Source organism: Nostoc sp. C117, from assembly GCF_043099735.1.
Taxonomy (GTDB): domain Bacteria; phylum Cyanobacteriota; class Cyanobacteriia; order Cyanobacteriales; family Nostocaceae; genus Nostoc.
In genome coordinates, this window is sequence record NZ_CP170991.1 from 4,501,888 (window position 1) to 4,559,558 (window position 57,671).

Genomic DNA, 57,671 nt, shown 5'->3' on the forward strand with positions numbered 1-57,671 from the left:
TCTGGAGATAACTGCGCCTCAAGCTCTAGAAGTGTTTTTACAATGTTCGGCTGATGATCCATGTGTGGGTAATCAGAGCCGAAGATTAAATTATCAGCACCAATATACTCGATAATTTGAGATAAGCAAGGTTCAGTAGGTGCGATCGCAATACAGCACTGACGGCGAAAATAATCTGAGGGCTTCATTTTGACATTATCTTTAACCTCCCAATATAAGTTCTCGTACTCTTCATCTAGTCGCCATAGCCAGTAAGGTAACCAGCCACAACCAGACTCTAGAAAAGCTACCTTCAAGCGGGGATGACGCTCTAAAACACCCCCTTCAATCAGGGCTAAAAGTGCCATCATTTGTTCCATCGGATGAGAACAGGCGTGGAGAGCAAAACGGGTATGAAACCGCTCTGCTCCTGTGGTTGGTAAGCGACTATGAGTTCCTTCATGAATCCCCACTGCTATACCCATCTCTTCGCATTCTGTCCAAAATGCCTCATAGGCGGGGTCACTCAATATTCTTCCTTTAACTGGGTTGGGGCGTAAAAATACTGCCTTCCAGCCAAATTCGGCTATGCGATGTAATTCTGTCACCATCTCTTCAGATGCATGAGGATTAATGGCTCCTACGCCTTTTAACTTATCTGGAGCATAGCTGCAAAATTCTTCATATAACCAGGTGTTGTAAGCACGAGTAAAAGCTCCCGCGACCTCTGGTGCCATATCGTCAATTGCCCAAAGCCATAACCCATAAGTTGGATAAATGAAGGCGATATCAACCCCCATCTGTATCATTGCTTGGATGTGAGATTCAGCATCGTATCTCTTGATATAAGAATTGGGGTGAGCCTCCATCATTTGCTGATTTCCTTGGTGGCGAACTTGCTGTGAAATCTTCTCAACAATGTCTTCCCCTTTAATTTTCATATCTGCGGAAGGAGCAAAGTGCTGAAATTTTGGTTCTAAATACTTAGCCCACAATGAGGGAGGTTCAATAACATGGGAATCAGCATCAATAATTTGATATCCATTTAGCATAATTAATTTGGTGTTGCTGAGTGGAAATATGAATTTTGATCGCGCAGAGGCGCAGAGAGGAAGAGGTGAGAATAGTTTATTTTTGAATTGTGATGACCATAACACTCACATCCACATGGGAAAAGGATTGAGTTGGTTTTCTGTTAATGGCTCTTTTAACCATCTCATTTTGATAGGAACGTCATATAATCGTCCCGAACCTAAACGCTTCCACATATGGCGCATTCCTGGAACTATCACTTTAGCTACTCTGAGTCCAATATCGGGACGAGTCTGATCTAAAATGAGCATTTCTAGACCATTTTTTTCGACGATTTGTTGACACAGTTTGATATCTTCTAGCAAATCATCATTGACAATTTGGGGATAATCTGAATATACTTTGGCAGCAATTGTGTCATTGGGAATGAGATAAGGCTGATTAACTAAAGTTGCGGTTTTCCACCAATCTATTGCTAAGCGATCGCCTGATGCAGGATATTGAGTACTACCGTCATCTTTTGCATATAAAAGGTTGGGCAGAATTTGGTTAACTTCAGTCAAAGCTCGACCTAGAGCAATTTTGGCATCAAAATGGGTTCCATAACCTAATATAATATCTTCTACTTCTCGATTCATTCTGCGAGTAATGGCAGCAAAAGTAGGAATATTAAAATCACTAGTTATATCCAACACCCACAGTTCTCGCTCAATGCTCTGGTAATACTGTTTCAGGGTGATAAAATAAGGTTCGTTAAAACTCTCTAAATCTACCTGGCGTTTCTGGAGGCGATTATACCACCACAAGGCCACAGAATCGCGTTCTACTAACTCCATAAACCCCTGAAGAATAGCTTCTTCAAGAGTATTACCCGCTGCACATCCATTGGAATCTGCCCAACAATCAGGTTCCAAAGATGAAGGATAGCCATAATAACAATAAGCAGTTGGTAGATATTTAAATTCTTCGTGAGTTAATGACCAAACTGGTGTCCAATCAATTTCTCTTTCCACATCAAAAGGTTCTGGGACTTTTTGAAACCAGCCTTTAAACTGAGCATTCCATTCTTCTCGCGTCTGGTATTGTTGTTGGCTGAAGTTCATACAAACGTTGGGATGAATTGCTTTGTCTTTCAGTTGTTGATAACTGGCTTTGTTTCTGATTTCATCTCCCTGAAAAACTCCAGAATATCGCTCAATAGCTTCACAAAAACCACTTGCTTGGGCTTGAATATCAGTTGCACCTTTTCCCGAACTTCTACCTCCAATATTTTGGCCTAGGCTAGTTAAATCATCAAAAACACTCAGAAAGTGATGCTTAGCAACATAAGTATGGGTTAATTGATTGCCTGGTATTTTTCTCAATTCTCTAACAACACCTGTAATCGGACTAATCAAATGTTGATATTTTCTCAGCGTTTCTTCGGGTGAACAAGAACGATGCCCTCCATCTGCGGTAAATGTTTTTTTGCAGTGTTTTAAAACAATGGGTAGGGGTTTATTCATCAACCCATTGGACATTTCTCCACAGCTAGGACATTGAGGACGTTTAACGAAGACACAATCTTGGGTTTGTAAACTGAGGCTATCGTAGGTAACTATAGTTTGTTCTAAACGTTTATTTTCTCCTTGAACAATCCACTTGAATACTTCTGTGGCTGCTATTCCTAAGGCGGTTTGAATTGTAGATGCTAAAAACCCTAAAGGAGGGGATAAAGGAGTAGAAATGTTTTGATGTCTTTGAATAAATGCTTGCACTGGTCTATTATCTCGCAAGCGGCGGGCTAAACATTGCCAACAAGCGGTTTTGTTCCCGTCAAATATCGGCCCTATCCAAAGCATTGTTCCCAAGGGATTGACTAACATCCAAGGAGATTGGGATTGTAACGCTTGTTGATTGAATTCATCTAAATTTGGATGGAGATAGTCTTCAGTTAAGACTATTGTGAAATCTCCTTCGTCGGCTATTTGAATTTCCAGAGATTTGAGAATGGCAATAAAATCGTCAGCGTGAAGAGAGCCGAAGGTTTTTAGTGCTACTTTAGTTAATTGTAATCTTTGATGAGCTTCGCTAGGTTTAATATTCAGATGATTGCAAAAGATAGTGAATGGCGTAGGCGTAGCCCATCGTAGATATCGCACTTCGTCTTCTTTTTCTAAAATATAGCCCTGTGTTTCCATTTGAAATAGAGCATGTTGGGCTTTAATACTGGTGTCAAGAACATTTTGAAAAAATGAATTATGGTCTGTAAATGATTTTTCGTCTTGTAGTAGTTGTAATTGAATTATCTCGATAATTTCGTCAATATCATGATGACCATCGATTAAAGATACTAGACAATAAAAAATGCGATCGCGAAACCAAACTGCATCTCTCTCAGATAATAAAAATACCCAATCTGGTTGGATCGTCTCAACAGAGTAACAATGTTTCAAAACTGGTTTCTTGAGCATTACCTTGAATTGATATCACTAAGTGTAATCAAAATTTTCAGAATCTATTATCAATGAAAAGTTTTACCTTTAAATCGAGCGAGCGCAGCCATTTTCCTTAGAGGTTATTTTAAAAGTTATGATTGATGTATCAAATATTTTATTACCCCACCCTAACCCTCCCCTTATAAAGGGGAGGGAACTAATTTCCGGTTTACCCATTTATAAGGGGAGGCAACTGATTTCCATTTATAAGGGGGGATTAAGGGGGGTAATAATTCGATTAAAATCACAACATACCACTTTTTAAACAACCTCTTAGCTTGCAGCCACTATCTGTCTTTTTCCACCCAAGGAAGGTGGTTGAAAGTACTGCCGATATAGTTGAGAACTAAGTATTACTTTATTATTATCTAACTTAATTAGTCCCATACTGTTTAACTTGTAAGCAATAATGGGTTCTAATGATATAGGTTCACTAGCATTCATCACCTTGTCAAGAGCGATCGCTAATTCCGGTTGTTCTTGCAACATTGTTAAATGACGCTGCAAATGATGAGCATAAATACCAGTGGATGTAGAAGCATTTTCGAGCAGTTCTTCTAGAGTTATATGCTTACAACTAAGGTAATAGACCGCTATGTGTATTAGTCCTGGATGTCCTCCAACTACTGCCATCAATTGCTTTGCTTCTTCGCCACCAGACCACTTCAGACCATAGCGTTGGGCTAACTGCTCCACCTGATCTAAATTAAAGTCAGGTAACTGAATTGGTAACCCAATATTGAAAGGAGATTGCTGAAGCTGTAGCGGAACATAAATTTCGGTTGAATGCACCACAACCAAGCGTAGCTTTTGCCATATTTTGCATCTTTTGGCTTCTTCAAACCACGAACGCAACAGAGGTAAAAAATCTTTTGCTACCTCAGTATGCTCAAAAATATAGTTCACCTCATCTAATGCTAAAACCAGGGGAGTATCAATTTGCTTTAGTACATAGTTTCGCAAATAAAAAGTACAACTCAGTTTGCTACCAAAATCTTTATTCCAATATTCATCTAGTTTTTGCTCCATCTGAAGCTGTTGAGTAATATTGGCACACAGCCAACGCAAAAATAGATTTGTATCGCTTAAAATTCTTTGGTCAACTTGCTCAAGGTTCAATCTAACTGTACGGCAGCCTATCTGTTCAGCATAATCTAAAATCCTTAACATTAATGAAGTTTTGCCCTTTTCCCTTGGAGCTTTAATCCGCACTAATGCTCCTGCTTTTGTAATCTCTGCATAAACCGATTTTTGAATATTAGGATGTTCAATGTAAAACGGAGAGTTAAGAGAGACTGAACCACTGGGGTAACAAGGAAATGTGTCTTGTTCAATAGCTAGATTTAACTCTTCAGACTTTAATTCCAGCGACTTTGTATCTGACGTAGCTTGTAGTGCTGTATAAGATTCCAGCATCGCCCGACAATTTTTTTTAGTAACGCGCCTGCCAAAGATTAAAGAGAGTTTTTGGTACAATCGCGGGGCAACAACATTAGTAATGTATCCACAGCTATATCTTTTTTCTTGAGCTATTTCCTCATAGGTTTTGTTCTGGCATATTCCCTCTAAAACTAGAATTTCTGTGGAATGAAGAGGATCATTTTGCATTTCCACTAGCTTGCGATTAATAATATCAAGTATAAAATCTATTGTCATAAAAGTTGAAAGATAACTTTCTTTTTTCAAAAGCATAACTTGGGATTGAGAATAGAAAATATAGCTTTTTGGCTATATCTTAATTTTTGTAAGTAAATATATACGGTGCTACAAACTGAAATTGCTGCTTTTCGGATTTTTTCCTAGATATTTCGATCAAGCTAAAATGCTGACGATTTTTATGCCCTCTTTGTGGGCAATTGCCCATGAATATTTATCTAAAAAACAGCTTACTAAGGAACAAGAATCTTACTTTTACTCATCAGTAATAAGCCTCAAATTCTTGTATTTTTTACAACATTGCAATTCTTGGTAGCTCAGAGTTAATAAAAATGGATAAGGAAAAAATCAGAGTTTGCAAAATCTTCAAAATGAGCTTTTCTTTCCAGGAATATCGGTAAATTTCCGAAATCAATAATAGACTAGCGTTTTTTTCGCACTTATCAATTTTTAAATATTTAAATTAACGAACAACTTAGAATTTTGTAATATTTTTTGAGAAATAAAAACCTGTAAGCTTTAAACCATAATGGCTTTCAATCATTTTTACAATATGAGGCTGATTCTCAATATCAGTTATAAATCTTCACATAAGCAGAGTTTTAACATTCAGACCTATTTTATAATTAAGTATAAAAAAATACAATACATGATATCAGCTTTAAAACTTTCCTAATATGCTCTAACGATAGACTCCTATCTGTTTAAGCGGATGATGGATATTTTTAGAGAAACACTCCACAGAAGGCGATCGCTCAAAATAATCTATTCAAAAATCAATGAACAAGGGCGAGTAATTTTAGCAATTGATTAAAATGCAACCAAAAATTAAATATGAGGTTTAGTAAAACTATATGAAATAGTTATGAGATTTATAGGTTTCATTTTCGGAAAATAACAACTAAATTTAAAACAGTATAATCCTAAAAAATATCTCTTAAATAAATCTTCAGATGTCTAAATGTTTGGATGTAACTGGATTGTCAGTACAATTCAAACCTGCGGATATTGAAGATAGTTATCCTTCAGATTAAACAATAGAAAGTAAATTTTACCTATGATTAATCATTCTCAGAGCTTCCAACTTAATGATGCAGGCTTACATCTGCTTGATGTGTCGATCGTCCATAAAATTCCTCATACAAATGTTTTGTATAACGTATTAGAAGAGACAATTTGCTTGAGACAAACGCCTCAACCCGATGTCTGTCTTGAAAATTTCATATCTAAGCGTGACGACGGGCTAGGTCTAGGTACAGACTTTTGGCAGTTATGGCAACAATATCGAGATTATCATTACAGTCGCTGTCTTCAGTGGATGGGAGGCGATCGCAATGATGCCGAAGATTCTCTGAGTCTAGCTATGCTGAAAGCTTGGAAGAAATGGCCAGACTATGCCGACAAAATCACCAATCCTAAAGCTTGGTTGACGCGACTGATTCATAATCTCTGCATGGATATACATCGAAAACGCCAGCGAAGCGAGCAAAGCATTGAAAACATTGAAGACATTAAATTTGGAGATGAGATGGCATTGACTTGCAGTATCGAATCTCCTGAGTCAGACATTTGCCGTCGTGAGATGAGAGCATTCCTCTACGAAGCGATCGAAGCTTTGCCTCCCAAACTCCGGGATTGTTTTATTCTACGTTGTTGCAAAGATAAGTCATACAAAGATATTGCCAACCAACTCCTTCTTTCCGAAGATAACGTTTACAAACGAGTTCAAAAGGCACGAGCCATTTTGCAAAAACAGTTGAACAAGTATCTGGCGGGGGAACATAACACTTCTTTAGATTCCTTCCAATCCAGCTTTAAATCGGTGATTCCGACGCCAGAAGAATCAAAAACTGATAAAACAACCATATCAGATTGGCAAGTGGCGATCGCCACCCAAAGCCTTGTCGAACAAATAAATTACAAACTAACTACTATATGTCTAACAACCTTGCCACATTCTTGGTACAGTTCTCCCAACCCTCTGGTGTGGAGATGAATGTTCATCTAGTTTTAGATCAAAAGCCGACTAGACAAGACCAGAAACTCAAAACTTTAACTAAGTACGTGCAGAAATATCCCCAAGGATGGAAAAAACGCCTGGAATTGGCTGAACTATTATACGAAATGGGAAGTTGGCAGCAGGCGGTTGAGGAATATTACCAACTGATTGAGCGCCAGCCTCAATTGATTGATATCCGGCTACAACTAGGGAAAATCTTAGAACTGATGGGACGAGAGACAGAGGCAATAGAGGTTTATGAGAATGCCTTGCCCTTATCCCACAATGAAGCGACTCGGCAGCATATAAATGGATTGATTGAAGTCTGTAGAGGTGACACTCAGGCAGCAACAAACGCTTTTAAGATAGCAGCTTCCTTAGAACCCGATAAAGTAGTTCACTGGCTAGCTTTGGGACAGGTGCAGATGGCAAAAGAGAATACTATTGCAGCTTTGCAAGCTTTTGATGCAGTCTTGTCACTCAATCAAGATGATATTGTTGCCTTAATTCACAGCTATGACACGCTAATAGCAGTAGGGGACTTTCAGGAAGCTCGGCAGAGATTGAGCAGAATCATCGAGTTAGCTCCTGATGATTTGCGGGTAATCGAACGACAGTTGGATGAACGTTGCAGAATGAGATTGGTATTAGGTGAGGAGGGCAAGCAGACTAAAAAAATCATTAGCTCTGCTCTGCAACAAGCTCCAAATGCAGCTGAGTTCCACAAATCGCTGGCATACTATCACATTTTCCGAGGAGATTGGGCGCAAGGAGTCAAAGTGTTAGCAGAGTTTACTGAGAAACACCCAAATAATTTTAGTGGTTGGTACTACTATGGACGATGCTTGTTTGACACAGCAGAAAACCAAGCAGCAGCTGAAGCGATGCTCAAAGCTTATCGTCTTTATCCAAATGATTGTGAAATCTATCGGGCGTTATGTGAGATTTTACCTGCTGCGGGACGATTGAATGAACTACATCCTTTAGTAGAGGAGATGCTTGAGCGTTTTCCTGAGCGCTGGAGTGTTTGGGCGACGGCGGGGCGCGTACTAGTGGAAAGTTTTCAAGATGTAGAGCGGGGGTGTAGTATCTCTCTGCAAGGGACACAACTTCAGCCCCAGTTACCTGATGCTTGGTTTTATCATGGGCAGGTATTGGCATTAGCTCTTAAACACAGCGAGGCTGTAGAGGCCTTGGTGCAAGGATGGCAGTTCTTCCCAGAAAAAACTGTTTGTCTGCAATCTGTACGTGGGTTGATTTGGCTTGGGGAGAGTTATCGAGTGCTGATAAACGATACGACTAGTCGGCGGTATTGGGAAGAAGCTTATTTACAAGCTCAACAATTGATTGACTTTGACCCAGCTACTGCTTATTACTGGCAGGGGAGAGCATTAGAGGGATTGGGAGATGATTTCGAGGCTATAGAGGCTTATCGAAGTGCCTTGAGTCAGCAATTGCTCTACCCTAGCCACGGGGAAGTGAAAGAGGCTTTGAAACGGCTGCAAGCTATGCTGCGAAACGGTTATCGGGCTTAAGACTGGTTTGTTTGGTTGGATCGAGTTAGGAAAAAAGCCTGTAACTCAAAAAATTCCGAAATTGACTTTGGCGATCGTCTTAAGAGTAAGACAGTTAAAGGCAATAGGGAAGAGGCGATCGTTTTACAGGGCAGGTGAAGTGCTGTGGATTTAAACTCCGGACAACACAATCGCCCATTCAGGGCAGGGCTTCTGACCCTTCGTAGTGGTCGAGGGAACAAACAGGCAACTCTTATTTTGGGCATCTCATCAAAAATCTTTACGCTTTGCCCGTTGCCTGTTGCCTGTTCCCTCGACCTTATCTCGGTGAATGAAATTCTTAAGCCGACTTTGGCACAAGAATTTTTCAATCTAGTTTTCTAGTATCTGCAAAATTATACTATAGGACTCCTATTTGATTTTTGCGACTGATTGAAGACCACCAAATGTTCAATTTGGTGGGGGTGCAAAAACGCCGATTATTCAGATGCTCGTTGCGCTAAAGCGTCTCCCCTTGGGAGAAGACTCGCTTTCCGTTTCGCTATCCGCCAGTCATACAGAATACCCAACTGAATTCTGACGACTGACGCCTCTATTCTGTTCGATAATTAGAGAAGCGATCGCTTCTTTTTGATTGTATAAAGCGCGATCGTTCTTTTTAGCAATTCATGATTATTTGATTAGAGAGTCATAAGGGTGATTACAGTTTTAATAAACTGCGATCGCCCTTTTTTGTTATCTAAATATTTATGAGATAAGTTCTAATACAGTTCATATAAGACCAAAATACTTGTAGAGACGGCGATTTATCGCGTCTCTAAAACCCAAAATTTTTGCCATTAGACCTTAACCCAAGCCTATTGAGATAAGTTCGATCGGCAAAATATTTAGATAGTAAAGCTTTCACAACTATTTTCGCTTATTGATACAAACTCTCCTTTTACCCAATTTAAAAAAAAAGGTTAAAAGTCAAAAAAATCAGATTTTATTCTAGAAAATCGTTTTAAAAGTGTACAAGGTAAACACATCTTATTTTTAAACTCAATACCAGATAAAGTTTCAGCTATTTACTATTTATGCTGATGATTTTATGTAACCTTTTCTGGGAAAAGTATCCAGAATTTAGATACCTTTGCCTTGGCTGCACACGACGTAAACACGGAGAAAATAAAATGGCAATACATATCAGTTATGAACCTCAAGATGTGGCTAATGCAGGCCAGCGCTACACTTTAAAATGTGTGAATCAATCTGGTCGTAATTGGGTTTTCTATGTCTACCAAAAGTTACCAGATATAACCTCAGAAATATTCTCACTTGCTTGGTTTGCCAGCCCTTATAAAATCAAGCCGAACGATTATATCAAGTTCACTTGGTATATAAACTACAACTTTGTCTGGAGTGATACTGGCAAACTCCAGCCAGGGATAATTTTCGAGGCAGGAGGAGCCCAAGATGCAAACCTAGACACCCAAAATTCAACCACTTTCGGCTACGAAAATGGAGCGCCAGGCTTGAGTACGCCAACAGGTGATTCAAGCAATAAAGGAACACTCGTCATAACTGACTTGGACAACATACCTGACAATAAATTTTCAGTAGGTATTGGAATGTCAGGGTATGGGACTTATGTTACACAAGCCGGACCCAATCTGAATCACTTATTTACTCCCACTCCCTACTATTGGGTTGCAGCTGGCGATGAGATGGAAGTTGGTAAGGTTTTAAAAATCGACACAGTTACCCGCACAGCAGAAATAGAATACCCTAAAAATGTATATGACATAATTGCAACTCTCGGAGCGGATTACACTTGGTCAATGAGTTACAGCCAAGCTTTGTTAGGCTTAGGCTTGAGTACTATTTCAGTGTATAAACACGGAACGAATACTAAGCTTGGAAGTGGTTTAGGGACAATTGATAAATCTGCTCAAACAGCAACTATCAACCAATGGAACGACAGGCCAGGTCTACAGGCTAACACGAAATACAAGCTGATATCGGATGGTAAAACATATAGCGATGTCAGCACAGGTAATAACCTCAATCTGCCCGTCATTTTCACCGGAGTAGTATAAGCTAAGGGAAACCTAAACCCTAATTTTACGTAGGGGCAATTCATGAATTGTCCCTACAGTATTTAGTTTTGCGTAAGTATTAATTTTCTGAAAAAATCACAGGGGTGATTGCCAACTCCACGCAATGCGATCGCTCTTTAAACAGCTTTCATAAAAAAATGGCGATCACTTGTTTAGCAGTTCATGATTATTTGATTAGAGAGTCATATAGGCGATCGCGGTTTCATAAAACTGCGATCGCCCTTTTTCTTTATCAAAATATTAGAGAGGCGATCGCTTTTTGAGCAAATAACACAAAGGCCACATCTACCCATTTGTTGATTAATTGCGGTCAGAGCGATCGCCCAACACACAAGAAATTTCCCCAATTCGGTAGGATAAGCTTAGGCTAAACCAAAATACCACCATTATGGTAAAAACACCTTCACAGCATCGGACAATTCCCTTGTTAGAAAATGGCGACAAACTCAACCGTTATGAATTTGAGCGGCGCTACAACGCTATGCCTAACTTGAAAAAAGCCGAATTGATTGAAGGAATTGTCTACACATTTGCTGCTGTGCGTTTTAGAAGTCACGGTCAACCGCACGGTTGGATTCTGGGATGGCTTGGTACTTATGAAGCTGCTACACCAGGTGTAGCGTCAGCAGTTGAACCCACTGTGCGCCTAGACTTAGATAACGAACCTCAACCAGATGCCGTACTTCTGATTAACCCAGAAGCAGGGGGTCAAGCAAGGCTGAGTGACGATGATTATATCGAAGGCGCACCAGAGTTAATTGTCGAAATTGCCGCTAGTAGTGTCGCCATCGACCTCCACGCCAAAGAACAAGCCTATCGTCGCAATGGTGTCAAAGAATATATCGTCTGGCAAGTACTCGATCGCAAATTGACTTGGTTCTATTTGGAACAGGGTGAGTATCTAGAGTTGGCTTGCGATAGTAACGGAATTCTGCGAAGTCAAATTTTTCCAGGGTTGTGGTTAGCGGTTGCAGAGTTATTAGCGGGGAATATGCAGTCAGTGTTAACTATTTTACAAACAGGCTTGCAATCTTCCGAACACGAAGCATTTGTCGAGAAACTAGCACCTTTTAGCTGAGGCGATCGCGCTTTGGCAAAATAGTTAGGAGGGCGATCGCCTTCAATTAACGATTTAGGATACAGCGCTACCAAACCCCTTAGCCTTAGGGTAGCTGATGGTACAGCAGTGTAGGGGAAGTATAGGACATATTTATGGTAACTATGCCTTAAAGTTTTTAAACATAGACACACCACACTAGTTATAATTTCCTATAAGTTGAAAAAACTCTTAAGATTTAGCGTAATTAGTACGCTTCTCTCACACCGACTAACTGACAACCACACTAGGAGGACTATCTATGGCGCTTGTACCACTACGGTTGCTGTTGGATCACGCAGCTGAAAACGGTTACGGCATCCCGGCTTTCAACGTTAACAATTTGGAGCAGATTCAGGCAATCCTGAAAGCTGCTGTCGAAACAGATAGCCCCGTAATTTTGCAAGCTTCTCGTGGCGCTCGTGCTTATGCAGGAGAAAACTTCTTGCGCCACCTGATTTTGGCAGCAGTAGAAACCTATCCTCATATTCCCATTGTCATGCACCAAGATCATGGGAATGCACCTGCTACCTGCTATTCAGCAATTAAGAACAACTTCACTAGCGTGATGATGGATGGTTCTTTGGAAGCTGATGCGAAAACCCCCGCTAGCTTCGAGTACAACGTCAATGTTACCCGCGAAGTTGTAAACGTAGCTCATGCTTTGGGTGTCAGCGTTGAAGGTGAACTCGGTTGTTTGGGTTCTCTAGAAACTGGTGCTGGTGAAGCTGAAGATGGTCACGGGTTTGAAGGTACACTCGACCACTCCCAACTGCTAACCGACCCCGATGAAGCCGTTGACTTCGTAGAAGCAACCCAAGTAGATGCTTTGGCAGTTGCCATTGGCACAAGCCACGGTGCTTACAAGTTTACCCGCAAACCAACTGGCGAAATTTTAGCCATCAGCCGTATTGAAGAAATTCATCGTCGTCTGCCTAACACCCACTTGGTAATGCACGGTTCTTCTTCTGTACCTGAAGATTTGCTGGCACTGATTAACCAGTACGGTGGTGCAATTCCTGAAACCTACGGTGTACCTGTAGAAGAAATCCAAAAAGGTATTAAGAGTGGTGTACGCAAAGTAAACATCGACACCGACAACCGTTTGGCTATTACTGCTGCTGTACGTGAAGCTTTAGCTAAAAAACCAGAGGAATTTGACCCCCGTCACTTCCTCAAACCTTCTATTACATACATGCAGAAGGTTTGTGCGGAACGCTATCAGCAATTTGGCACAGCTGGCAACGCCAGCAAGATTAAGCAAATTTCCTTAGAAGATTTTGCTGCTAAGTATGCTAAAGGTGAACTCAACGTTGTTACCAAAGCAGCTGCGAAAGTTTAATAAATAAAAGGGACTGGGGATTGGGGACTAGGGACTGGGTAAGATAGCCGTTTACTAGAATCTTTCTAATTCCCAATTTCTTTAATTTACAAATAGGAGCGAAACCACTCCTATGCTTTGAGAAAAGTGACAATTGTAATATTGAGTTAAGTAAACCGGGTGGCATTAAAGTCACCCGGTTTTTTATTTGATTTAGGTGTATGGGATATTTGGTACTGCGAAAACTCTTCCCCCCAGTCCCCAGTCCCCAGTCCCCAATCCCCAATCCCCAATCCCTAAAACACCCGATGCTGTAAAGACGGCATTTGACGGCGTACTTGTTCGAGCCTAGTGGGTTTGATTTCAGCGATCGCTATTCCCGGTTTTTCTCCAGCATCGGCTAAAATTACGCCCCAAGGGTCGATAATGACGGCGTGTCCGTGGGTTAGACGGCGAGCGTAGTTATTGCCTGTTTGAGCAGGAGCAATGACGTAGGCGGTATTCTCGATGGCTCTGGCTTGTAGTAATACTTGCCAATGGTCTTTGCCTGTAAAGGCGGTAAAGGCGGCGGGAATAAAGATAACATCAGCTCCCTTATCTGCCAGATGACGATACAGTTCCGGGAAGCGGACATCGTAACAAATAGAAAGTCCTAAATTACCCAGTTTTTCGGAAAAATAGACGGGAGGTAGTTGTGTACCAGCTACAACAGTGTTGGATTCACGATAGGTATTGCCGTCAGGGACATCAACATCAAATAAGTGTACTTTGTAGTAGCGAGCAAGTTCTTGACCGCTAGGATCGATGAGTAGAGTGGTATTATAAACTTTGCCTGTATTGTCTACTGGAAGTGGAAAGCTGCCGCCCAAGATGGTAATTTGAAAGCGCTGAGCCATTTTTTTGAGAAATTTTTCACTTTCAATAGCGATCGCATCCCCTTGCGCGAGTCTGTCTTTTTCTTCTCCCATATAGGAAAAATTTTCTGGCAAACCTACCAATTCAGCACCTTGACGCACGGCAAGATCTATTAATTCTTCTGCCTGTGCCAAATTTTTTTGTAGATCGGGCACACTGGTTAATTGAATAGCGGCGGCTAAATAAGACTTCATAGATTCAACAACGAATAGTTGATTTATGGGAAATAGATTATCAAAATATATCGCTACTTCAACATTTGTGGAACTTAATTAGAAATACATCAGGGTTGCTTTTTTTGAACACGCTTATCATTCCCATTGCTTATTTTAAGCTTCTTGTACGGTTCTAGCAAACTGATTCGCATTGCCATTAAGTTGTGAGTAAACCCTGATAAACAAGAGGAAAAAAGGAAAAGGGATAAACACGTCGCCTACAATAAATCTCAAATAGCTTTTTACCTTCTCCATAAGACAAGAATTATTTCGCCCACTTTACAAAGCCCAAAGTTTTAACCTTGTCTCCTTGTCTATTTCTTCAAATAAATAGTTGATTTTGAATTCAGAGGATACTTTTCTCTTAGGCAAGCTATGTGACTTAGCTTTTGGATTTTCTGTTGGTAGCGCTAGGGGGAGAAATTGGTAATGAGAAAATTAGGAGTTGTTTTTGAGGTAGAAAACTCCTAAAAATATTGTGAACCTGTATACAAATGTAAACAAGCTTGAGAGATTGGAAATTTGTACCTCTCAAACTTGTTTATAAAAATTAACTTAAAGTTCCAACAAAATGGATAACTCAAAAGCATTTTATTGCCGATTGAGTTTCAAAGATGCTTTTCGAGAGTGGAAGCTAATGTAGTTTTAGGCACGGCGCCAACAACCATATCCACTTTTTGTCCACCCTTAAAAATCATTAATGTGGGAATGCTGCGGATGCCGTACTGACTGGCAACATTAGGATTTTCATCCGTGTTGACTTTAACCACCTTGATTTGGCCTTTGTACTGTTCGGAGATTTCATCGACAACAGGAGCTACCATACGGCATGGTCCGCACCAGGGTGCCCAAAAGTCAACTAAGACGGGTACTTCGCTGTCGAGTACTTCTTGCTTGAAACTAGAATCTGTAACTTGTGCGGCTGCTGACATGCCTAAAACCTTCGCCAATAATATCTGAGCTTGGTGAAAATTCTACCATAGCAAAAACCTCAGCTTGGAAGTGCGAGGATGTACATTTGCAAAGAAGCTCTAGAATTTATTTATAAACATAAGGAACCGCCCGAACAGTAGTCCGGGCGGAGTGTGGTGTGAGGAGTGAACGGAAACATGCGTCTCCGCTATCTCTATTGTAGGCGACATATAGGATTTTTCCAGGAATTGTTTAGGGGCCTGAAAAATTTATTTAAGAATTTGATGTTGGGGATTGGGCATTGGGAGTGCTGAGTTAAGAGTTACGAGTTTTCTTTATCTCCTTGTCCCCTTGTTCTCCCCATCTCCCTCATCCCTTATCCCTTATCCCCAATTACTATTTCCCCATCCCTAATTGTTGAGCTTTTTGGTAAACTTTGCCCTCAGTTAATAGGGAAGGAGCAATCACAACTTCTACTTGTTGCATTTCTTTAATATTTTTGGCTCCCAATGTGCCCATACTGGTCTTTAAGGCTCCTAAAAGATTGTGAGTGCCATCATCTAGTCCTGCTGGACCAATGAGTATTTGCTCTAGGCTACCAGTGGTGGCAACGCGAATGCGGGTGCCTCGTGGCAAAACTGGGCTGGGAGTAGCCATACCCCAGTGATAACCTCGTCCTGGGGCTTCAGAGGCTCTAGCAAAGGGTGAACCAATCATTACACCATCGGCACCACAGGCGATGCATTTACAAATGTCGCCACCAGTGATTAAACCGCCATCAGCGATGATGGGGATATAGTTACCAGTTTCCTTGTAGTAATCATCACGTGCTGCAGCACAATCAGCGATCGCAGTTGCTTGGGGTACACCCACACCCAACACCCCACGAGACGTACAAGCCGCACCAGGTCCAATTCCCACTAGTACCCCAGCCGCCCCAGCTTTCAACAAATTCAAGGTAACTTCGTAAGTTACGCAATTCCCCAACACCACGGGGATGGGCATGGAACGGCAAAATTCTGCTAAATCAAGTGGTACTAAAGACTCTGGTGACAAATGTGCTGTCGAAACTACCGTAGCCTGTACAAAAAATAAATCTGCCCCAGCTTTGGCCACCGCCTCACCATATTTGCTTGCACCGGCTGGAGTCGCACTCACTGCGGCAATGCCACCTTGTTGTTTAATTTCCTGAATACGTTGTTCAATTAATTCTGGCTTTATTGGTTCGGCATAGAGTTCTTGCATCAGGGCAACAAATTCATCTTTCCCCACAGAGGCAATCCGATCTAATATTGGCTCTGGGTCAGCATAGCGAGTTTGAATACCCTCTAAATTGAGGACACCTAATGCTCCTAACTGTGACAAACGTACAGCCATACGAACATCTACTACGCCATCCATTGCACTAGCAATTATCGGGATTTCTCGCTCAATATTGCCAATACGCCACTTAGTATCTGCCAAACTAGGGTCTAGTGTTCTATTACCAGGGGCTAGAGCAATTTCATCTATTCCGTAAGCTCTGCGAGCTGTTTTTCCCCGCCCAAGTTGAATTTCCACGCTTTAACTTTACTCAAATCTGTTTAAGCTAGGGTATCAAATTGTGGGTAAAATTGGGGCATTTTTTTCTCTAATTGTTAAACAGTCCCAGTGCTATAAAATAGCTATATTGAGATTAGTGCTAAAATATCAAATTTTACTTAATTAATAATGCCAATAATTATGACATTAATTCTCTAGGTTACCTGTATTGAATCGAGTTAGTTCGGGATCGTGGAAGATCCCAACACAATAATTCACCGTTTATTTTTCGCTGCATCCACACCAGTGTAACCAGTTGCTAACCAGATTATGGCTCTAGCTCCATCACGAACAGATTTTTCGATAGATTCAGGGGGTTTTTCGGAAGGAACTGGCACTGGTTTTAAGTCAATACCCCGACTACCCAAAATAATTTCGCCAATCACACAAGCCCGCCGCATATGGAAGTCTGAAGTAATTAAATAAACACTCTTGATTCCGCGAGCTTGCAAATCATCCACCAAAGTAGTAAAATTGGTAACAGTATCTACGGCTTCATAATCCAAGTGTAAACGTTTTGGATCAACACCAGCTTTGGTAAACACTCGTCGGGTGAATTTAGGTGGACTACCTCCGCTAATCCAAATTGGTATATTTGGATGCTGGCGGACGAATTCTGCGGTAAACTTCTCTCGCTCTAAACGTCTAGTTGAACCACCCAACACTATGACTGCTTGCGGCTGTACAAATTGGTTTTGTACTTCTTTGTATCCCCACCACACGATCAGCGGTAGGACAAAAGCCATAAATTTCAAAGATTTAGGTGTAAATAATAGTTTATTCAAGGCTCGATAACTTAATTTACTGAGTCGAAAGTTTTCTGTAACTAAAAAAAATAACAATTGATTAGGTAGAGTAATAACCTCCCAAAAAATCTGCCCAAACTGAAATTTGGGTAATTTCTAAGTTGCAACACGCTTAATCGCGCTTTGCTTCAAGATATTCCTCTAATTGATGGATTATCGTAACCTGTATCTGACGATCTATCAAAGGGTTGTAGCCACTTTATATCATTTGATTTTTGAAGGCGAGGGTATTGAAAACATTTCAATTTTGCCAAAATACAAAGGATTAGCGCAAAAACCCTTTCCAAACCTCTTTCCTTTATATTTAAACCCTTTCCTTTTTTCCTTCCCCCTTTAAGTGAAAAGCATTCATAACTATAACCACCCGTCACTACTATAGTTTGTCTTTGGAATTACTACTGAATATTGGCTCAGAGTTGCTAAAACTTCCGATTTACGTGATTTTGCGTTTATCGAAACTGCCATCGCGCAATAACTTTAGCGGATTGCTACCATCACAGGTAGAGCCTCCACTTCCGTCAACCAAGATAATAGTACACCCAACCTTATCGCCACAGACATACTGACCGTTAAAGATCTAGATGCTGCTCAAAACCAATTTAGCCCCACTGTTACTTCAGCAACTGGCAACTTAGGCAGCCTCAGTATTACCACAACCGGAACTTATATTTGATTTCTGCTACCGATTTTATTGCGGTTTAACTGCTGAATAAAGGTAGCATAGCTAACTGTGCTACCTTACGAATTGCTGTATCTTGCCATTCGCGTATCAACAATAAGGATGTTAGGATATCTTTCACCAGCTGAATCTGACTTATGAAATTAGTTTGCTCCCAAAGCGACCTCAGTACAAATCTCTCCCTCGTCAGTCGTGCTGTACCTTCACGACCGACTCATCCGGTACTTGCCAATGTGTTGCTCCAAGCGGATGCTGAAACTAACCAGGTAAGTTTAACAGCTTTTGATTTGAGCTTGGGTATCCGCACCAGTTTTAATGCTGAGGTATGGGAAGGAGGAGCGATCGCACTTCCTGCTAAATTACTTGTAGACATCACCTCTCGTCTTCCAGAGGGCAAAATCACTTTAGACGATGAATCAGCGCTCAGAGGTGCAACATCTGGCGGCGAAGGTTTAATTGTGACACTCACACCGAAGAGTGGACATTACCAAGTCCGAGCAATGGGGCCTGAAGAATTTCCTGAACTACCTGTAATTGAAAATACAGAAGTAATCCACCTCACCACCGCTGCATTAATTGAGGGATTACGGGGTTCATTATTTGCTACCAGTGCTGATGAAACCAAACAAGTACTAACGGGAGTGCATTTAACAGTTAAACAAGATACTTTAGAATTTGCCGCTACCGATGGACATCGCCTAGCAGTGGTAGAAACTAGCAATGAACGTCCTCTAGGCGGAACTAGTGAAGTAGAAGTCACAGTACCAGCTAAAGCATTACGCGAACTACAACGAATGTTAGCTCATAGTGCCTCATCTGATGAACCTGTAGCTTTATATTTCGATCAAGGTCAAGTTGTGTTTGCATGGCAAAATCAACGCTTGACTAGTCGCACATTAGAAGGACAATATCCCGCCTATCGACAATTGATTCCGCGTCAATTTGAGCGCCAAGTAACAATTGAACGGCGACAATTCGTCAGTACTTTAGAGCGGATTGCGGTGCTAGCAGATCAGAAAAATAATATTGTGAAGCTAAGTATTGATAGCGAAGCCCAAGAAATTACCTTATCTTGTGAAGCTCAAGATGTCGGGAGTGGTAGAGAATCAATGGCGGCGAAGATTTCTGGGGAAAATATAGAAATTGCTTTTAACATTAAGTATTTGATGGAAGGATTGAAAGAGTTACCTTCTTCAGAAATTCAAATGCATTTGAATCAAAGTTTAACTCCAGTGATTTTTACGCCACTGGGCGGTTTGAAAATGACTTATTTAGCTATGCCTGTACAACTGAGAAGTTAAAATTTATTGGATTTACTAGTAACTATTTCTATTCAGAATAAACAGTTTTGTCTGACTGACGGCACGCAGGAGCAACTATGCATATAAACACTAGTACCCCCGTGAATTCAAAATTCAAAATGAATGCAGCGTAAGGGTTTCATTGATTTGGAATGGGTGGTTATTTCCGCCGTGCTGTACTAGTGGTCTGTCAAATTCATTTTGACGGTTAAAGAGACGCGATAAATCGCCATCTCTACAGGCAATTTATCCATCAATTATTTATTGACAGACTACTAGTGGTGAAACAAATACAAATTATAGTGGCTGAAGATCGCCAGCTACTATAAAAGCTGAAGGTCAATCTCCCAATAGTCTACAAACAGAGAAAACCGATTCAGAAAATATTTCTTGAATTATTCATTTATACATCACGTCCTTTGAGAAAATTGTAGATAGCAAGTCCAATAGCTAATAGCAATACCGCATGAATTAAATTTCCAGCAATATGAAGTGCCAATCCTAATGCCCAAAAAGCAAATAGTAAAACAACAATGCCCCAAAGTATACTAAACATATATTTACTGTTAGTAAAGTGATTTTTAGTTGTTTAGATATTTTATAGCCTAAGTTGAGTTTTATTCTATTTGTCCTAAGATAGGTTTTTAAATTTAAATCATCTATCTTGAGAAATAAAATTCGTTCTTTTGATATTGAGGCTCTAGCAATCTCAATTGTGTATATCAAACTAATCAATTTTATGCCTCAACCTAGAGGCGTTGATTGTGCGATTTGGTGTTTTGTTTAATCGGAATTTCAATCCAAAATTCTGTGCCTAAACCTGGCTGAGAATCACATTTAAATACACCACCATGTTTATCGACAATAATTTGGTAACTAATTGATAACCCTAATCCAGTGCCTTTTCCTACTGGTTTAGTAGTGAAAAATGGGTCACAGATTCTTGCCTTTAGGTCTTCGGGTATTCCTGGACCATTGTCTGCAATACGAATTATTACACTTTTTATATTGCCTTCTATCTTGCCAACAGCAGTACGAATAGTAATTTGATTACTGTGAAATTTTGATTTAGACTCGTGATAATCTTCTAGAGCATCGATCGCATTGCTTAAAACATTCATAAATACCTGATTCAGTGGGCCTGCATAGCATTCTACTAAGGGAAGTTCTGTGTACTCTTTGACTAATTTAATCGCCGGACTTTCTGGTTTTGCTTTCAAGCGATGTTGCAAAATTAATAAGGTGCTATCAATACCTTCGTGAATATTAACTGGCTTTTTTTCTGCTTGGTCAAGGCGGGAAAAATTCCGTAAACCTAAGACAATTTGACGGATGCGATCTATGCCAATTTTCATAGAGGATAGAGTTTTGGGCAAATCCTCAGTTAAAAATTCTAAGTCAATTTCTTCGGCGCGATCGCGAATTTCTGGGTTGGGGTTAGGACAGTTTTGCAAATACAGGTCTAATATACCGAGTAAATCTTGGGCATATTCGCTGACATGATTAATATTGCCATAAATAAAGTTCACTGGGTTATTGATTTCGTGGGCAACACCAGCTACTAGCTGACCCAATGAAGACATTTTTTCAGTCTGGATGAGTTGAGTCTGAGTTTGCTTTAAATCATGCAAAGCTGTAACTAGTTTTTCTGTCTGCTCCTTAGTCTGATTATGCAATTGAGCTTGTTGGAGTCCAACCCCAAGCTGATTAGCAATTTGAGCCAGGAATTGAATTTCTGAGGTTTCCCAGTGACGCGGTGCAGAGTTTTGATAAGCTGCTAATAAACCCCAGAGTTGTTGTCCAATAAATATCGGTGCAATGGCATAAGCTTTTGCTTGAATTTGCTCTAGACCTCTAATGTGGCACTCAGAATGGCCAGCTTGATAGATGTCATTGACGGCGAAGGTTTCATTGTGACGATATCGCCCACCTTTGGTTTCCTGCAAATAGGTATCTTGCCAAACTTTGTTGAGATCAGAATTTACTACTTTTACCCAACCTTCACCCACAAACTCAGCAATGTATTCACCACTCCAATCAGGCTGGAAGCGGTAGACTGCAACTCGATCCGCTTGTAGTGATTTACAGATTTCTTGAGTAGTTGTCTGAAAAATTGCATCTAAATCCAGAGATTCCCGAATTTTGGCGACAACTTCAAACAATACTCGCTGTTGTTCTGCTGCTTTTTGCAAATCTAACGCTTGTTCTCGTGTCTGAGTGAGTAATTGAGCTTGCTGGAGCGCTACCCCCATTTGAGCTGCAATCTGACTGAGAAAGTTGACTTCAGTAGGTTTCCACTGACGGGAATTAGTGTGTTGATAAGTTGCCAGTAAACCCCAAAGTTTTTGCCCAACAAAGATCGGAGCAAGTACAAAAGCGTGAATTTGAAACTGCTCTAGATTGTCGATGTGACACTGAGTAAACCCCATTTTGTAGATGTCATCGACTGCAAATGTTTCATGGTTGCGATACCGTCCTCCTTGTGTGTCTTGTAAGTAGGTATCATTCCAAATTGTATTAATACCTAATCCGGACTCATTCAACCAGTATGGATTAGCAGCCTCGAAATCCCCGACAAATTCACCACCCCAATCAGCATCGAAACGATAAACAGAAACGCGATCGGCTTTAATTAGTTGACAAACTTCTTTAGTTGTTGTCTGAAAAATAGTATCTGTATCCAAAGATTCCCGAATCTCGGCAATAACTTTAAACACAGCCTGTTGTTGTTCTGCTGTTCGGTGTAGTTCAATTGTCCGTCTTTTAACTTGATGTTCTAAGTTTTCATTGAAGACTTGTACTTGCTGGTATAATTCATACTGCTGAACTGCGGAAGCAAAGTGTTTACCGAGATTTCTAGCTAGTTCAATATCTTCGGTTGTCCATTGCTGCACTTGTGCTTTTTTCAATTCCCGCCAAGCCTCAAAGGATTGCCGGGGATATAGTTGTCTGCGATCGCTATCATACTGTCCTGCCCATAGAGTTTCTGTATCTATCTCGTTGCGGAAAATACTTAAGTAGCCAACCAACTGCTGACGATACTGGAGTGGGATTATTAACACACTGCGAATTTGAGTTGGTTCAAAAGCAAGTTGCAAACTTCGCCAGCCAGGAGTTTGATATATATCTAAAATCGGCCAAACATCATATTCTTGAGCGGATTTGTAGTGTTCCTGCCAAACGCTATGCTGCTCTATAAGTGGATATATACTTTGTTCTGGCATCACTGGTTGCTGTCCGCAGGTATAAAGCTTGACGCAACTATTTCCGGGGATTAAGCATTCTGTTAAGCTGCTAACATTGCCATTGTGAAAATCAAAAGCTGCATTTCTAATGCAAAGCCTACCACCAACGCCAGCAAAGGCAGCAACAGCGGCTTCTAGGGCTGGCTGTAATACAATTGTTGGTAATGAATGTAGTAAGGTGGCAATGCGATTAATAATAGCTTCTCGTTCCCCTGTTTTGCGAACTTGAGTCAGAAGGGTACTCTGAGCGATCGCCACTGATAGTTGATCGACTACTATTTGTAATGCTTCTAGTTCAGATTCTGAAATCAAACGCGCCTCAGAATTATGAGATACCAGTAGCCCCCAGAGTTCATTTTGATGGAGAATCGGAGCGACAACAGTAGACTTTACCCCCATTGCCGTCAAATATTCAATATGGCAGGAGTCTACAGTCCGGTAAGAGATTTCCTCTGAGATCGTTTTTCCATTTTCCAAGTCACGGAGCGGACTATGACCAATCTCTTGAGTATCAACATTGACAACAGAGCGCACCCGTGAATTAATAAATAGTTCACGGGCGGCATCTGGAATATCATCAGCAGGAAAATTTAGTCCCAGTAGGGACGGTAAATTATTGTTATAAATTGACTCAGCAATGACCTGACCACTACCATCGGTATGAAATTTATAAATCATCACTCTATCAGTTTGCAGTAGCGATCGCACCTCTGCAGTTGTGACTGTGATAATCTCTTCTAATTCTAAGCTTCGTCGGATACGATTTGTAATCCGGTGTAGTAAACTTTCTTCATGGTGATACGAAGGTAGATCTGGTTCAGGGTTGGAGGTCATTGCTGATAATATCTTCAATTAATAATTCGCAAACAGATATAATTAGATCTAATGATATTCTTAAATTTCTTTAATCAATTTGTCTTCAGTAAAACTACGGGCAATTACTACCGAAGATTTTATTGTTTTTTGATAAAAATTCACCAAAAATATATAAAAAAAGACGCTAAAAGAATTGCGTCTGTACTAACTACAAGAAAAGATTATTTTGACTCGAACTCGAATATTCGCCGAGGAAGAAAATTAAACTCTGATGTTGTCACTAAAGCGGATTTTTAGATAGTCATCTTCCATCTTTGCACCTGCTGGTTGTAGTGCTGCTAAGGCTTGTGGCAAAACTAAATTACGACGATGGTTGCCAATAGTAATGTTTAATTCGTCTCCGGTTTTACTGAGTTGAACTTGGTCTTTAGGAATACCAGGTAAGTAAAGTTCTAAGCTGTATTGGTTATCCTCTTGCACAACTCTAATAGTTGTTTCTTTGTAATAAACCTGAGTTGGATCTTCATCTTTATAAAGAGTTTCCTTCAGGCGTTCTAATGAAGCTAATCCGCACATTTCTTCAGAAAATAGCGGAACTTCTTTCACAGGTAAAGGGTGGAAATTATCATGAATTTCCTGGCGATACTGCTCCTGACTTTCTTTCCAACGTTGAAAAAATGGGTCTTGGACTTCACGCGGAATGATGCGATTAGCCACAACTAAATCTGTAGCAACATTATATAAACTCAAATAAGCATGGGCGCGAAGAGACTCTTTTATCACCATCTTTTCGGGATTAGTTACCAGACGTACTGAGGTTTGAGTATTGTCTGTTAATACTTTTTCCAGGGCTTCGATTTGTTCATAAAACTCGTAAGGCGCATCCATTACTTCTTTATCTGGTAGCGAAAAACCAGCGATCGGTCTAAAAAAAGGTTCAACTAAAGGCCGAAGTGCCACCGAGATATTCTGAAATGGTTTGTAAAAACGGCGCATATACCAGCCACCGACTTCAGGTAAACTCAGCAAGCGCAGTGCTGTGCCTGTGGGAGCTGAGTCGATAATTAAGACATCAAACTCACCTTCATCGTAGTGGCGTTTCATCCTTACCAAGCCAAAAATCTCATCCATACCTGGTAATATGGCCAATTCTTCCGCTTGTACTCCGTCTAAACCCCTTGCTTGTAAAACTTGAGTGATGTAACGTTTCACAGCACCCCAGTTTCCTTCTAATTCTTGCAGTGCATCTAATTCTGCACCCCACAAATTTGGGCGAATTTTTCGGGGTGCATGTCCCATTTCCATATCAAAACTGTCTGCGAGGGAATGAGCGGGATCTGTGCTTAAAACCAACGTCTGATAGCCTAATTCTGCACAACGGAGTCCAGTTGCAGCAGCAACGGATGTTTTACCCACGCCGCCTTTACCAGTCATTAAAATTACACGCATGGATGCTTCTTTCCTGCCTGAGGATTTTTTACAATTATTTACATTATCGACTGTTTAAGAAAAATAAATGTCGCATTAGCATGTCTAAGCGCGAACAGTTCAAGAATAAATACCAGGAATAAGCTGATATGCATCTAAATTATATAAACACTCTTTATAATCGTTGACGGTTGACAGTTGACAGTTGAGGAGGGTCGATGGTTATCAGTCATCAGTCAACAGTCAACAGTTATCAGTCATCAGTTAAATCCGTAACAGCTTAATTCAGCTATATTGCCATACTGACTGCTACTTATATAGTAGTGGATTGAGAAAATACAGTATGAGGCGGTAATGTCAAAACCAAAAATTCTCCAACCGGATGGGAATTACTCATTTCGTTCATACTTTGAATTTGCAAGCGATACAGATGAAGTTTTAGCAGAGTTTGACTATGCTTTTATCCGTAAGCGGTTGCAACTTCCGAGAACGAGTAATCAACTACAGGGACTCGATCAACTTCAACAACAACTTGAAGATACTATTCCCTACGTTACCCTGAGTAGTGAAACCGCCAAAAGGGAAATTTTGGTTGCACCAGTCTTAAGTAAGGTAGCGGTTACTTGTAAGCGACTGCTGCGGATTGAGTACCCCTTGAAAGTAAATAATTTACTTCAAGGGAATCTCGACTATTTTATTCAATCGGAACACAACTTAGTTGTGGTTGAAGCAAAACGGGATGACTTGACACGGGGATTTACCCAGTTAGCAGTAGAAATGATTGCGCTGTCAATGTTGGAAGACGCGCCAAATATCGTGTATGGTGTTGTGACGATGGGCGATGTCTGGATCTTTGGGACTTTGGAGCAGAATATACACACCATTACACGGGATATTACATCGTATACTTTGCCGGATGATTTGGTAGAAATAGTCAAAATTTTGGTGGGAATTTTGGAGTAGATTTTCGTACTAAATACTAAGTAGAGGTACAAAGATGAATGTTTAGCTTAACTCATCTGTTGGATTTTCCTGCAATAGGCGATCGAGCTTCGTTTCTAATGCTGAGAGTTTTTTAAGAATTGTGGGGCGATCGCCATCAACAGAAATTAGTAAGTTGGTTATTTTATCTTGTATGTTGGTTAATTGTGCCATTGCATTCTGGATTTGGAGCATTCCTTCTCGGAGTTCTTGACGTTCCTGGCGTGCTTCAGCGATTTCATCTAACATAGCTTGGACTGTTTTTGCATTGCTCTCAATTAGATGTTTGAGTTCTTTATCAGTCATTGCGATCGCACTTTGAAGTTCAGTTCATTATTCATCATAATTTGTAGGTTGAATGGAGCGATCGCTAAACTCAATATTTATACAGTGATTATTAGCTTTCACTTTCTTGAATCCAACCTACATAGCTGTTTACTGACTCAACATGGCAAAAGCTTGCTCAATATGCATCTTCGCTTTATGCAAGTTCAACAGCTTTTCTTGTTCAAATCTATCTGGGTAAATCATTCTCCTCCCTTCTAGCGTCATCCGAATCAATGCTATTTGCTCATCTGTAGGTGAACTCATCTCATCTATCGCTGCGCCAATATACTCAAAAGTGATGAAACTGGGAGCAATACTTCTCGGGTTTTGCATTTTTAACTCGGAATCGGGTTTGGGGAAAAGGGTAAAGGGTAAGGGTTAAAGGTTTTTTCTTTCCCTTTTCCCTTTCCTCTTTTCCCCTTAACCGAGAAGTATTGAAACTGGGAGCCTTTAACCCTCTTCCCTCTTGCATCTGATGTAGTGCTAATTGTGGAAATGCCATCAAAGAAGTGATGTACCTTGTTTTGTATCCTGCGTTACCTGTCGGCTTCGTAATTCTCGCATGGTTTTGATTTCTAACTCGGAACGCGTGAACATAAAATAGAAGTGTCCATTTTTGATGGTGGATATTTGGTGGGTATCTAGTTTCTCAGGCGAAATACCCACTAATAAAATCATTATTCAATATGTATATCAATTAATCCAGCTTTGTTAAGTAACGTAAAGTGTCTAAAGATAATCGTGGCAATCCAGAAATTAAAAATCATGGTTTTAAAACTGACAGAGATAAACCATTGACTGAATACATACACTTGCGAGTCACCAAGGAAATGAAGGAAGAGGTAAAAGCTAAAGATGACCCTCCAGAATTTTGCCGTCGTGCTATTCAAAAAGCACTAGATGAAGAGAAAGATAAGTAGTACTTATAACTGTTCCCGCACAAGTAAGGTATAGAAAAAGTAATTAACTAAAGAAATTAAAATTCAGCCAAATTGCTTCCTACTCTAACTGTTCAGTATCAACTCCTAACCCCTTCAATCTAGCCTTCAGTTCTTCCACTTCCTGCTGTGCAAGTTCCCTCTGTTGTCGTTCAGCCTCAGCTTCTCGTTCTGCTGCTTGCGCCCTTTCTTCTGGGGTCGCTACTAACTGCTTATCCGCGTTAAAAAACCGTAATTTTGACTCATACACTCCTAAAAATAACTCTAACTGCTGACTCCATAGCCACCCATCAGGATTTGCTTCCAAAGGTTGATATTTACCACCCACTAAACGAAATCCTTTAAATTCCAAAGTATTGGGGTGAAACCAAAAATATTCCGGCGTGCGAAAAGTCTCTTGGTAAAGTTCAAATTTAAGACCTTTATCAACCTTGGCGGTGCTATTAGAAAGTAATTCAATAATGACATTGGGATACTTTCCTTGTTCTGCCCATAATACCCAACTTTTGCGGGGGCGATTTTCACAATCCTTGACGACAAAAAAATCTGGACCTCTAAAGTCTCGCGTGGTAATCTGTTCTGGGCTAAAGTAAATCGTTAAATTTCCAGTTGCATAAAAATCAGTCCGGTTACGCCACCACCATTTCAGACACGCCAATAGTAGTTCGATTTGGTCACGGTGCAAATCGCTTTCCAAAGGAGGTTCATCACTCCATAAATCACTAGGTGGAATGATAATATCTTCTGCTTCTGGATGTATAGTTAATTCAGTAGGGATTTCAGGATTCTTGGCAGCCGTCATAAAGATTAATGACTTTCTTTATTACCTTTAGTGTAGTAGCAATCAACTCTTCAGTTATTTCAATATGATTTTTTTGAAGAGAAAAAATGCTGCTTTACCACATCTAGGCGCGAACAATTCCAATAATCAATATGGGAGACAATTAAACCATCAGAGTTAACGCCTAATTCACTCCAACCAGGAATGGAAATACGTGGCTTCCAAGGGATAGGGGTATTCCAACTGAGTGTCCACTCTGTTTTAATTGTGTCTCCTAAACGTTGAATATTATGTAAGTCCATTTTGGGATTTAAAAACCAATTTTGGATGAAATTAATCATTTCTTTGTAGCGTTTAACTCCACGAAATTTATTCATTGGGTCTTGAAAATAAACGTCTGGAGCGTAAATGCTGTAAGTTTGATTTACTGGGAATCTTTTATAGTCTTCTTTGAGGATTTCAATAATATCCATAATTCATTAAAAACTAATTTTTGATTGTTTAAGGGTTTTCTTTTTACTTTTCTCTTTTTAATTTTTAAATTTATATCTCATTCCATAAGCGTTCTAACTGACGCCGCCAAGCAGTTAAGGCTTGTTCTCGCCCCTCTGGGGTTTGATTGATTTCACCCATCATTCCTTCTGCATAAAAGCGTTCTAAACTTTGCATTGTAGCTTGCAGAGATTGTCCTTGCAGTTTTGCTGCTTGGATAATTTGGCGGATGCGACTTTCAACCAATCGATTGAAGACATTATCTAAACCAGTTTGATGTAGAGATACCAGTCGAGCGATCGCACTTTCAAAATCTCCTCTTACCAAAGTCCTACTATTATGATGGAATACTGCCCAAATTTTACCATCATGCAAAGCATACCGTACTTCCTGAGTTTCATCAAAGTTAGCTGACAAAAACTCTGCTAAAAAAGATTGGGCTTCTTGTAAAGGTGCAATTGGTAGTAAGACTCGCAGCCAAGTATGATCTTGGGAAAGCAGCACTAAAAGCCGAAAAGCAGAAGTGTTTACTTCCCATAAATTCGGGACGATGGCACCAACAGATGATGTACCAAATAATTCTGTTAGAGTATCCGCAATTTCTTCAGGTGTCATAAGCCAGCCTTTTGTACATCTAGCCTCTACATTTATTTTATTTTTTATAAATCAAAAAAACCGAACCAATCGGGCCAGAATTTTCTACATAAATTTTTTGGTTATAATACAATCCTGGAGACATACCTCCATCAAATAAAATTCCTTCTTGAATCTTTCCTAAACAGTTATTGCTAGCAATCCCTTGCAAAAGATTATCAAACATATTTGGCAGTAACTCTTGATTAACTTGAGACAACTCAATCTCTGAATTAGCTTTCAAGTCATTAACTAATAGTATTACATATCCTTGATTAGTGATAGCTGCCATAGAGCGATTAATTGCACCTTTACAAGCAAATTCTCCCAAATCCTGACAAATATTTTTAAACTTACCCTGACGATAAAATCTGCCATTACCTCCCACTAAATTGTAATTGAGAATATTGTCTGTTCTTCTACCAGCCTGGATAGTGGCCTGTCGTTGTGTGGGTGTACCTCCTGATATGCCAAAGGAAGAACGCTTATTTTTAAATGCTCCGGAATACTCTACGCCACGAGAAATATTTAAGCCTTGTGGTTGATTGTCAGTGCCTATATAGTCGGCATTAATTGCAGCAATGGGTAGCTGTCCATTTAATTTGGCATTATCACCAATAATGAGTTCACGAAACTGTTTCGGTACATATTCTTTACGGAATTTACCTTTAGCATCTTTAGCATAGAGTTTATGAGATAAGCCAACATTAACTTTAAAATCTAGTTCTGCTGATTTAGGATTAAAAATAATCACATGATTAATACCTTTTTGATTTTTCTGACCTTGATTATTAGTTTTAAAAAACTCAATACTGAAGTTTGCATCTTTACCAGGACAAATTTTAGATACTTTTGGTACTGAATTTGCTGCCATTTTTTGACAACCTGGTAACAAGGTTGCAGCAATTATCACGATAAATAACAAAAGTAACTTTTTTGTCAGCATAATAATGTAAAAAACCCGCTACAGAATTACTATAGCGGGGAATAATTTAAAATTTCAGTCTAAAGTTCATCTGAGAACTAAAACTTAAGAGAACCATTCTACAACAGCTTCTTCTTTGGTGTTAGTATTCCGGGATGGTGTTTCACGATTGAATTTCATCTGAATTGACCGGGTTTGCTCACCATCAGCAGCTACAGCCAGAATTGGATAGTCAATCAAACCATCTTGGAAGGACATTTGGAAGCGGAATGTACCATCTGCATTCAGTTTAATTGGACGGCCGCCAATGGTTACGGTAGCATCAGGTTCAGTTGCACCGTAAACAATCAATTCAGCATCGGCTATTAGCCAGAACTGGCGCGGACGCACTGGTACAGCGGAAGCCGAGAAGCCAACACCTGACATTCCTGCACCAGACATGGTTAAACCAGATGCGGTGGGAACTGCCCACATACCTACACCAGAGGGGAAAATGTAGGAACTGATAGCTTGTTCAGGACGTGCTGAGCCTGGTACTTGCTGCATGGAGCCGAATACAGAACCAGCAACCCGTAATGCTTCAGCAGATTCGGCTAAGCCAAAGATTTGGTCGTAGATGGGGTTTCCATTTACACCATTTACAGCATTTACACCATTTGCAGCAGTTGCAACTTTCTTGGCCGGTGGAACTAATTCGTACTGAGTCTTACCACGCAGATCTTCTTCAAAGTTAACACTGATGAAGACATCTTCAATCCAGTCTGAAGGATAGACGGGAGGAATGTGTACTCTAGCGGAACGAGATAGTATTAACCAGCGGCCATCAGCAGCACGATAGCCGATATCGATAACATAATCGCGATCGCTCACTGGAATTGGTAGATACCATTCTCTTGCTAGTTCATCAGCAGGATATTCTTGAATGCTGTGGGGGCTTTGAAAATCTAGATTGACATCGGTAACATCATAAATTCGCAGTGCCAGTTGTTGTCCCCCTTGGCGGCGCAGTTCTTCTTTATGTTCATTGGGAACATCCCAGTAAGTGTAAGCCCATTGAGGATCGCGGGGTAAGAGTACAATCCGGCTTTCACCATAACCAGAGGGTAGGTCTGGGAGTCCTTCATCAACATCAGCAAGAAACCCACCGGTACGATCTTCCTGACCTAATTCAAACTTAGCTGCTTCCACGGTTTCCTGAGCCTCCAATGAACGAGATGGACTGAGCGAAATTTTCGTGCGCTGGACTTCTTGAATTGATGCCAGCAATTGGGATTTACGCATTCGGCTATAGCGAGAGATACTATATTCGCTAGCAACTCTGCGTAGTTGCCGTAAGGTCATCTCCTCTAGTGGCGGGCGTTCTTTTGCCATTAATTTGGCCTCCAGTAGTTTAAGCGGTAAATGATTTCGCCTGGTTAAAGAATGCGATATTAAATGTCATCCATTCCAGATGAATTTCTTATTCCTGACTCCTGGTTTTGCCCAGTTTTTAAGTTTTTTTACTGTGTTTTTAAATTGAGATTGCTTCCTCTGATTCTTTATGTATGCCAAAATTAGCATTTCTTTGGGATCGGAGGAGTTTTATTTGTTAAGTCAATATTAACCACTAAGCATATGTAGGGATCAAGGGGTAAGAAGTAGGTTTTTTGCCTATTTCACGAATTATCAGCCATTCTGGGATCAAATTGTTATAGAATCATGACATTTATAACCAGCTATATCTGAAATCATGGAGAAAATATAAAAATTTCATGACAATTGGGAATTGGTTAGGGATTGAGGGACTTCCAAAGAAAAAAACATCCAATTTTTCTTGTGGGGTGGGCGACACGAGTGCCCAAAACTTGGGGCGGACAAGATGTCCACCCCACAAGATGGGATAATTTATTTCTTGGTAATCCCTGACAATTCAAAATTATTCTCCTGTGTCGCTCTAATCCTCAGTGAGGTCAAAGTAAAAGGAGCGATCGCTCCCAGCAGATATTTTAGTGAGATAGAATGTTTTTCACATAAAACCACAAGTAAGAGTTAGAAACTCTTTATTCGGATTTTGACTCTTGGATTTTGTACCTCACTTAAAAAGCAAACTGCTGTAGCTTTAATTGTGGCGACCTACTTAGTTTTTTTTGTAATGAACGAGACAGAGGGGACAGAACAGCAAAGATGAGAATAGACTTCTTGCAAAAGTCGGGGTAAAGGGGAAGGGGAAAAGGGTAAAGAAACTCAAAATCCTTTCCCTTTAACATGAGTCCCTTTTCCCTCTCTTGCAAAAATATATTTTTGCAAGAGGTCTAATGACAAATGACCAAATGACCAAATATTTAATATGAAGGATGAAGTTTTAGCGGCTAATACAAATTTTTATCGAGCTTTTGAAAGAAAAGATATTGAAGCAATGAGTGCAGTATGGTCACAAGGATCTGGTAGTTTTTGTATTCATCCTGGAAGTAATGTGCTGCGGGGTTGGAAAGAGATTCGTACCTCTTGGGAGCAAATATTTAAAAACACCGCTTACATCGAGATTAATACAGATATAATTGCTACAGAAATTAATGATAATATCGCCTATGTTCTGCTGAGAGAAAATGTCTTTCAAGTCGTAGGTTCGAGAAGAATCGAAGCACAATCCACTGCAACAAATGTATTTCAGCTTATTGGTAGTAAGTGGTATTTAGTTCATCATCATGGTAGTCCAATTTTACGGTAGATAGATGAAGAAATAGCGGAAGCAAAGGAGAAGTCGTCAATCCAAAATCTAAAATTGTATTAGGCGATCGCCCCAGCAGTAAAAATTTGTTTTGCCGTTAAATTCAACTCTGGAAAAATTGGTGATTGGATATCCCAATAATCGCAACAAGTTAGTAATAATTACGAATTACGAACTTGTACTGAGTTTCGACTACGCAAAAATCGAGCGACTTGCACTGAGCGGCGTCGAAGTGAGTCGAGATTCAACTACCGCGTAGCCGTTAGCGCAGCCTCTCGTAGAGAAGTATTACGAATTACGAATTACGAATTATACTGACTGTTTGCGCCATCTGTGTTTTTGAAACTTTGTTTGCCAGGACTCCACATAGGTGTAGAAAACCGGAGTTAAATAAAGTGTGAGAAACTGCGAGAACACTAACCCGCCAACTACTGCTAAACCAAGAGGACGGCGTGTATCTGCTCCGGCTCCCAAACCAAGGGCGATGGGTAGCGTTCCCATCAGTGCTGCCATTGTGGTCATCATAATGGGGCGGAACCTCACCAAACAGGCTTCATAAATAGCATCATAAGGAGTTTTGCCGTTTTGACGGGCAACGATCGCAAAGTCAACCATCATGATCCCATTTTTCTTGACAATGCCAACCAACAAAATAATGCCCACGAAGGCGTAAATATTCCTGACTTTTCCCGTTAAGTATTGAAAGAGTTACTGGTAAAGGATTTGAGAAACAGCACAGCAAATACTGACTTTTCCCGTTAAGTTGTGAAACAACGAAATGGCAAGGGTTTCAGACTAGAGTTTATTCTCAATTACTTAAAATTAATGACAATGAATTACCAGAGAATAGGGCTTTGGGCTAGGGGTATAGTACGCGATCGCTCAATCAAGAAAATAACGGGAAAAGTCAGGCTGAAAATAAACCCCCATAAGTTGGCCATTTACCTGTGACTTGACAGATACCGTAGAATATGCTTCGACAGTTCCTGTAGCAGATAGCTGTATTGGAATAGTTTTTTGAATAGCAGTGGTAACCACCACTGGTACAGCTCGCTTTTTATCTGCTTTTTTTCCACTTGATTGGGCGTCAGTTGCATTACAAGCAGCACACAAGTAGGTTAAACCCAGCACTAGGAAGCAGAATCTTCCTCTTTCAATCAAGCTATGAAGACGAGGAATGCTTTGACAAATTGGATATAAAGGCTTTGTCGTCTGAACCGAGATTAAACAGCGCATATCAACAAATCAGGCGAAAGGGAAAGCACAAACACATAGTGGTGAAAAAGTAGTATTTAATGAGGTCAGTTAAATTAGGCGACTGCATTAACGTGAGTTCGACAGAGCTAAAAAAGGGCAGGAGGTAGAGCAAGTAAGCCTTTTGGGTAAATGTCAATAGAAGGTTTTTTAGGCAAATAAGTATAAGCAGCTAAACCAGCCATTAAATTAACCAAAAAGTTAAATGGACTACGATGGCGAGAATGTTCGATTTGACATATATTTTTTAGATGGTCATTGACGGACTCAATCACAGCGCGTTTGCGTAACAGAATCTTATCAATCAGTTTTACCAAACGGTTTTTCATTTTCTTCTTAGATTTTGTGACTAACTGCAATCCGCGCTCATATAACTCCTCAAATAATTTTTGAGAGATGTATCCTCTGTCACCAAAAAGTTTACCAATTAAGTCACGAGTCATTTCTGGAACTGGTTTTCGGTCATCTACATTCGCCGGAGTTAATGAAAATGCAAGTAATTCTCCGCAATCATTAATAATCAAATGAAGTTTAAATCCAAAGTGCCAACCTACAGAATTTTTACCCCATTCTACTAAGCCTTTAAATACCTTATGAGAATGGGCTCGACAGTTATGACAAACATTAATCGGAGTGGAATCAATAAAGCTAATCCCTGTAATTTCTCCTGTACGTGTATGTAAAAAGCAACATAATAACATTAAGCACCAAGGCATCAATTCCACAAACCGAGTGTAGCTGACCAAATTCGGAAATGCTTGATGCCAACTTTGAAGCACATGCAGAGTGTAGAATTCCTTGAAAGTCTTATATCCACTGCCATGAAATGCAATGACTATTGTCATTACCTCTGATAAACACATCCTCGATTTACTGCGACGCTCTCCAGAAGTAGACGGTAATTGTGGTATTTGCTGCCATAGATTTTCCCATTGGTTACAGAAATCATCTACATCCCAGAATATTTGAGTGATATCGAGCCGAGATACAATGGTAGACATAGCCGAGACCTTGATTTTTCTTAGATATTTTTAGTCTCGGCATTTTTTTGTCACTTTTTCACAGATTCTCAATCAATCGTAGCGATCGCCTGAACAATACCCAATTGTGCAAATCTATATATGGCAAGCTTTTTTGGCTTTTTCTAACCGTCGAACTCACGTTGCATTAGCGATCGCATCGCTTTCGCAAATTGTCAAAACGAGCATAACCCATTCTTTGGAGGGTAGGGTTTGTTGCCAGATATGACATTTTTGGCAAAATCGTTGTAATTTATAATTTTGCTAGATTAGCTTAATGTTAGCCAAGCTAAATATTAGTATACTAATATTTTTTGGTTCCGCCTAGCTCTTGAGAGAGAAATTTTGGTGAAGCTGTTGTGACTTTAGGATGAATCTATTGTGACATTTGGTAAGTAAACATATTTAGAAAATTGCTGCGTTCTGAAGTTAGTCTTCATTAATTTTTGATTTGCATAACTCCTCAATAACTCTGAATCCCTATAGAGTGGAATTTCCTAGCAAATTGATGAGTTGATTGCATATTTGCTCAGACGATCTAACAGGTCACAAGATCGCTGACCTTCTTCGAGAACATCTCGAAAATATGAATGAGATTACACCGCTCCAAAGCGTTCATGCTCTTGATTTAGAGGCATTACGATCGCCCAATATTAGTTTCTTTTCGGCTTGGGAAGGTGAAGAATTACTTGGATGCGGGGCACTCAAAGAACTAGATTCAAAAACTGGTGAAGTCAAATCAATGCGTACCGCCAAAGCTCACCGTCGTAAGGGTGTCGCCTCGAAGATTCTTGAACACATCATAAAAGAAGCCGAACAGCGTGCTTACGATTGCCTAAATTTGGAAACAGGGGCAAGTCCAGAGTTTGCCCCAGCACGAGCCTTATACACACGGTATGGGTTTGAGTACCGAAATCCCTTCGCTGAATACATCGACGATCCCAATAGCGTATTCATGACGAAAAATCTCTAGAATTCGCTCCTCAGAATTGGCGTATTTGCGGTTTTGGTAGCAATTTTGTAGGTATTGAGCCAATACATTGTAGAGACGGTGATTTATCGCGTCTCGAAAAGCCAAAATTTTTGCCAGTAGCCCTTAACCCAATACTGCGTAGGTTTTGGAATTTCTTGGTTGAGGCAAGTAGGGGAAGCAGTGGAAGAAATGGAGGCTGGGGTTGAGTTTTGCCTCCCCTGTTTATCCAAGCAGTATTGGGTAGGGACTAAGTTAAAAATTTCATTTAAGCAGCACAAACAAAAGGGGTAGGTTTAGAACCTACCCCTTTTGAGTGCGATATGCTGCGTCCAACAGCTGTTGCCACAGGCTTTAAGCTATTAACTAAATCCACCATATCTTCTAAAGAAAGTGCTTGACGGGCGTCAGAAACAGATTTTTCTGGTTCTGGGTGACACTCAATTATTAATCCATCTGCGCCACAAGCGATCGCAGCTTTAGCCAAAGGTGCCACAAGTTCCCGTTTACCAACGGCATGGGAAGGATCTACAATCACAGGCAGGTGAGTTATTTGTTTCAGTGCTGCCACTGCGCCTAAATCAAGGACATTGCGGGTGTAATCATCGAAACTGCGGATACCCCTTTCACACAACACCACATCAGGATTGCCGTGGCTGAGAATATATTCAGCCGCCATCACGAATTCTTCGATTGTCGCTGCTAATCCACGCTTGAGAAGTATGGGTTTACCAGCTTGACCTAAAGCTTTGAGTAAATCGAAGTTTTGCATATTGCGGCTACCGACTTGAAGCATATCAGCGTGAGTAGCGATCGCTTCAATTTGAGAAATTGACATCACTTCGGTGACAACGGGAAGATTATAATGCGATCGCACCCGCGCTAAAATTTCCAATCCTGACTCACCCATACCCTGAAAGGCGTAGGGAGAAGTACGGGGTTTGTAAACACCGCCACGCAAAGCTTGCACCGATGCAGTAGACAGCTTTTGCGCTACTATTTCCATTTGTTCTAAGCTTTCAACAGTACAAGGACCACCGATAATTACCAGTTCTTCACCGCCGAAAGCGACTTTTTCTGAAAGTCTGACGATTGTCTGGTGGTTGGGGTGAGATTGTGCAGCAAGTTTAGCGTTAATCATGGTTTAATTCTCCTAAAAAATTAGATATTGGGCATTGGGCATGGGAGACGTGGGATGGTGGGGTGGTGGGGTGGTGGGGTGAAATTTTCTCCCCATCTCCCCACGTCTCCCCATACTTCGGCTTTGCGGTAGTTGAATCTCGACTTCTCCTAACGAAGACGCTACGCGAACGCTCGATTTTTGCGTAGTCGAAACTCAGTACAAGTCTTCCCACCCCCCAAAAAAACAACTAAAAAAGCCCGAAACCTTTAAGGGGGTTCCGGGCGCGTTTGGATTCATTGGCATAACGCTATTTACCCGGAACCATATGTGGGCCAGAAGTAAAAACCGTAAAACCAACTACCGAAATAAGTCGTCACAATGAAATTCTCCTTAAAAAACAAAAACCGCAGAGTTCGCTCTGCGGTTCACCGGGCGGTTTCCATATGGAAACTTAATTCACCCCCGGTGAACCACCCTAAACCAATAATAAAAGTAGGAATTTGTCTGAAACATTTGCTGGGCGCTCTGGCTAGAAAGAAAATTTAACTTACAAGTACTTAAAGCTATGTAATGTAACATTAACAGGAAGAGTTTGCGGTGTCAAGACCCCCACAACGGTTAAAAAAGCGATAGACTCAGTAGAACAGTGAGAATCAAGATTAGTACCGCTTCTCTACGAGACACTAGGAAGTGTTGGTGCTTGTTTGCCTGCTTTTCTAAAGTCAAAAGTAAAAACAAATACTGAATTCTTCTATCTTTTAAATTTTTACTTTTGCCTGATAATTTAGCGGTTTTCTCATGAAAACATACAGTCAATTTAAAGGAATCAGAGATAACTCAGAGCAGCGACTTAGTGCTTCAAAACTTCAAAAAGCCAGAATTCAAAGGTGAAAATATTTAATTTTCCTGACTTCTGTTTTTACCTTGCAAAAGCTGATTTCAGAAAATAGAGAAATGGCATATATCATTAATTATCCAAGTCTTCATTGATCAGATCAACTTTTGAGAATCACCAGTTTCATTATGCCCAGTCCTAAAATCTTAGCCAAATCTTTTGACTATCATGGAGTTTACCCCTGCCCAGTCTGTCGAATAGGTAAGATTTCTCATATGCCATTGATGGAAGCGATGGCTTGTGAGTTTTGTCAAGAGATTTTTACAGTCAACCTAGAATTACAGCAAATCAAGATGCCTTCTAGGCAACCCCCCTTAATTTGGCGTTGGAATGGTTTTAGTTGGACAGAAGCCCAGTTAGAAGGTGTGGAATTAGGTTGGGGTTATGGATTAGCCGCTGCTGCTTTTGTAATCTTTCCCACTACTTTAATTGGCATAGTAGCTTATTATTTTCCTCCTAATCTCAACGAACCCATTACTTGGATGCCATATATTTGGACAATATTAACTTTTTTGTCACATTTATCAATTATTGTTTGGATTTTTATTGAAGTTTATCAAATTCCAGTTGCAGCATATTTGAGAGCGATCGGTCGATGGAGAAATGGGGAGGTCGGGAGATAGGGGAGGGGACAAGGGGACAAGGGGACAAGGGGACAAGGGGACAAGGAGATAAATAAAACTCCTCACTCTTAACTCAGCACGGGCTAAACCTTAGCTATCCGCTAACAGCACTCTTAACTCAGCACTCCTAACACCCAATGCCCAATTGACAAAAGATGCAGCCGATAGACCGCTGTATCACTCATAATTAAGTTGACTGTCCACCAAAATGACGTATGAGCGATCTGGAGCGGTACTATAGAGTTTTGGAATTAGAGCCTGGGGCAACACTTGAGGAAGTGAACCAAGCTTATAAAGATTTAGTGTTTGTTTGGCATCCCGATCGCATTCCTAAGGAAAACCTCCGCCTACAGCAGAAGGCACAGGACAAGCTGAAGGCGATAAATGAAGCTCGTGATAAATTGCGCTCTCTAAAAACCAAACATCAAACGACACATCACTCACCGCCATCTCACCACGAACCGCCACCAAGCCAAACAAATCACCCACCAGCTAAGCACAATCCAGATTTGAGCGGTAAGGACTATAGTCGGGCAAATTTGAGCAATAAAGACTTATCTGGCAGAAATCTCAGTTATGCCAACTTAAGCGGTGCTAATCTCAGTGACACTTTTATGCACAAAGTCAACCTCAGAGGAGCGAATTTATCTGAAGCTAATTTATTTCGAGCAAACCTACTTTTAGCGGATATGAGGGAGGCAAATTTGCGTGCGGCTAATTTAATTGGTGCAGATCTCAGTGGAGCTGACTTGCGGGGAGCTGATTTAACCGGAGCGCGGATTCGTTCTGGCGAGCGCCTTTTAGTTAAACTAATTGGTGCTAACCTAGCCGGAGCAATTATGCCTGATGGTGCTATTCATCAGTGAACAGGAGAATTCACCAGTCAGAATGGGCTACGCCACGCGTACCAACATGAGTAAAACAGGCTTTTGGTAAGATTAGGGACATCCAAAAATTAAATTATCCATTTTTCAGAGCGAAGACCATAATTGTATTGTTCCTCCTCTCGCTGCTTCTTCTGCTTCCTCTGCTCAAGAACAACTTGGCAAAGCGATTGATTATTTTGTATTTGGAAGTCCCTTACTCGCGCAGTGCGTACCCTACACCACGCACTGTATAAATTAGACGTTTTTCGTTTTTTTCTTCCAATTTTAGGCGTAGATAACGAATATAGACTTCGATAATATTGGAATCGCCCATGAAATCATAACCCCAAACTTTTTCGAGAATTTGATCTCTAGTAAATACCTGACGGGGATGTGAAAGTAGATATTCTAATAAATCAAACTCTTTTGCTGTTAGCTCAATGCTTCGTTTGCTCCGAAATACTTGACGAGTGCGACGATTTAAACTTAAGTCTTCAAATTGCAACAAGTCTTCATCTGTTTCTTGAGTGCGGCGCAAATGAGCGCGGATTCTTGCTAAGAGTTCCTCAATGCTGAAAGGCTTGACTACATAATCATCAGCTCCTGCATCTAATCCTGCCACGCGATCGCTCACTTCATCTTTTGCTGTCAACAAAATCACTGGTACTAAACTGCCTGTGGCTCGAAGACGGCGGCAAATTTCTAAACCCGACAGCCCTGGTAACATCCAATCGAGAACAGCTAAATCTGGCGATGACTCCCGTGCCAAAGTCAATCCTGTGATACCATCATGGGCTATGCTAACTTTGTATCCTTCACTACTCAGTTCTAATTCCACAAATCGCGCTAGTTTCACTTCATCTTCAACCAAAAGGATATGTGCCGTCATATTTTTACTCATAAACTAAGTAATTTCCGAATCATAGTGCTACCGTAGCTCGGCTGTGATTTAAGATGGTCAAATTTTTCTGCGATCTACACGATATCTGCAACCACATCATTCAATATTCTGTATCAGTGATTCAGATTGTAAGGGCATCATACTGTTACTTGCCCTTTCCAGATCCAATAAGTTTTGCAAAAGTTGAGTCATGGGTTCTGCTTCTGAGACATTTATCTCTAAGGCTTCTTGTTGAATATCTGTTAAATAATTATTACATTACCAGCTTCTTTGCAGATAAGCATAAATCATGCACATAATCATTAAACTCTAATATAAATGGGTGTGAGAAAAATGAGTTTTTCCTGAATAGAATTATAGCTTTTGCTTAAAAGTCTAGGAATTATTGAGATGAAAGAGGTTTTATCCCTTCCTATTTGTACAAAAATTATCAGAAAATTAATTTTTAAATCTCACAAGAATTTAATTTATCCATCAGCTAGAATTCAAGGTTAGAATTGAGAATATAATTTGCTTTGGGAGTGGGAAGATGAGGAAGTAAAATTGATTCCTCATTCGGCGTTGCTAATTTAGGGGATGAATTTTGTTTCGCGTATTCCCCTTTATCTGTTCCCACAGGATAGGTGCAAATAATCAATATTTAACATTTAGTAAAAATCTCAATTCATCCTGTAAATATGCAACGCCTTGATATTACAAATTTATACTTCTTAATCTTGATTGTATTACAGTATTTATAGTGCAAGAACATGCTAGCATGAGTCAACTTCTAATTATGTAGATTTTCGTTATCGAAATTCTATATATTCATTTTGTCAAGATCGTAAAAAGAATCAGGAAAACTGTAGTGACTCAGGAAGCTGAGGATATCCAGAAAGAGCAAGAAGCAGTTTCCTATAACGCTCTGACTTCTAGAGAACAGAAGCAACGATTAACGGAACTGGCAATGGTGTTTTTGCGACTGGGGGCGATCGCCTTTGGTGGCCCTGCTGCCCACATCGCCATGATGGACAATGAAGTAGTAAATCGCCGTCAATGGATGAGCCGAGAGAAACTGCTAGATCTACTGGGGATTACAAATTTAATTCCAGGCCCCAATTCGACAGAATTAGCTATTCACATTGGCTACGAAAGAGGCGGATGGCGTGGTTTATTAGTTGCGGGAAGTTGTTTTATTTTCCCTGCCCTGGTCATTGTTTGGGCATTAGCTGCTATTTATGCTCGCTATCAAACTGTTCCTCAAGTGGAATGGCTGCTCTATGGAATTAAACCTGTAATGATTGGGATTGTACTTCAGGCTGTGTGGAATCTGGGTAAAAAGGCAGCCAAAGACCTGCCAACAATGATTGCCGGGGTGGCTGCAATTGCAGCGTACTTTGCTGGATTGAATGAAATTTTGGTGCTGATTTTACTAGGTATCTCTGTGATGCTAGTGAAGAATTGGCAAACCAGAGGACATACAAGCGGAGTATTCCTATTACCTTTTTCAGGTGTTTTGGCTCAGGTTGGTAGTACCGCAGTAGTCACATCAGTCAATTGGGTCAGCGTCTTTTTCTTCTTTCTCAAAATTGGGTGTGTTCTCTATGGCAGTGGTTATGTTTTGCTAGCATTTCTGCAACGGGAATTGGTTGAACGTAACCATTGGCTTAGCTCACAGCAGCTTTTAGACGCGGTGGCGATCGGGCAGTTTACACCGGGGCCTGTTTTTACCACGGCAACATTTATTGGGTATTTGCTAGCAGGAAATGCTGGGGCGATCGCTGCGACAATCGGCATTTTTTTACCAGCTTTTGTACTGGTGTGGGTGGTTAACCCCTGGGTTGATAAGTTGCGTCAATCTCCCTGGGCGAGTGGATTTTTGGATGGTGTGAATGCGGCTTCTCTGGGATTAATGGCAGGAGTCACCTACACATTAGGACGAGCTGCAATAGTAGATTGGTTGACAATTATTGTTGTAATTGTGAGTGCGATCGCTGTGTTCCGATTTAAAGTCAATTCTGCTTGGTTAGTCCTGACAGGAGGAGCGATCGGACTTGCTTCACATATATAAGAGTATGTGTTATTCTCATTCCCCTCTTTACCAAGTACTGGCTTGAAAGTATTATTGGCGTTTAGCCGATGCTGAGTAAAAATACCAGTCCCCAATCCCCAGTCCCCAGTCCCTAGTCCCCAATCATTCTTTCATCCAAGGCTTTTGAAACTCGTTTCATCGGGACTCCCTTCTTGGTAAGCGGAACCAAAACCTAGAACCACCTTCGGGACGGGGTAAATAACCAATACTACCTCCCCACCGTTCAAGTGTGATTCTACAAAAATAAAGACCTAGACCGGCTCTTCCTGATTTATTTTTGCCTTGGGAAAACTTTTGAAATAAATTTTTGACTATTTCTGGCGCTACACCTAAACCACTATCATCTACAGTAACTAAAACATATTCTCTATCCAGTTGTAAACCAATAGTCACAACAGAATCTGGAACACTGTAACGATAAGCATTTTCTACTAAATTAGAAATCACTCTATCTAAACGAGATTTTTCTCCAATAACTGTCCAGTCTATTGTTATATCAATTTCAGTGGCAAGTTGTAATTGTATATTATTAAGATCAAAAGTAGGCTTAAAGAACTCAATTACTTCTTGTATGGAAGTTAATAAATTCGGTGCATTTTCAACATCGAGACTAGAGTTTTCTAGTGATGTAAGTTCAGTAGAAAAAATAGCTAAAATATCCTGAATTAGCATCTCTTGTTTCAAGCATTGCTTGATGCCAATTTCTAAATATTCTTTCCCTTTAGGTGTTAAATTCTCAAATTCTAGCAGTGAGAAACAGCAATTTATAGCACTTAATTGTCCTGCTATATCATGAATAACACAATGAATTAAAACATCTTTTTTTAGATTATCTTTCAGCAATTGAGCGTAAATTAAATGATATTCTCTACCTTTTTGTATAAGATGTTGTTTATCTTTATAAGTATCTTCTAAGGACTCAATTAATAGAATTTTTCTATTATTTACAAAAATTGCATAAGCTTCAAATTGATATTCTTGTCCAGTTGCATCTATTTCAGTCCATAAACCTGAACTGAGTTTTTTACCACCATGATTTCTCCAAAATTCTTCAGCATCAATTAAAAAGTTCTTTAAAAAACAAAACTGTTCTTCTGGTATTGATATATTCATTCCTAGCGTTAATTTATGAGGACAAAATTGATTTAACCACTCAGGTATACTCCCAATTATTTTAAATAAACCTGCATTAATATACTCTAATGCTAGAATGTTTAAAGCACCAAGCACATCATTTGTGATAGATGTATTCATATTACTATAATTAATTTTATTTAAAGTGATTAAGATAATTCTCTATTTGATTTTTCTTGTAAAAGATTGAATTCATTAGCTTTCTGTTGAGTAGCGAAGATCTGATTTTCATCGCAGCTACTATCTAAAAGTAACACCCAATCTCCTTCGTTGGTGGTGAATATATGAACATCCACACAACTGCCATACTCTGTTTTGATGAATGGTAAAAATAGGGAATCATCATCTAATGGTAGTAACCCTTCCAGAAAAAAAACTTGCTCTTTGATATTTTCTCCTTTACTAAGGTTCGTAATTCCATATTCTGCCAATTTGCCACCCCAATCTAATAGGCTACCATCTTTTTTAACCAACAGATAAGCGAGAGAACGTTCTGCTGTCAAAAAATTGAGAAGATAGGTAATTACAGAAGTTGGGACATCTAGCATTTAACAATCTAAGATTTTCTTAGCAAGAGTTTGAAAAAGTTCTTCTACACCCAAACCATTTTTAGCACTTGTTTTAATCACAGTCCAACCTTTTTCTATAACATCATCTATTTCAGTAGATTCGATTTCCCATTCATCTGTGATGTCCCATTTGTTGATTACCAAAATAAATGGTACTTGCCCAATGGCATTTTCTACTCTTGTTTGTAAATCAAAAGCTTTTTCTAAAGTATGATGTCTAGTACCATCTACGACTAATAAATAACCAGCGCAACCTCGTAAATAAGACATTCGTACTTTTTGAAATTCATCTTCTCCATAAAGATCCCAAAGGATTAAATTTAGTTTATTTTCTTCAATATCTATAATTTTTTTATCAATCTTTACACCCACAGTAGTATGGTATTTTTCAGAAAAAATACTATGGACAAACCTCGTGACTAAACTAGTTTTACCTGTAGCAAATGCACCGACCATACAAATTTTTTTCTGGATTATCATATATTGATATAGGAATCCGGTTTGATTTGGAGAACTAATTTAATTTGGGAGATTATAGGTAATAGGCAATCTTATAAGAAGGTTCCTTGAGTTGTACCTGGCTTATCAAAAATCAAACAGGAGTAATATATAACTTTAGTTAGGTTTATTAGTTATAAATACTTTGAAAGATACTCTACGACTACGAATATTTTTAGATTCTGATGTCACTTCTAGCTGGAAAGGTTGGCTATAACTTACACCTATTGCTTTGAGTTGGTTTGGGTTGATTTCTTGCGATTTTAAATAAGATAGAATTTTCTCAGCACGAGCTTGACTAAGAATGATATTTTTTTGCTCCGTTCCAGTGTTATTGGTATGTCCAATAATTTGAATTTGGACATTTTTACCCAAATAGTTAGCAATATCCAAAAACTGGCGAATTGATATCGCTAAATTAGGTAGCTTAGTAACTTCCCCAGGTATAAATTCAGTTGTTCCTTCTGAAAAGAATAATATTTTTTGCTCTATTTGTTTTTTATATATCTCCAATTGAGTAAGTTCTATTTCCACAATATTTTTATCCTGAAATTGAGTAATACCAGGAATAAAATACCATAATTTTTGTGCTTCCAAAATCCATTGACGAGATGCATAACCAGTAGCGCTAAGAATACCGTTTTTATCAACTTTTAGTGAGGCAGTTGCTGGAGGATGCAACAATTCTTTAGCTCTTTTGGTAGTAAATTCTGGCTCCAAAGATAAGTAAGGTTTCCACTGGCTGATTACTGTTTTGGGATTGAGATTTGTTTGTTCTATGAGTATATTGGGATCAACTGCTAAAGGATCTCGGATTCCTGTAATAAAATATTTTCCAAAACTTTGCTTGGAGTTAATCACAATAATTCCTGGCTGAGAGTTAAGTTTTTGGAGATAGGATTGCCAACGGATTTGTTCTCTAATAGTAAAAAAGCTCCAAATCCCACAAGCGATCGCGATCGCACCGAATAAAGCCCAAGCATAAGTATAATTTTTTTTAGTCGCAGATTCATACTGAACTATCAGACAATCTTCTAGATAACGCTTACTTGCCTCAAATACTTCTATTTCCCCTGTAAAATTTTTAATTTCTCTACTAAGATTGAGGTGAATTTTTTCTATTGCTTTTTGTAAAATTAACCTTAATTCTTGAGGAGGGTTTCCTCGAATAATACCTGCTATTAAGGCTTGCGGCCCCTCTTCAATCCAAATCACTAATTCTCCAAAGCGTAAACTTTTTACCCCATCTCCTTTTTGTACACTAAAGGAATCTTTGATAAAGTCCTGGATAGCTGTCAACATAGCAGCTACTAAATCTGGATCTTGAATAACTACCTGCTTTGTGACTAAATGTTGAAGCAATAATCCAGATTCCTTGTGAATCAAAAATATTTGTTCTACTCGGTAAACTAGCGTTCGTAGCAGCACAATTTCTGCAAATGATTTTCCTGTGCGTTGCGCTTCTAGTCTCCACTTAAAACTCTCTGGTGACAAGCTATGTTCTAGAGTTTGATTCATAGATTGCATCATTTCCTCAAGAGCCGTGGAAATTGCCTTTCGAGTAGCTGGCCCAATAACTGGAAATAATGTATCTGCAAGCACATTGTAGTTTTGTTTAACAGAAACTTCAATTGCTTCTTCAACAGTTGATACCATTACTTCTCCAAGTTGTTTATCTTGCTTTGACCGCAAAATTACAGCTTCTGGAAGCATGTCACCAATATCTTTTGGTTGAATCTGAGTATTTTTTAATCGCTCATAAAGTTTTTTTAATTCAGTTGGCTCAATATCTAAAAGTAAACTGCGGAGTATAGTTAGTTCATCGTTAATTTCAGAGTTTTGACTGTTGCTGTTCAAACCCTCAGAGGATGCTTTTGATATTTGATTTGTTGAATATTCACACACGATCAAAATCTCCAAATTCACAATTGATTTGAAATAGCATTTTGTTGTAAATAGGAGTAATAATTCAAAATTTATAACTCTAAATTTTGAAGAATTCAAGCATAAATGTATCGATTTTAAGTATGGGATTATTTAATATTTTTATCTCCACACTTAAGGTTTTTTCAACCAATATTTATCCGCTAGCCTTACAGAAAACATATTTAGTTCGGAATTTTTATTGATTAAACAGTCAACTTTTTATTTCCCGATCCTGAGTTCAATACTTGTGTTCTCCGTTTAACTGTATGGCTAATTCTGTAAACATAGCAGCAAGATTAGAACGGTCAGTTTTATTTTTCCGAAGCTCTTGAGCTTCCCTTTCTAGTAAAGCGAGGATTTCTTGAGATTTTTGCTGAATATCGTCTTGTAAGCTTTTAGATTGATTGAGAATCTGCTCGCGTAACTCTCGTTGGCTTTTTATTGTTTGTTCATCAAATTCAGTAAGTTTTTTTTCTAAATTCATAGTTATATTTTTATTTTCTTGAGCAACTGCTTTCACCTGACCATCACGTTCTATCTGCTCATTGATTAAGCGCTGTGTTAAAGAATCAATTTCTTGCTTAATATAAATTTCTAAAGCATCTAGACGCTTTCTAGTCTCATCTTGTACGTTAGAAAATTCCTTAATTAGACGTTCTTCTAGGCGGTTAAACCTTTTTTCAATATCCCGAACTTGATTGCCAAAAAGAATTTCTCTAACTTTATCTAAATTTCTGCTTTCGCCAATATTTTTATTACTAAACTGTAATTCATTCATTGATGAATTTGTTCCGTCTTGTTCGGCTGTGAATGAATTATTATTTTTGTATTCTTCTGGTAGATTCATATTTTTAATTGCTTTTGAAACTAAAACTTTGCTTGCTTTTTAGTTGTGATATAGCGTTTCCTAAGCGACTGAGGTACAGCTTAACCTTGCCGCAATAAAGCACAGCTTTAACTCCTCTCCGTGAGTTCTGAGAGGGGCTGGTACTGAGGTTTTGAAATGTATTTCACAGTTATTAGGAAACTCCATACCATATTTAGAACCTAGTAATAATAAGTATAAAGTATATTTAAACACGAAAAAATTATATTCACTTGAATATATAAAAAATATCTAAATTTTAATCAAAGTAATGATGAATTTATCAAGATGCTTATTGAGAAGATAGTTTGTCTATTTCCTCGCCCAACTGTCGCCGGATTGATTCCATCAGATTTGTATCTCGTGTTCAGTGTTTATAGTTAAAACTGACACGCGAAGATAATCCAAGTACTGACTGTTGGCGATCGCTACTTTTAACTATTTTGAGATATTCGTAATCTTCTACCCCTTTTCTCAGCCAGTTCAGTCTACCTACCTCTTTAGCTGGATAGAACAATATGCCTTCACCAAGATAATAGTCTTTTAAATTCGTTTGGGTAATTTCTGGTGGATATGCGATCGCTAATTTTTCGATCCTACATCACTTTAATCACTTAGCCTCTATTATTCTCTACCCAAGGTAATAAAAAAGGGTTACACACACAAAAAAATCTTGGCGAATTCTTGTTCCTAAGGCGGCTTGAGAACTTTATTAATGGGTATTGCATTTAATAGCGCTTAAAGGAAGTATATAAATTTTATGTAAAGCTTAAGTGTTATTAAGCGCAAAATTTATTTGAATGGACTTATTAGTTTAACTTATCTATTTAAAAAATATTTCATTAATATAAAAATATTTTTTTGTGATTAAAAAAAAATATTTTTGAGAACAAAATCAAAAATTGAAATCTAAGTTAACGATAATACCCAATTAAGCTAAAAAAGCTGGCAATGTTAACCAAGTAAATCAGTAGATTTTAAAAAATATTTAATTAAAATTTACCAGTGTAATTCAATGTATTATCAATAGTATTTATTGAGATTTTAAAGATTTGATAAAGAAGTTTACCTAGCCTTGAACTCATGGTAATTAAGTAATTACAGCTAGGTTCAAAAAGTGGGGAAAATAACTAAAATATTTGACCTAAATTATTTACTATTTGAGTAATCAGTTAAGGTATTTTTAGGAAATAAATTACCTAATTTTGTAGGGTATGCATCTCGATCCTCCGCAACTATAAGCGGGGTATTCGGGCTAACCGACAATAAGTAGTTGGATATTTATTTGGTTAGAAGTTTTTAACCAAATAATTAATATTACAGCTTTTCTTAGTCTACTGAGGTATACCTTAACCTCACCCCGATCGAGCTGTGCTTTATCTCCCCTCTCCTTACTAAGGTTGGGGGTGAGGTTTTCAGATGTACCTCAATAAACTGGGAAACGCTATATCTAACTAGGATTACCCAAATGGTCAGTAATCTACATTGAACTGATGAATAGTTGTTTGACTCAGGCTGAAGTTACGTATTAGTGAAAAATTCAAGAGAGATAATATGGGATTGATTTTTGGCACTACAGGCGCTGACACGAAAAATGGGACTTCGGCAAATGACACGATAGTTGGTTGGGCAAGTGGTGGTGATGCCAATAGTGACTCCGGTAACGATATTTTGAATGGTTTTGCTGGTAACGATTCTCTTGCAGGTGGAACCGAAAACGACAGTCTAAGCGGTGGAGATGGTAATGACACACTTGATGGTGGCACAGGAAACGACACTCTAATTGGTGGTGCAGGCACTGACATCTTCAAAGGTAGTCAGGGTAACGACAGCATTGATGGTGGAGATGGCGTTGATACCGCAGATTACAGTCAACTAGGTCAAAGCATTACCTTGTCAGGTGTTGGAACCATTACCAAAGCTGGGGGATTCGGGCAGGACAAGCTTTTTAAAGTAGAAAAAATTATTGCTAATGCTAGTGTTGCCAACAACACCATAGATGCATCCCAATCTTTAGCCGGAGTATTTATCACCGTTAACCTGCAAACCCAAAGTTTGGCTGCTAATAACGTTCCTGGTTTGGGAACATTGCCATTTACTGTAGTCAATTTTGATAATGTTATCGGCACAAATGCAAATGACATCATTGTTGGTGACAACCAAAATAACCGATTATCCGGTAATAATGGCAATGATAGTCTAAGCGGTGGCATTGGCGATGACACACTTAATGGCGGTTCGGGTACTGACACCTTGATTGGTGGAGCAGGGAACGACACTTACATTGTGGACACTACTGCTGACATCATTAGTGAAGCTGCTAATTCAGGCACAGATAGCGTCCGATCTTCTGTCAGCTATACACTCGGTGCTAATATAGAAAACCTCAGGTTTACCACAACTACCGCCATCAATGGGACAGGTAATAGTCTTAACAACTTCATCTTTGGTAGTACTGTTGACAACACTCTCAATGGGAGAGCCGGTAATGACACGCTAGATGGTAGTTCTGGCAATGATATCCTCAATGGTGAGGACGGGAATGATAGTCTACAGGGCGGAGGAGGCAATGACATCCTCAATGGAGGGTCTGGAAACGATATCCTAATTGGTACTTTCCCTGGTAGTCCCCTCCCACCTGGATTAGGGGAAAGTGATAACTTTACTGGCGGGACTGGGGCAGATAGATTTATCTTAGGGGACGCTGTAAATGTTTTCTACGACGATAGCAACACTACGAATCCCGGTTTTGGAGACTTGGCTACTATTACTGACTTAGACTCTAGCCAAGATCGAATTGAACTCAAAGGAGCCCCAAAGGACTACATTTTGCAAACTGTTGGAACTAACACACGAATATTGTTAGACAAACCGGGAACAGAACAAGATGAGATCGTAGGTGTTGTCCTAGGGAGAACCAATCTCAGACTTGATAGTGATGACTTCCTTTTTTATGAGCGAGAAAATGGTGGACAAGCTACAAACAATACACTAGCGACTGCTGAAGGATTAGGTTCTTTATCATCAGACTCAGATGTTAATCTCTCAGGTCAATTAGTAACAGTTCAACCGGGAGATAATCCCGATTTCGACTTTTTTAAATTTTCTTTAGCAAGTGCAGGAAATGTCACTATCAGTGCCGCGACATCTGGAGATACAGTTCTTGGTTTGTTTAACAATGCTGGAACTTTACTGCAAACTAATGATGATAATGGTGTTGATTTTGGGTCATTAATCACTACTTCACTAAGTGCAGGTACATATTCAATTTCAGTCAGCAAATATGCTTTCTTCCCTGAAGATGGCGGAACTTTTTCTGGACAGAGTGACAGCACTTCTGCTTCTTATCAGCTAGAAGTCACTTTCGGATAAGAACGTTGTTATAGACATTTTCAATCTGGTGAGGTACAGGTATGCAAATAGACCTAACCCCCTAACCCCCTCTTACCGAAGGCGGGAAGGGGGAACAATTCAAAGCCTCTCGCCTAAAAGGTGAGAGGTCAAAATTGTACTTCACGCTCACCGAAAACCGCTATAACTTCAATAATTACTGATATCAGAAGGGCTAAATCAGTAGTTTGAAAATATTAACTAGGGGCATCTTTCAATGTGTCCTTTATTACCTGATTAGGGACTCTTTACAACTCATTGATCTGTTACTGATTTCACGCTGTAATTCTTCAAAATTTTGCTCACCCAAGAATATTTAGCAACAAAACTACCTGACTCTATTTATTCAGAAAACAATGAATACTACTAAATCATTCAACCAAGAAAAAGGCAGATTTATTGATAAATTTGCTCTGAATCGCTGCTTTTCATTTGCAAAAATACTGCTATTTACAATAGTTGTATTAAATCATAGTACTACTTTAGTAAATGCTGCACCTAAAGCTTTGCGTGCTGATATTCACATTCGCAATATTATGAATACGGTAGCAGTTTCTCCTTCTGTTCGGATTGCAAAAGATCCACGAAACAATACCCTTTATTATCTCAAACAAAATGGTGACATTTATCAAGTTAATTTAGCCTTATCTACAAGTACACTTGTCTACAACTCTAGTAATCATAAGGTAAGTGAAACTCAAGGAATGGCCATTGATCGTAATGGTACAATTTATTTAGTTGGCAATGCTAACCTTGTGAATGACCAGACCAAAGGAATTATTGTTAAAGGCGTAATTAACTCAGCTACAGGACAACGCATCTGGTCTGTTTTAGCTAAAAGTGCAGAATATCCCAAAAGCAAAACAGCCTATGACCATCGCTTCAACGGTGTGGTTGTTAGCCCAGATGGTAAATTTATCTATGTGAATAGCGGTTCTCGTACCGATCATGGTGAGATTCAGTCTAATGGTGGTCTATATCCTAATACTCGTGAGGTAGGATTAACCGCGTGTATACTCCGTCTTCCTACTAATGGCCAAAATCTATTTCTTGCTAACAATCGGGCGACTTTAAAAACCTCTGGCTATATTTTTGCAGAAGGAACACGCAATACTTTTGATATGGCTTTTGCACCCAATGGGGATTTGTTTGGTGCAGAAAATGGTCCCGATCGCGATATGTCAGAAGAATTAAATTGGCTACGTCTAGGTCATAATTATGGCTTTCCCTGGCGTATAGGTGGCACAGATAATCCACAACAATTCCCAAACTATAATCCTGCCAATGACAAGTTGTTAAATCCCATGTTTAACGCAGTCCAAAAGGGTTACTATTATAACGATCCAACCTTTCCTGCTAAGCCTAATAGCAGCTTAGATGAACCAATTACTAATATTGGACCAGACGCAGACAATTACCGCGACCCTCAAAATGGCCAAGTCATAGACGCCAGTGTTATTGGGAAAACAATAAGTACTTTTACAACACACCGTTCTCCTTTAGGTTTGGTTTTTGATACACAAGGAGTAATGAGTCCAGAATTTAAGGGAGATGGATTCGTATTAAGTTGGACACCTGGCGATCCTACTGGGGAAACTTTACCAGGTCCTTTTAAGGATGCTAGCCAAGATTTATTAGATTTGAAGTTGACTAAAGTAGGAAATACCAACTATCAACTTCAGGCTAGGCGGATTGTCGAAGGTTTTAGCAATCCGGTTGATAGTGAGATTATCGGTAATAAAATTTATGTTCTGGAATACGGTGGAAATCAAGGAATTTGGGAAGTTTCTCTGCCGACTAATTGAAGAAGAATTCAGGAGTCAGAATCAAGACGCTCGTTGCGCGGCATGGTCTCCCCTTGAGAGATGACTCGCTACCGCTGCGCTATCTGCTTTTTCGGTCAGAATTCATGCTGAATTCTGACTCCTGACTCCTGACTCCTGAATTCTGTTCGATAAATTTACAAAAGTTCAGAGCGCCGATTTCTGGCGCTCTGACTTTTCGCTAATTGCATTCTGGATTGCTCTTAAACTCTCAATTAAACCTTTACTTCCAAAGATTTGAGTAATTCGGTATTCACACCCGATTCACGAGTTAGGGCAATTTTGCCAGTGCGGGCGATTTCTTTTAATCCAAATTTTTGTAAGACCTGGACGATCGCTACCATTTTACCTGGATCTCCCACAACTTCTAAGGTCAGAGAATCTTCAGCCACGTCTACGACTCGCGCCCGGAAAATCTGAGACAGTTCGATCACTTCTGAGCGATTGCTGCTACTAGCATTCACCTTCAATAGCATCAATTCTCGCTCTACGCAAGGAGTTTCGGTGATATCCTGTACCTTCAGCACGTTGACTAACTTGTATAATTGCTTGGTGAGTTGCTCGATCACGCGATCGTCACCAGGTACAACCATCGTAATTCGGGAGATTCCTCCCTGTTCAGCCGGACCAACAGCAAGGCTTTCAATATTAAAACCACGACGTGCAAACAAACTAGCAATGCGGGATAGAACCCCCGCTTCATCTTCTACGAGAACTGAAAGAGTATGTTTCATCTTCGCCAACAGAGGCTCAAGCAGGATTTGAGTAACGCAGACACTAGCTAACGACTACGCTAGACATACTGCCGCACTAAAATTTTCAGTGCGATTTTTTATTTTAAACTTAATGGCTGCACTCATTGCATCTTTAGAGAAAAATTGTCCAAAAATTATTCTCTAAGCATGATTCTGATTCAATGTATATCTTTTTATTGGTAGATGCGGTATTTTTGTAAAGTATTTATACTCTGATTTAATAGGTTTCTAATAGGAGGAAAGCATTTATGGGTTGGTTACAAAGACTATTTGGAATGGAAAAACCTGAAAATGCCGAAGTAAATCCTACTCCTCAGGCGGTTCCGCAAGCTGTTAATGCTGACATTGCGGCTACTGATACGCAATCAATACCAGCAGAACGTGTAGGATTAAGCGGAGAATATGACCAGAGTGGTTTAGCTAAGCGAGTAGCGTTGGCATTCGATCAAGACGACCAACTCGATGATGTTGATACCCTTTGGGTTGCTCAAACGGGTAGCACTGTCGTGTTGAAAGGTAAAGTTCCCAGCCAAGAAATTCTCAATCAAATGATTTCGGTAGCCCGTAATGTGAATGGTACTACAGATGTTGACACCTCTCAAGCTACGGTTGGCTAGGGAGAAGAAGGGAACATACTTCGACTCATTTCGGCTCATTTGGTTTGGGCTCATTTCGACAATGCTCAAATCGAGCGACTTGCACTCAGCGGCATCGAAGTGAGTCGAGATTCAGTAACCGGGGCAGCAAGGGAAGAATTCCTAACTCTTAACTGCTAACGACTCTTTCAATCCAATCTAAAATAGCTTGGTTGACTTGTTCTGGACATTCATCATGGGGACAATGACCCACGTCTTCTAAATTCAGCACTTCCAATTTCTTGTTGTATTGAGCAAATTGCCTGGCTAGGGCTGGGGGAACAAACCGATCTTTTTGTCCCCAAATTAAGAGCATGGGTATTGTTAAGGTTGGTAATACTTTCTTGACACTGGGACTAAAGTTAATTCCGATCGCGGCTTTAAATAAAGCACTAAAAGCCCTCGCTGAACCTCGGTCTTGGGGAGGGCCTGCTAAAATTTCTATCAGTTCATCGGTAATGGCTTCTGGGTTAGCGTAGGCAATACTAGCCCAGCGGCGCAGCACTCCTGGACGGCGGACGAAGTTAAATAAAGGTTTGAGAATCAACGGCGAAGCGACAATATTTTTAATTCCCGTGACCAATGGTCGCAGCGCAGGGGGAATTGCTTCTTGTTCTAGTGAAGGGTCGGGTAAACTCATCATCACCATACCCTGCACCATGTCGGGATGGGCGGCGGCGGCGGCCATGGAAATCAGCGAACCGTTGGAATTGCCAATTAATATTGCTGGTTCGCGGATAAAGGTTTGCCAAAAATCGTAAACTTGCTCTACCCAAAGTTCGATGCTGTAATTTGCTGCGGCTTTTTCCGAAGCGCCAAAACCGAGCATATCTATGGCGTAAACTGTGTGATGTTCAGCCAACACTTCTAAATTATGTCGCCAATGACCAATGGAAGCGCCAAAGCCATGTAAAAGAATTAGAGGTTGTGTTTTCTGGTGATTTTGGCGAGGGCGAATGTAAGTATAGCGAGTTTGCCAACCCCGCCAAACCCAATCTCTTTGATTACCAACTCTTTCTTGCCAGTGTAGTGTAGTGGTCACAGTCGCCTCTGATTCATCAGCGTGAAAATACTATTATAAGTTTTACCCCACCCTAACCTTCCCCTTTCTAAGGGAAGGGAACTGCATTTCCGGTCTCCCCCCTTTATAAGGGGGGAAAAAGAAAAATCTAGTTCCCTCCCCTTGTAAAGGGGAGGGTTAGGGTGGGGTAAAAGAATATTTCATGCATCAATCATGACTTTTCAAACATCCTCTTAGCTATCCGCTAACAGCACTCCTAACTCCTAATTCCCTAATTCTGTAGCTTTTTAAGCTCTATTTCTGTAAACGGATTCTTCCCCGCCTGTAAATCTTTCACCCAGCGCTGCCGTTGTGCTTTACTATCTTTATCTTGAGTTTGGGCGATGTATGCTTCAAAGTCCTCAATTGCCCCTTGATAGTTGCCTGTCAGCGCCCTAGCCAAACCACGACTGTCACGAATGTTGCCATCTTGAGGTGCAAGGGTAACGGCTTTTTCACAGGCTGGTAAAACATCGGCGGCTTGTTTTTGTAGGCTCCCGTCCCAGCAGATTGTATTCCAAGAATCATTCGGAATTTCGGCTTTGGGATCGAGCTTGAGGGCTACGGTATAAGCTGCTAGTGCTTCCTTAAACTTTTTCTCTTGTAAGCGGCTGTTCCCTTCATCAACTGAGCGTTCAACCTTAGCTTGATTCGCCAACTCTCTTGCCCTCGCCTGGGAATCAAACTTTAATTTATTATTCCACTGCTGTGCTTTGTTAAACTTTTCCACAGCGCCACTAATATCATCGTTTCGCGCTAACTTCTCACCTTGGATGACTAACACTGTTGCCCCTTGCGCTAACTGAGATGGAGTTTGGCATGATTGCAACTCTTCTAACACTTCTGGATGGGCAACCATATAATTATTCAGCAAGTTGCAACCACTGAGTAATAAATTCTCGAAATCCAAGTCCCATAAAATCGCGGTCTTGTCACCACTGCCAGAAGCCAGTGTCTTGCCATCGGGGCTGAAGACTACGCTATAGACTGTACTGCTATGCCCAGTCAGGGTTTTCATGGCTTTGCCTGTGCTGACATCCCAGAGTTTGATCGTGTTGTCATCACTGCCAGAAGCCAGTGTCTTGCCATCGGGGCTGAAGACTACGCTATAGACTGTACTGCTATGCCCAGTCAGGGTTTTCATGGCTTTGCCTGTGCTGACATCCCAGAGTTTGATCGTCTTGTCATCACTGCCAGAAGCCAGTGTCTTGCCATCGGGGCTGAAGACTACGCTATAGACTGTACTGCTATGCCCAGTCAGGGTTTTCATGGCTTTGCCTGTGCTGACATCCCAGAGTTTGATCGTGTTGTCATCACTGCCAGAAGCCAGTGTCTTGCCATCGGGGCTGAAGACTACGCTATAGACTGTACTGCTATGCCCAGTCAGGGTTTTCATGGCTTTGCCTGTGCTGACATCCCAGAGTTTGATCGTGTTGTCATCACTGCCAGAAGCCAGTGTCTTGCCATCGGGGCTGAAGACTACGCTATAGACCCAACTGCTATGCCCAGTCAGGGTTTTCATGGCTTTGCCTGTGCTGACATCCCAGAGTTTGATCGTCTTGTCACCACTGCCAGAAGCCAGTGTCTTGCCATCGGGGCTGAAGACTACGCTATAGACTGTACTGCTATGCCCAGTCAGGGTTTTCATGGCTTTGCCTGTGCTGACATCCCAGAGTTTGATCGTGTTGTCTAAACTGCCAGAAGCCAGTGTCTTGCCATCGGGGCTGAAGACTACGCTATAGACTGTACTGCTATGCCCAGTCAGGGTTTTCATGGCTTTGCCTGTGCTGACATCCCAGAGTTTGATCGTCTTGTCTAAACTGCCAGAAGCCAGTGTCTTGCCATCAGGGCTGAAGACTACGCTATAGACCCAACTGCTATGCCCAGTCAGGGTTTTCATGGCTTTGCCTGTGCTGACATCCCAGAGTTTGATCGTCTTGTCTAAACTGCCAGAAGCCAGTGTCTTGCCATCGGGGCTGAAGACTACGCTATAGACCCAACTGCTATGCCCAGTCAGGGTTTTCATGGCTTTGCCTGTGCTGACATCCCAGAGTTTGATCGTCTTGTCTTCACTGCCAGAAGCCAGTGTCTTGCCATCGGGGCTGAAGACTACGCTATAGACCGTACTGCTATGCCCAGTCAGGGTTTTCATGGCTTTGCCTGTGCTGACATCCCAGAGTTTGATCGTCTTGTCTAAACTGCCAGAAGCCAGTGTCTTGCCATCGGGGCTGAAGACTACGCTAATGACCCTACTGCTATGCCCAGTCAGGGTTTTCATGGCTTTGCCTGTGCTGACATCCCAGAGTTTGATCGTCTTGTCTAAACTGCCAGAAGCCAGTGTCTTGCCATCGGGGCTGAAGACTACGCTAATGACCCTACTGCTATGCCCAGTCAGGGTTTTCATGGCTTTGCCTGTGCTGACATCCCAGAGTTTGATCG

Annotated in this window: 48 protein-coding genes (2 of these 48 only partly in view); 18 read left to right on the forward strand and 30 right to left on the reverse strand. The window is 40.2% G+C overall.

The features are described 5' to 3' along the window. From ACFG4S_RS19540 to ACFG4S_RS19550, 3 genes are all read right to left on the reverse strand, one after another. On the reverse strand, positions 1-1,031 hold the 5' portion of the coding sequence (locus tag ACFG4S_RS19540) for an amidohydrolase family protein (RefSeq protein ID WP_392530692.1). Its footprint begins 55 nt before the window's first position; 1,031 of the gene's 1,086 nt are visible here — the first part of the coding sequence; its start codon is at positions 1,029-1,031; its stop codon lies beyond the left edge, outside the window. Positions 1,032-1,136: 105 nt separating this feature from the next. After that, on the reverse strand, positions 1,137-3,464 hold the full coding sequence (locus tag ACFG4S_RS19545) for a TOMM precursor leader peptide-binding protein (protein ID WP_392530693.1): 2,328 nt from the start codon (positions 3,462-3,464) through the stop codon (positions 1,137-1,139). A gap of 297 nt (positions 3,465-3,761) precedes the next feature. After that, positions 3,762-5,144 (reverse strand): AAA-like domain-containing protein, encoded by a 1,383-nt coding sequence (locus tag ACFG4S_RS19550; protein ID WP_392530694.1) that lies wholly within the window; start codon positions 5,142-5,144, stop codon positions 3,762-3,764. Between the two features lie 1,057 nt (positions 5,145-6,201). Between ACFG4S_RS19550 and ACFG4S_RS19555 the strand changes: the two genes are divergently transcribed. From ACFG4S_RS19555 to fba, 6 genes are all read left to right on the forward strand, one after another. Further along, positions 6,202-7,140 (forward strand): RNA polymerase sigma factor, encoded by a 939-nt coding sequence (locus ACFG4S_RS19555; RefSeq protein WP_392530695.1) that lies wholly within the window; start codon positions 6,202-6,204, stop codon positions 7,138-7,140. Next, entirely contained in the window at positions 7,080-8,678 is a 1,599-nt protein-coding gene (locus ACFG4S_RS19560) for a tetratricopeptide repeat protein (protein WP_392530696.1), read from the forward strand. The genes ACFG4S_RS19555 and ACFG4S_RS19560 overlap by 61 nt, the downstream gene beginning before the upstream one ends. A 1,151-nt stretch (positions 8,679-9,829) precedes the next feature. Next, entirely contained in the window at positions 9,830-10,735 is a 906-nt protein-coding gene (locus tag ACFG4S_RS19565; RefSeq protein ID WP_392530697.1) for a hypothetical protein, read from the forward strand. Positions 10,736-10,839: 104 nt separating this feature from the next. Next, on the forward strand, positions 10,840-11,019 hold the full coding sequence (locus ACFG4S_RS19570; RefSeq protein WP_392530698.1) for a hypothetical protein: 180 nt from the start codon (positions 10,840-10,842) through the stop codon (positions 11,017-11,019). A gap of 125 nt (positions 11,020-11,144) precedes the next feature. Further along, complete coding sequence (locus ACFG4S_RS19575; protein WP_392530699.1) at positions 11,145-11,834, forward strand: Uma2 family endonuclease; 690 nt, start codon at positions 11,145-11,147, stop codon at positions 11,832-11,834. Between the two features lie 280 nt (positions 11,835-12,114). Then, entirely contained in the window at positions 12,115-13,194 is a 1,080-nt protein-coding gene (gene fba / locus ACFG4S_RS19580; RefSeq protein ID WP_094346179.1) for a class II fructose-bisphosphate aldolase, read from the forward strand. A gap of 275 nt (positions 13,195-13,469) precedes the next feature. On the opposite strand, the gene ACFG4S_RS19585 is transcribed toward fba, so the two are convergent. The 4 genes from ACFG4S_RS19585 to ACFG4S_RS19600 form a co-directional block, all read right to left on the reverse strand. Continuing rightward, complete coding sequence (locus ACFG4S_RS19585; RefSeq protein ID WP_392530700.1) at positions 13,470-14,282, reverse strand: carbon-nitrogen hydrolase family protein; 813 nt, start codon at positions 14,280-14,282, stop codon at positions 13,470-13,472. Positions 14,283-14,911: 629 nt separating this feature from the next. Further along, positions 14,912-15,235: a thioredoxin gene (trxA, locus tag ACFG4S_RS19590; RefSeq protein ID WP_392530701.1), complete on the reverse strand. Its 324-nt coding sequence runs from the start codon at positions 15,233-15,235 to the stop codon at positions 14,912-14,914. Positions 15,236-15,611: 376 nt separating this feature from the next. Beyond that, the gene (locus ACFG4S_RS19595; protein ID WP_392530702.1) at positions 15,612-16,775 is read right to left on the reverse strand and encodes a GuaB3 family IMP dehydrogenase-related protein; all 1,164 of its coding nucleotides are present in this window, start codon (positions 16,773-16,775) and stop codon (positions 15,612-15,614) included. Positions 16,776-17,011: 236 nt separating this feature from the next. Further along, a complete protein-coding gene (locus ACFG4S_RS19600; RefSeq protein WP_392530703.1) occupies positions 17,012-17,542 on the reverse strand; it encodes a YdcF family protein in 531 nt (176 codons plus the stop codon). Positions 17,543-18,164: 622 nt separating this feature from the next. Between ACFG4S_RS19600 and ACFG4S_RS19605 the strand changes: the two genes are divergently transcribed. Then, positions 18,165-18,275 (forward strand): VCBS domain-containing protein, encoded by a 111-nt coding sequence (locus ACFG4S_RS19605; protein ID WP_392536026.1) that lies wholly within the window; start codon positions 18,165-18,167, stop codon positions 18,273-18,275. Positions 18,276-18,418: 143 nt separating this feature from the next. Continuing rightward, entirely contained in the window at positions 18,419-19,582 is a 1,164-nt protein-coding gene (dnaN, locus tag ACFG4S_RS19610) for a DNA polymerase III subunit beta (RefSeq protein WP_392530704.1), read from the forward strand. A gap of 403 nt (positions 19,583-19,985) precedes the next feature. On the opposite strand, the gene ACFG4S_RS19615 is transcribed toward dnaN, so the two are convergent. The 3 genes from ACFG4S_RS19615 to ACFG4S_RS19625 all read right to left on the reverse strand — a co-directional run bounded on the left by ACFG4S_RS19615 (position 19,986) and on the right by ACFG4S_RS19625 (position 25,092). Then, positions 19,986-20,138 (reverse strand): lmo0937 family membrane protein, encoded by a 153-nt coding sequence (locus ACFG4S_RS19615; RefSeq protein WP_392530705.1) that lies wholly within the window; start codon positions 20,136-20,138, stop codon positions 19,986-19,988. A gap of 193 nt (positions 20,139-20,331) precedes the next feature. Further along, complete coding sequence (locus tag ACFG4S_RS19620) at positions 20,332-23,661, reverse strand: GAF domain-containing protein (RefSeq protein ID WP_392530706.1); 3,330 nt, start codon at positions 23,659-23,661, stop codon at positions 20,332-20,334. Between the two features lie 243 nt (positions 23,662-23,904). Continuing rightward, positions 23,905-25,092: a TRC40/GET3/ArsA family transport-energizing ATPase gene (locus ACFG4S_RS19625; RefSeq protein WP_392530707.1), complete on the reverse strand. Its 1,188-nt coding sequence runs from the start codon at positions 25,090-25,092 to the stop codon at positions 23,905-23,907. A 333-nt stretch (positions 25,093-25,425) separates the two neighbouring features. Here ACFG4S_RS19625 and ACFG4S_RS19630 point away from each other — a divergent pair, with 333 nt between their 5' ends. Further along, complete coding sequence (locus ACFG4S_RS19630) at positions 25,426-26,034, forward strand: hypothetical protein (RefSeq protein WP_392530708.1); 609 nt, start codon at positions 25,426-25,428, stop codon at positions 26,032-26,034. 42 nt (positions 26,035-26,076) lie between these two features. On the opposite strand, the gene ACFG4S_RS19635 is transcribed toward ACFG4S_RS19630, so the two are convergent. Together ACFG4S_RS19635 and ACFG4S_RS19640 are read right to left on the reverse strand one after the other, a co-directional pair. Further along, entirely contained in the window at positions 26,077-26,358 is a 282-nt protein-coding gene (locus tag ACFG4S_RS19635) for a hypothetical protein (protein ID WP_392530709.1), read from the reverse strand. Between the two features lie 129 nt (positions 26,359-26,487). Then, on the reverse strand, positions 26,488-26,712 hold the full coding sequence (locus ACFG4S_RS19640; protein ID WP_392530710.1) for a hypothetical protein: 225 nt from the start codon (positions 26,710-26,712) through the stop codon (positions 26,488-26,490). Between the two features lie 392 nt (positions 26,713-27,104). Here ACFG4S_RS19640 and ACFG4S_RS19645 point away from each other — a divergent pair, with 392 nt between their 5' ends. Continuing rightward, positions 27,105-27,299: a hypothetical protein gene (locus ACFG4S_RS19645; protein WP_392530711.1), complete on the forward strand. Its 195-nt coding sequence runs from the start codon at positions 27,105-27,107 to the stop codon at positions 27,297-27,299. Between the two features lie 79 nt (positions 27,300-27,378). Here ACFG4S_RS19645 and ACFG4S_RS19650 read toward each other — a convergent pair whose 3' ends face one another. The 5 genes from ACFG4S_RS19650 to ACFG4S_RS19670 form a co-directional block, all read right to left on the reverse strand. Beyond that, positions 27,379-28,119 carry a Uma2 family endonuclease gene (locus ACFG4S_RS19650; RefSeq protein WP_392530712.1) on the reverse strand — a complete coding sequence of 247 codons (741 nt, stop codon included), beginning with the start codon at positions 28,117-28,119 and terminating at the stop codon, positions 27,379-27,381. Between the two features lie 59 nt (positions 28,120-28,178). Beyond that, entirely contained in the window at positions 28,179-28,571 is a 393-nt protein-coding gene (locus tag ACFG4S_RS19655) for a DUF2358 domain-containing protein (protein WP_392530713.1), read from the reverse strand. Between the two features lie 70 nt (positions 28,572-28,641). Then, the gene (locus ACFG4S_RS19660; protein ID WP_392530714.1) at positions 28,642-29,205 is read right to left on the reverse strand and encodes a hypothetical protein; all 564 of its coding nucleotides are present in this window, start codon (positions 29,203-29,205) and stop codon (positions 28,642-28,644) included. 37 nt (positions 29,206-29,242) lie between these two features. Continuing rightward, entirely contained in the window at positions 29,243-30,169 is a 927-nt protein-coding gene (locus ACFG4S_RS19665) for a phosphodiester glycosidase family protein (protein ID WP_392530715.1), read from the reverse strand. A gap of 84 nt (positions 30,170-30,253) precedes the next feature. Further along, positions 30,254-31,519, reverse strand: a complete 1,266-nt coding sequence (locus tag ACFG4S_RS19670; protein ID WP_392530716.1) for a DUF4912 domain-containing protein — start codon at positions 31,517-31,519, stop codon at positions 30,254-30,256. A 955-nt stretch (positions 31,520-32,474) separates the two neighbouring features. Between ACFG4S_RS19670 and ACFG4S_RS19675 the strand changes: the two genes are divergently transcribed. Then, positions 32,475-32,855: a nuclear transport factor 2 family protein gene (locus ACFG4S_RS19675; RefSeq protein ID WP_392530717.1), complete on the forward strand. Its 381-nt coding sequence runs from the start codon at positions 32,475-32,477 to the stop codon at positions 32,853-32,855. 309 nt (positions 32,856-33,164) lie between these two features. On the opposite strand, the gene ACFG4S_RS19680 is transcribed toward ACFG4S_RS19675, so the two are convergent. From ACFG4S_RS19680 to ACFG4S_RS19690, 3 genes are all read right to left on the reverse strand, one after another. Then, positions 33,165-33,518, reverse strand: a complete 354-nt coding sequence (locus ACFG4S_RS19680) for an efflux RND transporter permease subunit (RefSeq protein WP_392530718.1) — start codon at positions 33,516-33,518, stop codon at positions 33,165-33,167. A 219-nt stretch (positions 33,519-33,737) separates the two neighbouring features. After that, complete coding sequence (locus tag ACFG4S_RS19685; RefSeq protein WP_392530719.1) at positions 33,738-34,091, reverse strand: hypothetical protein; 354 nt, start codon at positions 34,089-34,091, stop codon at positions 33,738-33,740. A gap of 107 nt (positions 34,092-34,198) precedes the next feature. Next, positions 34,199-35,110, reverse strand: a complete 912-nt coding sequence (locus tag ACFG4S_RS19690) for an IS982 family transposase (RefSeq protein ID WP_392530720.1) — start codon at positions 35,108-35,110, stop codon at positions 34,199-34,201. 604 nt (positions 35,111-35,714) lie between these two features. Here ACFG4S_RS19690 and ACFG4S_RS19695 point away from each other — a divergent pair. Further along, the gene (locus tag ACFG4S_RS19695; RefSeq protein ID WP_392530721.1) at positions 35,715-36,101 is read left to right on the forward strand and encodes a GNAT family N-acetyltransferase; all 387 of its coding nucleotides are present in this window, start codon (positions 35,715-35,717) and stop codon (positions 36,099-36,101) included. Positions 36,102-36,366: 265 nt separating this feature from the next. Here ACFG4S_RS19695 and aroF read toward each other — a convergent pair whose 3' ends face one another. Then, positions 36,367-37,239, reverse strand: coding sequence for a 3-deoxy-7-phosphoheptulonate synthase (gene aroF, locus ACFG4S_RS19700; RefSeq protein ID WP_392530722.1), 873 nt, complete (start codon positions 37,237-37,239; stop codon positions 36,367-36,369). Between the two features lie 1,005 nt (positions 37,240-38,244). Between aroF and ACFG4S_RS19705 the strand changes: the two genes are divergently transcribed. Both ACFG4S_RS19705 and ACFG4S_RS19710 read left to right on the forward strand, forming a co-directional pair. Continuing rightward, the gene (locus tag ACFG4S_RS19705) at positions 38,245-38,739 is read left to right on the forward strand and encodes a hypothetical protein (RefSeq protein ID WP_392530723.1); all 495 of its coding nucleotides are present in this window, start codon (positions 38,245-38,247) and stop codon (positions 38,737-38,739) included. 215 nt (positions 38,740-38,954) lie between these two features. Continuing rightward, complete coding sequence (locus tag ACFG4S_RS19710; RefSeq protein ID WP_392530724.1) at positions 38,955-39,605, forward strand: pentapeptide repeat-containing protein; 651 nt, start codon at positions 38,955-38,957, stop codon at positions 39,603-39,605. Between the two features lie 214 nt (positions 39,606-39,819). Here ACFG4S_RS19710 and ACFG4S_RS19715 read toward each other — a convergent pair whose 3' ends face one another. Next, positions 39,820-40,494 carry a response regulator transcription factor gene (locus ACFG4S_RS19715; RefSeq protein ID WP_392530725.1) on the reverse strand — a complete coding sequence of 225 codons (675 nt, stop codon included), beginning with the start codon at positions 40,492-40,494 and terminating at the stop codon, positions 39,820-39,822. A gap of 859 nt (positions 40,495-41,353) precedes the next feature. Between ACFG4S_RS19715 and ACFG4S_RS19720 the strand changes: the two genes are divergently transcribed. After that, positions 41,354-42,556, forward strand: a complete 1,203-nt coding sequence (locus ACFG4S_RS19720; protein WP_392530726.1) for a chromate transporter — start codon at positions 41,354-41,356, stop codon at positions 42,554-42,556. Between the two features lie 156 nt (positions 42,557-42,712). Here the strand turns inward: ACFG4S_RS19720 and ACFG4S_RS19725 are convergent, their stop codons facing one another. From ACFG4S_RS19725 to ACFG4S_RS19745, 5 genes are all read right to left on the reverse strand, one after another. Further along, the gene (locus tag ACFG4S_RS19725; protein ID WP_392530727.1) at positions 42,713-43,831 is read right to left on the reverse strand and encodes a sensor histidine kinase; all 1,119 of its coding nucleotides are present in this window, start codon (positions 43,829-43,831) and stop codon (positions 42,713-42,715) included. A gap of 29 nt (positions 43,832-43,860) precedes the next feature. Continuing rightward, positions 43,861-44,259, reverse strand: coding sequence for a hypothetical protein (locus ACFG4S_RS19730; RefSeq protein ID WP_392530728.1), 399 nt, complete (start codon positions 44,257-44,259; stop codon positions 43,861-43,863). After that, positions 44,260-44,757 carry a Rab family GTPase gene (locus ACFG4S_RS19735; RefSeq protein ID WP_392536027.1) on the reverse strand — a complete coding sequence of 166 codons (498 nt, stop codon included), beginning with the start codon at positions 44,755-44,757 and terminating at the stop codon, positions 44,260-44,262. A gap of 138 nt (positions 44,758-44,895) precedes the next feature. Then, complete coding sequence (locus tag ACFG4S_RS19740) at positions 44,896-46,683, reverse strand: OmpA family protein (RefSeq protein ID WP_392530729.1); 1,788 nt, start codon at positions 46,681-46,683, stop codon at positions 44,896-44,898. A gap of 259 nt (positions 46,684-46,942) precedes the next feature. Further along, complete coding sequence (locus ACFG4S_RS19745) at positions 46,943-47,551, reverse strand: hypothetical protein (protein ID WP_392530730.1); 609 nt, start codon at positions 47,549-47,551, stop codon at positions 46,943-46,945. Positions 47,552-49,123: 1,572 nt separating this feature from the next. Between ACFG4S_RS19745 and ACFG4S_RS19750 the strand changes: the two genes are divergently transcribed. Together ACFG4S_RS19750 and ACFG4S_RS19755 are read left to right on the forward strand one after the other, a co-directional pair. After that, positions 49,124-50,941, forward strand: coding sequence for a hypothetical protein (locus ACFG4S_RS19750; protein WP_392530731.1), 1,818 nt, complete (start codon positions 49,124-49,126; stop codon positions 50,939-50,941). A 374-nt stretch (positions 50,942-51,315) separates the two neighbouring features. Further along, entirely contained in the window at positions 51,316-52,764 is a 1,449-nt protein-coding gene (locus ACFG4S_RS19755) for a PQQ-dependent sugar dehydrogenase (RefSeq protein WP_392530732.1), read from the forward strand. A 233-nt stretch (positions 52,765-52,997) separates the two neighbouring features. Here the strand turns inward: ACFG4S_RS19755 and ilvN are convergent, their stop codons facing one another. Continuing rightward, on the reverse strand, positions 52,998-53,516 hold the full coding sequence (gene ilvN, locus ACFG4S_RS19760) for an acetolactate synthase small subunit (protein WP_392530733.1): 519 nt from the start codon (positions 53,514-53,516) through the stop codon (positions 52,998-53,000). Positions 53,517-53,785: 269 nt separating this feature from the next. On the opposite strand from ilvN, the gene ACFG4S_RS19765 reads away from it, so the two are divergent. Beyond that, a complete protein-coding gene (locus tag ACFG4S_RS19765; protein ID WP_392530734.1) occupies positions 53,786-54,154 on the forward strand; it encodes a phospholipid-binding protein in 369 nt (122 codons plus the stop codon). Positions 54,155-54,302: 148 nt separating this feature from the next. Here the strand turns inward: ACFG4S_RS19765 and ACFG4S_RS19770 are convergent, their stop codons facing one another. Then, complete coding sequence (locus tag ACFG4S_RS19770; protein ID WP_392530735.1) at positions 54,303-55,214, reverse strand: alpha/beta fold hydrolase; 912 nt, start codon at positions 55,212-55,214, stop codon at positions 54,303-54,305. A gap of 250 nt (positions 55,215-55,464) precedes the next feature. After that, positions 55,465-57,671, reverse strand: the 3' end of a protein-coding gene (locus ACFG4S_RS19775) for a ribosome assembly protein 4 (RefSeq protein WP_392530736.1). It continues 3,766 nt past the right edge of the window; only the last 2,207 of its 5,973 coding nucleotides appear in the window; the start codon falls outside the window, past its right edge; the stop codon is at positions 55,465-55,467.

Bases quoted from the DNA above. Each gene is read 5' to 3' on its own strand.
- ACFG4S_RS19550 (WP_392530694.1), bottom strand. From the start codon at position 5,144: ATGACAATAGATTTTATACTTGATATTATTAATCGCAAGCTAGTGGAA.
- ACFG4S_RS19755 (WP_392530732.1), top strand. From the start codon at position 51,316: ATGAATACTACTAAATCATTCAACCAAGAAAAAGGCAGATTTATTGAT.
- ACFG4S_RS19730 (WP_392530728.1), bottom strand. From the start codon at position 44,259: ATGCTAGATGTCCCAACTTCTGTAATTACCTATCTTCTCAATTTTTTG.
- ACFG4S_RS19655 (WP_392530713.1), bottom strand. From the start codon at position 28,571: ATGGATATTATTGAAATCCTCAAAGAAGACTATAAAAGATTCCCAGTA.
- ACFG4S_RS19640 (WP_392530710.1), bottom strand. From the start codon at position 26,712: ATGCAAAACCCGAGAAGTATTGCTCCCAGTTTCATCACTTTTGAGTAT.
- ACFG4S_RS19725 (WP_392530727.1), bottom strand. From the start codon at position 43,831: ATGAATACATCTATCACAAATGATGTGCTTGGTGCTTTAAACATTCTA.
- ACFG4S_RS19665 (WP_392530715.1), bottom strand. From the start codon at position 30,169: ATGCTGACAAAAAAGTTACTTTTGTTATTTATCGTGATAATTGCTGCA.
- ACFG4S_RS19555 (WP_392530695.1), top strand. From the start codon at position 6,202: ATGATTAATCATTCTCAGAGCTTCCAACTTAATGATGCAGGCTTACAT.
- ACFG4S_RS19630 (WP_392530708.1), top strand. From the start codon at position 25,426: ATGTCAAAACCAAAAATTCTCCAACCGGATGGGAATTACTCATTTCGT.
- ACFG4S_RS19715 (WP_392530725.1), bottom strand. From the start codon at position 40,494: ATGACGGCACATATCCTTTTGGTTGAAGATGAAGTGAAACTAGCGCGA.
- ACFG4S_RS19615 (WP_392530705.1), bottom strand. From the start codon at position 20,138: ATGTTTAGTATACTTTGGGGCATTGTTGTTTTACTATTTGCTTTTTGG.
- ACFG4S_RS19545 (WP_392530693.1), bottom strand. From the start codon at position 3,464: ATGCTCAAGAAACCAGTTTTGAAACATTGTTACTCTGTTGAGACGATC.
- ACFG4S_RS19690 (WP_392530720.1), bottom strand. From the start codon at position 35,110: ATGTCTACCATTGTATCTCGGCTCGATATCACTCAAATATTCTGGGAT.
- ACFG4S_RS19575 (WP_392530699.1), top strand. From the start codon at position 11,145: ATGGTAAAAACACCTTCACAGCATCGGACAATTCCCTTGTTAGAAAAT.
- ACFG4S_RS19625 (WP_392530707.1), bottom strand. From the start codon at position 25,092: ATGCGTGTAATTTTAATGACTGGTAAAGGCGGCGTGGGTAAAACATCC.
- ACFG4S_RS19660 (WP_392530714.1), bottom strand. From the start codon at position 29,205: ATGACACCTGAAGAAATTGCGGATACTCTAACAGAATTATTTGGTACA.
- ACFG4S_RS19745 (WP_392530730.1), bottom strand. From the start codon at position 47,551: ATGAATCTACCAGAAGAATACAAAAATAATAATTCATTCACAGCCGAA.
- ACFG4S_RS19710 (WP_392530724.1), top strand. From the start codon at position 38,955: ATGAGCGATCTGGAGCGGTACTATAGAGTTTTGGAATTAGAGCCTGGG.
- ACFG4S_RS19750 (WP_392530731.1), top strand. From the start codon at position 49,124: ATGGGATTGATTTTTGGCACTACAGGCGCTGACACGAAAAATGGGACT.
- ACFG4S_RS19695 (WP_392530721.1), top strand. From the start codon at position 35,715: ATGAATGAGATTACACCGCTCCAAAGCGTTCATGCTCTTGATTTAGAG.
- ACFG4S_RS19705 (WP_392530723.1), top strand. From the start codon at position 38,245: ATGCCCAGTCCTAAAATCTTAGCCAAATCTTTTGACTATCATGGAGTT.
- ACFG4S_RS19620 (WP_392530706.1), bottom strand. From the start codon at position 23,661: ATGACCTCCAACCCTGAACCAGATCTACCTTCGTATCACCATGAAGAA.
- fba (WP_094346179.1), top strand. From the start codon at position 12,115: ATGGCGCTTGTACCACTACGGTTGCTGTTGGATCACGCAGCTGAAAAC.
- ilvN (WP_392530733.1), bottom strand. From the start codon at position 53,516: ATGAAACATACTCTTTCAGTTCTCGTAGAAGATGAAGCGGGGGTTCTA.
- ACFG4S_RS19685 (WP_392530719.1), bottom strand. From the start codon at position 34,091: ATGCGCTGTTTAATCTCGGTTCAGACGACAAAGCCTTTATATCCAATT.
- trxA (WP_392530701.1), bottom strand. From the start codon at position 15,235: ATGTCAGCAGCCGCACAAGTTACAGATTCTAGTTTCAAGCAAGAAGTA.
- ACFG4S_RS19585 (WP_392530700.1), bottom strand. From the start codon at position 14,282: ATGAAGTCTTATTTAGCCGCCGCTATTCAATTAACCAGTGTGCCCGAT.
- ACFG4S_RS19675 (WP_392530717.1), top strand. From the start codon at position 32,475: ATGAAGGATGAAGTTTTAGCGGCTAATACAAATTTTTATCGAGCTTTT.
- ACFG4S_RS19650 (WP_392530712.1), bottom strand. From the start codon at position 28,119: ATGACGGCTGCCAAGAATCCTGAAATCCCTACTGAATTAACTATACAT.
- dnaN (WP_392530704.1), top strand. From the start codon at position 18,419: ATGAAATTAGTTTGCTCCCAAAGCGACCTCAGTACAAATCTCTCCCTC.
- ACFG4S_RS19635 (WP_392530709.1), bottom strand. From the start codon at position 26,358: ATGACTGATAAAGAACTCAAACATCTAATTGAGAGCAATGCAAAAACA.
- ACFG4S_RS19765 (WP_392530734.1), top strand. From the start codon at position 53,786: ATGGGTTGGTTACAAAGACTATTTGGAATGGAAAAACCTGAAAATGCC.
- ACFG4S_RS19560 (WP_392530696.1), top strand. From the start codon at position 7,080: ATGTCTAACAACCTTGCCACATTCTTGGTACAGTTCTCCCAACCCTCT.
- aroF (WP_392530722.1), bottom strand. From the start codon at position 37,239: ATGATTAACGCTAAACTTGCTGCACAATCTCACCCCAACCACCAGACA.
- ACFG4S_RS19600 (WP_392530703.1), bottom strand. From the start codon at position 17,542: ATGGCTTTTGTCCTACCGCTGATCGTGTGGTGGGGATACAAAGAAGTA.
- ACFG4S_RS19565 (WP_392530697.1), top strand. From the start codon at position 9,830: ATGGCAATACATATCAGTTATGAACCTCAAGATGTGGCTAATGCAGGC.
- ACFG4S_RS19670 (WP_392530716.1), bottom strand. From the start codon at position 31,519: ATGGCAAAAGAACGCCCGCCACTAGAGGAGATGACCTTACGGCAACTA.